This is a genomic window from Microbaculum marinum (genome assembly GCF_037855135.1).
Lineage (GTDB): Bacteria > Pseudomonadota > Alphaproteobacteria > Rhizobiales > Tepidamorphaceae > Microbaculum > Microbaculum marinum.
Map to the genome: position 1 here is coordinate 1 of NZ_JAZHOF010000013.1, position 57,671 is coordinate 57,671.

At 66.4% G+C, this 57,671-nt stretch carries 51 protein-coding genes (1 of these 51 running past the window's edge); 10 read left to right on the forward strand and 41 right to left on the reverse strand.

Annotation, left to right across the window (positions count from 1 at the left end; translation table 11 throughout):
- The first annotated feature begins 165 nt into the window (after positions 1-165).
- Positions 166-1,077: a DMT family transporter gene (locus tag V3328_RS24205; protein ID WP_340332308.1), complete on the forward strand. Its 912-nt coding sequence runs from the start codon at positions 166-168 to the stop codon at positions 1,075-1,077.
- Positions 1,078-1,084: 7 nt separating this feature from the next.
- Positions 1,085-1,633 carry a sugar O-acetyltransferase gene (locus V3328_RS24210; RefSeq protein ID WP_340332309.1) on the forward strand — a complete coding sequence of 183 codons (549 nt, stop codon included), beginning with the start codon at positions 1,085-1,087 and terminating at the stop codon, positions 1,631-1,633.
- Positions 1,634-1,907: 274 nt separating this feature from the next.
- Here V3328_RS24210 and V3328_RS24215 read toward each other — a convergent pair whose 3' ends face one another.
- The 5 genes from V3328_RS24215 to V3328_RS24235 all read right to left on the reverse strand — a co-directional run bounded on the left by V3328_RS24215 (position 1,908) and on the right by V3328_RS24235 (position 7,233).
- Positions 1,908-2,477, reverse strand: a complete 570-nt coding sequence (locus V3328_RS24215; RefSeq protein ID WP_340332310.1) for an isochorismatase family protein — start codon at positions 2,475-2,477, stop codon at positions 1,908-1,910.
- The gene (locus V3328_RS24220; protein ID WP_340332311.1) at positions 2,474-3,409 is read right to left on the reverse strand and encodes an ABC transporter permease; all 936 of its coding nucleotides are present in this window, start codon (positions 3,407-3,409) and stop codon (positions 2,474-2,476) included. Before V3328_RS24220 ends, V3328_RS24215 begins: the two co-directional genes overlap by 4 nt.
- The gene (locus V3328_RS24225; protein WP_340332312.1) at positions 3,406-4,542 is read right to left on the reverse strand and encodes an ABC transporter permease; all 1,137 of its coding nucleotides are present in this window, start codon (positions 4,540-4,542) and stop codon (positions 3,406-3,408) included. Before V3328_RS24225 ends, V3328_RS24220 begins: the two co-directional genes overlap by 4 nt.
- 10 nt (positions 4,543-4,552) lie before the next feature.
- Positions 4,553-6,049: an ABC transporter ATP-binding protein gene (locus V3328_RS24230; RefSeq protein ID WP_340332313.1), complete on the reverse strand. Its 1,497-nt coding sequence runs from the start codon at positions 6,047-6,049 to the stop codon at positions 4,553-4,555.
- A gap of 92 nt (positions 6,050-6,141) precedes the next feature.
- A complete protein-coding gene (locus V3328_RS24235) occupies positions 6,142-7,233 on the reverse strand; it encodes a BMP family ABC transporter substrate-binding protein (protein WP_340332314.1) in 1,092 nt (363 codons plus the stop codon).
- 269 nt (positions 7,234-7,502) lie between these two features.
- Between V3328_RS24235 and V3328_RS24240 the strand changes: the two genes are divergently transcribed.
- On the forward strand, positions 7,503-8,279 hold the full coding sequence (locus V3328_RS24240; RefSeq protein WP_340332315.1) for an IclR family transcriptional regulator: 777 nt from the start codon (positions 7,503-7,505) through the stop codon (positions 8,277-8,279).
- Positions 8,280-8,308: 29 nt separating this feature from the next.
- On the opposite strand, the gene V3328_RS24245 is transcribed toward V3328_RS24240, so the two are convergent.
- Positions 8,309-9,112 carry a creatininase family protein gene (locus V3328_RS24245; RefSeq protein WP_340332316.1) on the reverse strand — a complete coding sequence of 268 codons (804 nt, stop codon included), beginning with the start codon at positions 9,110-9,112 and terminating at the stop codon, positions 8,309-8,311.
- A 112-nt stretch (positions 9,113-9,224) separates the two neighbouring features.
- On the opposite strand from V3328_RS24245, the gene V3328_RS24250 reads away from it, so the two are divergent.
- From V3328_RS24250 to V3328_RS24260, 3 genes are all read left to right on the forward strand, one after another.
- Complete coding sequence (locus V3328_RS24250; RefSeq protein WP_340332317.1) at positions 9,225-9,857, forward strand: SRPBCC family protein; 633 nt, start codon at positions 9,225-9,227, stop codon at positions 9,855-9,857.
- 114 nt (positions 9,858-9,971) lie between these two features.
- Positions 9,972-10,799 carry a bifunctional allantoicase/(S)-ureidoglycine aminohydrolase gene (locus tag V3328_RS24255; protein ID WP_340332318.1) on the forward strand — a complete coding sequence of 276 codons (828 nt, stop codon included), beginning with the start codon at positions 9,972-9,974 and terminating at the stop codon, positions 10,797-10,799.
- 27 nt (positions 10,800-10,826) lie between these two features.
- Positions 10,827-11,783: a DMT family transporter gene (locus tag V3328_RS24260; RefSeq protein ID WP_340332319.1), complete on the forward strand. Its 957-nt coding sequence runs from the start codon at positions 10,827-10,829 to the stop codon at positions 11,781-11,783.
- A gap of 33 nt (positions 11,784-11,816) precedes the next feature.
- Here the strand turns inward: V3328_RS24260 and V3328_RS24265 are convergent, their stop codons facing one another.
- On the reverse strand, positions 11,817-12,917 hold the full coding sequence (locus V3328_RS24265; RefSeq protein ID WP_340332455.1) for a DSD1 family PLP-dependent enzyme: 1,101 nt from the start codon (positions 12,915-12,917) through the stop codon (positions 11,817-11,819).
- Positions 12,918-12,972: 55 nt separating this feature from the next.
- A complete protein-coding gene (locus tag V3328_RS24270; protein WP_340332320.1) occupies positions 12,973-13,473 on the reverse strand; it encodes an ureidoglycolate lyase in 501 nt (166 codons plus the stop codon).
- 187 nt (positions 13,474-13,660) lie between these two features.
- On the opposite strand from V3328_RS24270, the gene V3328_RS24275 reads away from it, so the two are divergent.
- Complete coding sequence (locus tag V3328_RS24275; RefSeq protein WP_340332321.1) at positions 13,661-14,746, forward strand: endonuclease/exonuclease/phosphatase family protein; 1,086 nt, start codon at positions 13,661-13,663, stop codon at positions 14,744-14,746.
- Positions 14,747-14,990: 244 nt separating this feature from the next.
- Positions 14,991-15,710, forward strand: coding sequence for a transcriptional repressor LexA (gene lexA / locus V3328_RS24280; protein ID WP_340332322.1), 720 nt, complete (start codon positions 14,991-14,993; stop codon positions 15,708-15,710).
- A gap of 20 nt (positions 15,711-15,730) precedes the next feature.
- Here lexA and V3328_RS24285 read toward each other — a convergent pair whose 3' ends face one another.
- The gene (locus V3328_RS24285) at positions 15,731-17,908 is read right to left on the reverse strand and encodes a ComEC/Rec2 family competence protein (protein WP_340332323.1); all 2,178 of its coding nucleotides are present in this window, start codon (positions 17,906-17,908) and stop codon (positions 15,731-15,733) included.
- Between the two features lie 156 nt (positions 17,909-18,064).
- On the opposite strand from V3328_RS24285, the gene gltX reads away from it, so the two are divergent.
- Both gltX and gltA read left to right on the forward strand, forming a co-directional pair.
- Complete coding sequence (gltX, locus tag V3328_RS24290; RefSeq protein WP_340332324.1) at positions 18,065-19,504, forward strand: glutamate--tRNA ligase; 1,440 nt, start codon at positions 18,065-18,067, stop codon at positions 19,502-19,504.
- A 190-nt stretch (positions 19,505-19,694) separates the two neighbouring features.
- A complete protein-coding gene (gene gltA / locus V3328_RS24295; RefSeq protein ID WP_340332325.1) occupies positions 19,695-21,017 on the forward strand; it encodes a citrate synthase in 1,323 nt (440 codons plus the stop codon).
- Positions 21,018-21,051: 34 nt separating this feature from the next.
- Here the strand turns inward: gltA and lpxB are convergent, their stop codons facing one another.
- The 32 genes from lpxB to nuoF form a co-directional block, all read right to left on the reverse strand.
- Entirely contained in the window at positions 21,052-22,224 is a 1,173-nt protein-coding gene (gene lpxB / locus V3328_RS24300; RefSeq protein ID WP_340332326.1) for a lipid-A-disaccharide synthase, read from the reverse strand.
- A complete protein-coding gene (locus V3328_RS24305) occupies positions 22,221-23,129 on the reverse strand; it encodes an LpxI family protein (RefSeq protein WP_340332327.1) in 909 nt (302 codons plus the stop codon). The genes lpxB and V3328_RS24305 overlap by 4 nt, the downstream gene beginning before the upstream one ends.
- Before the next feature lie 4 nt (positions 23,130-23,133).
- Entirely contained in the window at positions 23,134-23,934 is an 801-nt protein-coding gene (gene lpxA, locus V3328_RS24310; protein WP_340332328.1) for an acyl-ACP--UDP-N-acetylglucosamine O-acyltransferase, read from the reverse strand.
- Positions 23,935-23,944: 10 nt separating this feature from the next.
- Positions 23,945-24,418 carry a 3-hydroxyacyl-ACP dehydratase FabZ gene (fabZ, locus tag V3328_RS24315; protein WP_378759457.1) on the reverse strand — a complete coding sequence of 158 codons (474 nt, stop codon included), beginning with the start codon at positions 24,416-24,418 and terminating at the stop codon, positions 23,945-23,947.
- On the reverse strand, positions 24,393-25,481 hold the full coding sequence (gene lpxD / locus V3328_RS24320) for a UDP-3-O-(3-hydroxymyristoyl)glucosamine N-acyltransferase (RefSeq protein ID WP_340332330.1): 1,089 nt from the start codon (positions 25,479-25,481) through the stop codon (positions 24,393-24,395). Before lpxD ends, fabZ begins: the two co-directional genes overlap by 26 nt.
- A gap of 184 nt (positions 25,482-25,665) precedes the next feature.
- Complete coding sequence (gene bamA, locus V3328_RS24325) at positions 25,666-28,260, reverse strand: outer membrane protein assembly factor BamA (RefSeq protein ID WP_340332331.1); 2,595 nt, start codon at positions 28,258-28,260, stop codon at positions 25,666-25,668.
- Between the two features lie 154 nt (positions 28,261-28,414).
- Positions 28,415-29,563 (reverse strand): RIP metalloprotease RseP, encoded by a 1,149-nt coding sequence (rseP, locus tag V3328_RS24330; protein WP_340332332.1) that lies wholly within the window; start codon positions 29,561-29,563, stop codon positions 28,415-28,417.
- Between the two features lie 35 nt (positions 29,564-29,598).
- Positions 29,599-30,792 (reverse strand): 1-deoxy-D-xylulose-5-phosphate reductoisomerase, encoded by a 1,194-nt coding sequence (locus tag V3328_RS24335; RefSeq protein WP_340332333.1) that lies wholly within the window; start codon positions 30,790-30,792, stop codon positions 29,599-29,601.
- A gap of 22 nt (positions 30,793-30,814) precedes the next feature.
- Complete coding sequence (locus V3328_RS24340; RefSeq protein WP_340332334.1) at positions 30,815-31,603, reverse strand: phosphatidate cytidylyltransferase; 789 nt, start codon at positions 31,601-31,603, stop codon at positions 30,815-30,817.
- A 62-nt stretch (positions 31,604-31,665) separates the two neighbouring features.
- A complete protein-coding gene (locus V3328_RS24345; RefSeq protein ID WP_340332335.1) occupies positions 31,666-32,424 on the reverse strand; it encodes an isoprenyl transferase in 759 nt (252 codons plus the stop codon).
- Positions 32,425-32,471: 47 nt separating this feature from the next.
- A complete protein-coding gene (gene frr / locus V3328_RS24350; protein ID WP_340332336.1) occupies positions 32,472-33,032 on the reverse strand; it encodes a ribosome recycling factor in 561 nt (186 codons plus the stop codon).
- A 72-nt stretch (positions 33,033-33,104) separates the two neighbouring features.
- Positions 33,105-33,824 carry a UMP kinase gene (gene pyrH, locus V3328_RS24355; RefSeq protein ID WP_340332337.1) on the reverse strand — a complete coding sequence of 240 codons (720 nt, stop codon included), beginning with the start codon at positions 33,822-33,824 and terminating at the stop codon, positions 33,105-33,107.
- Between the two features lie 34 nt (positions 33,825-33,858).
- A complete protein-coding gene (tsf, locus tag V3328_RS24360; protein WP_340332338.1) occupies positions 33,859-34,785 on the reverse strand; it encodes a translation elongation factor Ts in 927 nt (308 codons plus the stop codon).
- Positions 34,786-34,881: 96 nt separating this feature from the next.
- Positions 34,882-35,967: a 30S ribosomal protein S2 gene (locus V3328_RS24365; RefSeq protein WP_340332339.1), complete on the reverse strand. Its 1,086-nt coding sequence runs from the start codon at positions 35,965-35,967 to the stop codon at positions 34,882-34,884.
- Positions 35,968-36,174: 207 nt separating this feature from the next.
- On the reverse strand, positions 36,175-39,609 hold the full coding sequence (gene dnaE / locus V3328_RS24370) for a DNA polymerase III subunit alpha (RefSeq protein ID WP_340332340.1): 3,435 nt from the start codon (positions 39,607-39,609) through the stop codon (positions 36,175-36,177).
- 537 nt (positions 39,610-40,146) lie between these two features.
- The gene (locus V3328_RS24375; RefSeq protein ID WP_340332341.1) at positions 40,147-40,854 is read right to left on the reverse strand and encodes an ABC transporter ATP-binding protein; all 708 of its coding nucleotides are present in this window, start codon (positions 40,852-40,854) and stop codon (positions 40,147-40,149) included.
- 8 nt (positions 40,855-40,862) lie between these two features.
- Positions 40,863-42,134, reverse strand: coding sequence for a lipoprotein-releasing ABC transporter permease subunit (locus tag V3328_RS24380; protein WP_340332342.1), 1,272 nt, complete (start codon positions 42,132-42,134; stop codon positions 40,863-40,865).
- A 31-nt stretch (positions 42,135-42,165) separates the two neighbouring features.
- Entirely contained in the window at positions 42,166-43,485 is a 1,320-nt protein-coding gene (gene proS, locus V3328_RS24385; protein ID WP_340332343.1) for a proline--tRNA ligase, read from the reverse strand.
- A 473-nt stretch (positions 43,486-43,958) separates the two neighbouring features.
- Positions 43,959-44,234 carry a DUF1467 family protein gene (locus V3328_RS24390; protein ID WP_340332344.1) on the reverse strand — a complete coding sequence of 92 codons (276 nt, stop codon included), beginning with the start codon at positions 44,232-44,234 and terminating at the stop codon, positions 43,959-43,961.
- Positions 44,235-44,249: 15 nt separating this feature from the next.
- Complete coding sequence (gene mce / locus V3328_RS24395) at positions 44,250-44,654, reverse strand: methylmalonyl-CoA epimerase (protein ID WP_340332345.1); 405 nt, start codon at positions 44,652-44,654, stop codon at positions 44,250-44,252.
- Between the two features lie 40 nt (positions 44,655-44,694).
- The gene (locus tag V3328_RS24400; protein ID WP_340332346.1) at positions 44,695-46,365 is read right to left on the reverse strand and encodes a ribonuclease J; all 1,671 of its coding nucleotides are present in this window, start codon (positions 46,363-46,365) and stop codon (positions 44,695-44,697) included.
- Between the two features lie 17 nt (positions 46,366-46,382).
- Entirely contained in the window at positions 46,383-47,201 is an 819-nt protein-coding gene (locus V3328_RS24405; protein ID WP_340332347.1) for a biotin--[acetyl-CoA-carboxylase] ligase, read from the reverse strand.
- Positions 47,202-47,203: 2 nt separating this feature from the next.
- On the reverse strand, positions 47,204-48,634 hold the full coding sequence (gene nuoN / locus V3328_RS24410) for an NADH-quinone oxidoreductase subunit NuoN (protein WP_378759468.1): 1,431 nt from the start codon (positions 48,632-48,634) through the stop codon (positions 47,204-47,206).
- Between the two features lie 25 nt (positions 48,635-48,659).
- Positions 48,660-50,171, reverse strand: a complete 1,512-nt coding sequence (locus tag V3328_RS24415; protein ID WP_340332349.1) for an NADH-quinone oxidoreductase subunit M — start codon at positions 50,169-50,171, stop codon at positions 48,660-48,662.
- On the reverse strand, positions 50,171-52,210 hold the full coding sequence (nuoL, locus tag V3328_RS24420; protein ID WP_340332350.1) for an NADH-quinone oxidoreductase subunit L: 2,040 nt from the start codon (positions 52,208-52,210) through the stop codon (positions 50,171-50,173). The genes V3328_RS24415 and nuoL overlap by 1 nt, the downstream gene beginning before the upstream one ends.
- A 7-nt stretch (positions 52,211-52,217) precedes the next feature.
- Positions 52,218-52,526 carry an NADH-quinone oxidoreductase subunit NuoK gene (gene nuoK, locus V3328_RS24425; protein WP_340332351.1) on the reverse strand — a complete coding sequence of 103 codons (309 nt, stop codon included), beginning with the start codon at positions 52,524-52,526 and terminating at the stop codon, positions 52,218-52,220.
- Positions 52,527-52,528: 2 nt separating this feature from the next.
- Positions 52,529-53,137, reverse strand: coding sequence for an NADH-quinone oxidoreductase subunit J (locus V3328_RS24430; RefSeq protein ID WP_340332352.1), 609 nt, complete (start codon positions 53,135-53,137; stop codon positions 52,529-52,531).
- A gap of 89 nt (positions 53,138-53,226) precedes the next feature.
- Positions 53,227-53,718, reverse strand: coding sequence for an NADH-quinone oxidoreductase subunit NuoI (nuoI, locus tag V3328_RS24435; RefSeq protein ID WP_340332456.1), 492 nt, complete (start codon positions 53,716-53,718; stop codon positions 53,227-53,229).
- A 20-nt stretch (positions 53,719-53,738) separates the two neighbouring features.
- Positions 53,739-54,761: an NADH-quinone oxidoreductase subunit NuoH gene (gene nuoH, locus V3328_RS24440; RefSeq protein ID WP_340332353.1), complete on the reverse strand. Its 1,023-nt coding sequence runs from the start codon at positions 54,759-54,761 to the stop codon at positions 53,739-53,741.
- Entirely contained in the window at positions 54,754-56,856 is a 2,103-nt protein-coding gene (gene nuoG, locus V3328_RS24445) for an NADH-quinone oxidoreductase subunit NuoG (protein WP_340332354.1), read from the reverse strand. The genes nuoH and nuoG overlap by 8 nt, the downstream gene beginning before the upstream one ends.
- A complete protein-coding gene (locus tag V3328_RS24450) occupies positions 56,853-57,197 on the reverse strand; it encodes a pentapeptide repeat-containing protein (protein WP_340332355.1) in 345 nt (114 codons plus the stop codon). Before V3328_RS24450 ends, nuoG begins: the two co-directional genes overlap by 4 nt.
- A gap of 5 nt (positions 57,198-57,202) precedes the next feature.
- Positions 57,203-57,671, reverse strand: the 3' portion of a protein-coding gene (nuoF, locus tag V3328_RS24455; RefSeq protein ID WP_340332356.1) for an NADH-quinone oxidoreductase subunit NuoF. It continues 833 nt past the right edge of the window; only the last 469 of its 1,302 coding nucleotides appear in the window; the start codon falls outside the window, past its right edge; it ends in the stop codon at positions 57,203-57,205.

Below are 57,671 nucleotides of genomic sequence, written 5' to 3' on the forward strand. Positions count from 1 at the left end.
TACGCCCGCCGCATGGCGAAGCGCCTGCCCACATCACGGACTACGTCCCGGCCCCCGCGCCGGGACCCAGCGCAAAGACCCGGCGAAGCCGCCGCAATCCTTCTGCCGGCGGCGCCCCGCCGCCGAATCGAGACTCCGGCCCCGACATCGGCCACTATTGCGCCGATGACCGAGACGACCGATTCCCCGCATCCGGGCTATTGGACCGAGACCCGGCGCGCCCACGCCGCGATGCTGCTGTTCGCCACGCTGATCTCGTCCTCCTTCACCGTCGGCGGGCTGATCGCCAAGTCCATCGATCCCGTCGCGTTGACCTTCTGGCGGTTCGTGCTGGCCGTCGCGATCTTCCTGGCGATCGTGCTTGCCACGGAAAAATTCAGGCTGCCGACGCCGGGCCAGCTCGGCCGCTTCGCCTTCATCGGCCTGCTCCTGTGCATCTACTTCGTGCTGATGTTCGAGGCGCTGCGCTGGACGGACCCGCTGTCGACCGGCGCGGTCTTCACGCTGATCCCGGCGATGACGGCGGTGTTCTCCCTGATCGTGCTCGGCCAGAAGACCTCCAGGCGCCAGGTCGTGGCGATGCTGATCGCCGGCGGCGGCGCCGTCTGGGTGCTGTTTCGCGCGGACTTCCAGGCGCTGATGCGGTTCAGCGTCGGCTACGGGGAGATCGTCTTCTTCGCCGGCTGCATCGCCTATGCCGCCTATCCGGTCTTCGTGCGGCGCCTGCATACCGGCGAGAGCACCGCGGCGCTGACGCTGTGGTCGCTGGCGACCGGCGCGGTGCTGCTGGCCGTCTATGGCTGGCGCGCCATCCTCGGCACCGACTGGGCGAACCTGTCGGCGGGCGTCTATCTCGGCATCCTGCATCTGGCCGTGGTCTCCACGGCGATCAGCTTCTTCCTGATCAAGTACGCGAGCCTGCGCCTGCCCGGCGCCAAGGTGATGGCCTACACCTTCCTGATACCCGCCCTCGTCGCCGTGCTGGAGGGCCTGATCGGCCATGGCTGGCCGGGCCCCAACGTCATCGCCGGCGTCGTCGTCACCGCGCTGGCGCTTGCCGTGATCGAGACGGGGTGACGGCGCCATGAGCCGGACGGAAAAGCAGAAGATGCTGGCGGGCGAGCTCTACGACGCCGGCGATCCCGAGTTGCAGGCCGACCAGTCCGCCTGCCGCGCCTGGCTGGTGCGCTACAACGCAACGCTCGGCGAGCCACCCGCCGTGCGCCGCGTGCTGCTGCGCGAGCGGCTCGCGGCGGTCGGCTCCGGCGCCACCGTCCGGCCGCCGTTCCACTGCGACTACGGCTACAACATCCGCCTCGGCGACGGCGTCTTCCTCAACTTCAACTGCGTGATCCTCGACGTTGTCGAGGTTGCGATCGGTGACCGGACGCAGATCGGTCCCGGCGTCCAGATCCTCGCCGCCGACCATCCTCGGGACGAGGACACCCGACGGACGATGCTCGAGTTCGGTCGCCCGGTCCGCATCGGCGCCGACGTCTGGATCGGCGGCGGCGCCCTGATCCTGCCGGGCATCACCATCGGCGACGGCGCCCTCATCGGCGCCGGCAGCGTCGTGACCCGCGATGTCCCGGCGGGCGCCCGCGCCTACGGAAATCCGGCGCGGGTGCGTTGAAGCGGACATCGGTCCGCTGCCGCGTGATCGTGTTGCAAGGTCCCCGCGCCCCGGCGCCGAGGCATACGAAACGTCTGCCCCCTCACCCGGCGCTCCGCGCCGACCTCTCCCCGTGGGAGAGGTGGTGCCTGCCGCCAACGCTGCGAAAACCGCCGCCCGCGTCGACCACTCCGCAGCCGCCGCCACGCACGCCAACCTCTCCCACGGGGAGAGGTCGACCGCATCGCGGTCGGGTGAGGGGCTCCGCCCCCTCGTACGTCCCATGCCCGCCCCGCTACTTGATCAGCGCGTGCAGCGCCCGGAAGTCGTCGGTGCCGCCGCGCGCGGCCCATTCGAAGACGACCATCTCGCTGGTCACCGGCGTCACGCCGGACACGGCGAGGCGGCGGAAGCCCGCCTCCCGGTCGGGCGCCTTGCGCGACCCCGAGGCGTCCTCGACGACCGCCGTCTGGTAGCCGAGCCCGACGAGGCCGAGCGCGGTCTGCAGGACGCAGACATGGGCCTCGGTTCCGCAGACGATCGCCTGCGGCCGGCCGAGATCGGCCATCAGCGTCGTGAAGCCCGGCTCGTCGCAGGCATTGAAGTGCTCCTTGCGGAACACCTGCCTGCCGGGACCCTGCGTGGTCACGGCGGCAACGGTCGGGCCGATCTTTTCGGGAAAGTGCTCGGTGAAGACGACCGGGATTGCGAGGATCTCGGCAGCCTTCACGAGGATGCCCGCCCGGGCGACCACGGCCTCGTGGTCCTCGATCGCCGGCACCAGCCTGTCCTGCAGGTCGACGACGACCAGGACGCTCGATGCCGCCTGCAGCGTTGCCGCGCGCCGTTCGCCCTCCTCCGTCATCGCCTGTCCTCCCGCACGAACGGCATGCCGAGCGCCCGCGGCGCGCCGAGGTCGCGCTTGTTGACCGCCGCCCAGACCAGCACCACCAGGGTGGCGATGTAGGGCGTCATCAGCACGTAGTATTGCGGCAGCACGGCGCCGCTGGCCAGCACCCGCGGGATCAGCGCCTCGATGCCGCCGAAGATCAGCGCGCCGAGCAGCGCCCGCCACGGATGCCAGCCCGCGAAGATCACCAGGGCGATCGCGATCCAGCCGCGGCCGTTGGTCATCTCGTCGACCCAGATCTTGGCCGAGGCGAGCACCAGGTAGCCGCCGGCCAGGCCGACGATGCCGCCGCCGACAACGACGGCGGCGAAGCGGATGCCCAGCACGTCGATGCCCATCGAGTCGACGGCGTGCGGGTTGTGGCCGACCGAGCGCAGCTTCAGCCCGAGATTGGTGCGGAACAGCACCCAGGTGACGGCGACCAGCAGGACGACGGTCAGGTAGACCCAGGGGTCCTGCCGGAACAGCACCGGCCCGACCACCGGGATGTCGGAGAGGACGGGGACGTGCAGCTTCGAGAAGCCGGCGAGTGCGGTGTCGGTCCAGCCTCCGAGCGTTCCGAGCAGGCTGGTCAGGCCGATCGCGAAGAACACGATCGCCAGCCCCGAGACGACCTGGTTGGCGCGCATCACCACGACCAGCACGGCGAACAGGACCGACAGGGCGGCGCCCGCGAGGAAGGCGCCGAGCATGCCGAGCCAGGGGTTGCTGCCCAGCTCCTGGTAGAAGGCGGCCGCCGCCAGCGCGCCGGCCAGCATCAGGCCCTCGGCGCTGAGATTCAGCACCCCCGCCCGCTCCGAGATGATCAGCCCGAGCGCGGCCAGCAGCAGCGGCGCCGCGGCGACCGGCATCGAGGCGAGCCAGTTGACCAGGAATTCGAGCGTCACTGGCGCCTCCAGATGATGCGGTAGCGCACGAACAGTTCGGAGGCCGTGACGCACATGACGACGATCGCCTGCAGCAGGTCGATGACGCCGGCGGGCAGGTTGTAGAAGACCTGGATCGACTGGCCGCCGACATAGAGCCCACCGAGCAGGAAGGCGACGACGACGGCGGCGACGGGATTGTTGCGCGCCAGGAAGGCGATGACGATGCCCGAGAACAGGTAGCCGCCGGCGAACCCGGCCGTCAGCCGGTACTCCTGGCCGGCGACGACCACGAAGCCGGCAAGCCCCGACAGCGCGCCCGACAGCAGCACCGTTCCGGCCACCACCGCGGTGACCGGCAGCCCGACCGCCTTCGACATCCGCGCGTTCGAGCCGACGAAGGTCATGAACATGCCGAAGCGGGACCGGTCGATCAGCCACCAGACGACCACCGCCGCGGCCAGAGCGACATAGATCCCCGTGCCGACGTCGCCGAATCCGATCCGCGACAGCCGCTCGATCCCCGCGTCGAACTGCGCACTGTGCGGGAACCGGTCGGCGGCCTGCCAGGCGCCGTAGATGCGGTCCTGCAGGAGCTGGAAGGCGACGTAGTTGAGCAGGAGCGTCGAGATGATCTCGTTGACGTTGAGCTTCAGTTTCAGGACCAGCGGCACCAGCGTCCACAGCGCCCCGCCGGCCAGCGCCCCGGCCAGCATCAGCCAGAGCCTGATCTCCGGCGGGCCGTAGTCGTTGAGCGCGACGAACGCCGCGCCCATGCCGCCGAGGATCAGCTGCCCTTCCAGGCCGATGTTCCAGAACTGCACCCGAAACGCCAGCGCCGCGCTCAGCCCGACCAGGATCAGCGGCGTGCACTCGACGAGGACGTTGGACAGTCCCTTGGCGTTGAAGAAGGTGTAGAGGACGAACTCCTCGTAGATCCCCTTCGGCCCGACCCCCGACGCCCACAGCACGAGCACCGAGATCAGCAGGCCGACGCCGAGGCTCGTCGCCAGGTAGAGGCCGTGCTTCCAGGCCGGCAGCCGCTGGCGCACCTCGAGCGTGATCCGGCCGACCCCGTGACGCACCGACGGCACGCTCCCGGCAGTCTCCTGGCGCACCGACGGCACTCCGTCGGCAGTGTGATGACGCGTCATCTCTCCGCTCTCAGGCATGGCCGACCATCAGCGCGCCGACCTCGTGACGATCGGCCGGCGCATCGAACTCGCCGACGATGCGGCCGCGGTTGATGACGCCGATGCGGTCGGAAATCTTGAAGATCTCATCGAGATCCTCGCTGATCAGCACGATCGCCGCCCCCCGGTCGCGGGCCTCCATCAGGATCCTGTGCACGGCCGCGCAAGCGCGCACGTCAAGGCCCCGCGTCGGGGAATGGACGACCAGCAGCCGCGCGTCCTCGCGCAATTCCCTTGCGAGAACAAGCTTCTGCGCGTTTCCGCCCGACAGCAGCCCCGCCCGTGTGGTCGGGGCTGCGCCGGCGATCTCGAACTGCGAGATGGCCGTCTGCGTCGTCGCCGCGATGCGTCCCTGCCTGGTCCACAGGGGTCCGCCGAACTCGCCGCGGTCGACGCCGGCGATCGCATAGTTGCTGGCGACGCTCATGTCCTCCGCCAGCCCGTAGGCCATGCGCTCGGCGGGAACGAAGGCGACCCCGCGCCGCCTGAGCGTCCGCGTATCGGCGGCCGTGACGTTATCGCCTTCCATGAGAATCGTACCGGATTCCAGGGACTTGAGACCGATGAGGGCGGCGGCGAGCTCTGTCTGTCCGTTGCCGCCAACCCCCGCCACGCCGTAGATCTCGCCACCCCTGACCTGCATCGACAGGCCGTTGAGAGCGCCGGCGCCGTCGGCCCGGCCCAGCGTCGCGTCCTGCACCTCGAGGACGACGCCGTGCTCCGTCGCCGGCCTGTGCTTGATCTCGGCGAGCGCCGAGCCGACCATCATCTTCGTCAGGTCCGCCGGCGTCGCCTCCTTCGAGGCGATGGTCTCGATCTTCCTGCCGCCGCGCATGACGGTGACGACATCGGTGTAGGCGGGCACCTCGTGCAGCTTGTGGGTCACCAGGATCACGGCGTTGCCCTGTCCGGCGAGCACCCGCATGGTCGACAGAAGCGCCTGAGCCTCCTCGTCGGTCAGCACGGCGGTGGGTTCGTCCAGTATGATCAGCCTGGCCCCGCCCAGCAGCACCTTGATGATCTCGGCGCGCTGCTGCTCGGCGACCGACAGGCTGTCGACGGGGGCATCGGGATCGAGCGCGAAGCCAAGCTTTCCGGACTGTTCGACGATCTGCCGTTTCGTCTCGGCGAGCCCGCGGCCATAGCCGCCCTTCGGATTGGCCAGCAGTACGTTCTCGGCGACCGTGAACGGAAAGACCAGCTTGAAGTGCTGGTGGACCATGCCGATGCCGAGGCTCTTGGCGTGCCGGGGGTCGTTGTCGGTCAGTTCGGTGTCGCCGAAGAAGACGCGGCCCTCGTCCTGCGCATAGAGGCCTGCGGCGATGTTCATCAGGGTGGACTTGCCGGCCCCGTTCTCGCCGAGCAGCGCATGAACCTTGCCCCACTCGATATCGAGCGACACGTCTGCGAGCGCCGGACGCCCGTCGAATGACTTGGAAATGTCGCGCAGCGACAGGGCCGTGCCCATCGACCTCCCCCGATACGCCCGCAACCGAACGCGAATTGGCCGTCTGGATGAATGGACGGGGCGAGACTGTCTCTCGCCCCGTCAGTCTTGCATTAATTCAGGGAGCCGACGACACCCTTCACCAGATAGTCCATCTGCCACATCTGGCCATCGTCGGGATGCTCTCCGGCGGCGACCACCTCGTTGCCGTCCTGGTCGACCACCGGACCCTCGAAGACGTGCTTGCCGTCGATGATCTCCTGACGGGCCGCCATCACCTTTTCCTTGACGTCGGCCGGCAGATCGTCTGCGAGCGCGATGTCGGTGCCGCCGTCCTTGATCGACAGGAAGGCGCCGTAGGGCTGCATCTCGAGGCCGTCCGTGGAAGCCGCCTGCAGCGCCGGCGTCAGGAACTTGTCCCAGACCCAGACCGAGGAGCACTCGACGGAATCGGCTGCGAACTCGGTCATGTCGCGATGGTGCCCTGTGGCCATGATGCCCTTCTCCTGCGCCACGACGGGAACGGCCGGCGTGTCGACATGAATGCCGATCACATCGACGCCCTGCTCGATCAGCGCAAGTGCGGCTTCACGCTCCTTGACCGGATCGTACCAGGCTCCCGTGAAGACCACGTTGACGGTCGCGTCCGGGTTCATGCGCTGGGCACCGAGCGCATAGGCGTTCACGGTCCAGGTGACGAGCGGCAGAGGGTTGGCGGCGACGAAGCCAAGCTTGCCGCTCTTGCTCATCGCGCCTGCGACCATGCCGCAGAGATACTGGCTCTCGTAGGTGCGCCCGTAATAGGACATCAGGTTCGGGCCGTTGGTGATGCCGGCAGGATTGAGGAACAGCACGTCGGGATGCTTCTCGGCGAGTTCCTTGAACGTGTCGGAATATCCGAAGGCGGACCCGAGGATCACGTTGTAGCCGCGGTCGATGTAGCGCTCGACGGCCGGACGGATCTGGGTCGCCACCTCCTCGACCTTCTCGGTGTAGGGGATCTCGATGCCGAGATTGTCCTGCGTCTTCACGCGGGCCTCGTCGAGAGCCTGCACCCAGCCGCCGTCGTTCTTGACGTTGAAGTATACAAAGGCCGGCTTCATCTCGCCGTCCAGCTTGAAGGTATCCGCGCTTGCCGCGCCGCAAGTCGCCACGGCCAAAGCCGCCGTCAGCAACCCGCCCCGCAAAAATCGTGATACAGCCATCTTCGTTCTCCCTCGATCGATAGCCCAGTCCGAGAGAACACTCCGCAACCTGCTCCACCCTGCAGCGTATCCTCTATATGGATATATCATCCATTTTTTGAAATTCGCGTCCAGTGGGTAATCGCAAATGATCACCCTATGGATACCGCCTTGTTGCGGGTTCCATGCCTGTGCATTATGCAACAGCGAATTGTTTGAGCAGGAATCGGCGGCCGGGCGGGAAAACCCGCCCGCTGCCGCTGCGGCAGGAAAAGCGCAGCGAGGTTGCGATGGCGCTGAAGGGCATCACACGGGCGCTGGACGTTCTCGCCCATATCGCGGTCAATCCGGGCCGTGCCTCGGACATCGCCGACCGAATGGGCGTGGCCTGGGCAACCATGCATCGTACTCTCAGCCAGTTGGAGAAGGGCGGCTTCCTGCGCCGCGAGCCGGATACGAACCGCTACGTCATCGGCCAGAAGATGTGGATGATCGGCAGCGCCTATATGGCGAACCATCCTACCTTCAACAAAGCCCTGCCCTACCTGTCCGATGCGGTGATCCGCAGCCAGGCGATCGTGCAGTTCGTGGAGCGGGTCGACTATTCCGCGATCGCCCTGTTCACCCAGTCCGCGACGCACGAACTGCTGCCGATGACGACGCTCGGCTATGCCATTCCCTTGCACGCGGGCTCGAAAGGCCAGGTGCTGCTGGCCTTCGCGGAGCCGGAATTTATCGAGGACTACCTGTCCCGGCCGCTTGCCAAGCTGACGCCGAAGACGATTACGGATCCCAACGCGCTGCGCGACCGCCTGGCCGAGATCCGCGGGATCGGCTACTCGGAGACCGAGGCGGACGTGCAGGTATTCACGCGTTCGGTTGCCGCGCCCGTGTTCGACCGGACAGGTGCCGCGGTCGCCGCCGTGTCGTTCATCGAGATGCGGTCCGACACGGCGGCGGCGAGCCGCAAGCCGAAGCAGGTCGAACTGGTCTGCCACATCGCAAACTCCATCTCGACCGCTCTGGACTGGCGGCCGGGAAGCCGCTGGGCGACTGCAGGGGCCTGATACCCACAGGGCGCGAATGCCGCGCCGTCTTACTTCCGCCCCGCGTCGCCGCCTTCCTTGCGCTCGGTATAGGAGCCCTGCAGGTTCTGCATCATGTCGACCAGGGCGTCGACGGTGACCCTCAGGAATTCCTTGCCCGATTCGGCGCTGGCGACATGCGGATTGCCGAAGATCGAGGCGTGGTTGGTGTTCGGGTCCGGCCGCCGCCCATAGGTGCGCACCGGCTCCATCGGGGCGATCAGATCCCAGCCGACGAGCGGCGCGTAGACGCCCTCGAGCCGGTCCATGTGGACGAGTTCCGGCCGCGTCGCGAGCTGGAACGAGGTCTCGTACTCTCCGGCGTGGCCCATCCCGCCGACTTCCGACTTGCGAAGCGCGTGCGCGGCGGCAGCGCCCGGCTCCCAATAGCTGACGGCCGTTACCCTGAACTCGTAGGGACCGTCGAAATCATCGACGAGGCGGCGGGCGACCTGATCGTTGGCGGTGCCGTTGGGCCGATTGCCGTTCAGGATCAGAAGCTGCTTGAAGCCCTGCTTGATCAGCGCCGCACCGATCTCGTAGACGAGCTGCTGGTAGGTGGGGATCGAGAGCGAAATCGTGCCCGGGAAGTGCTCGAATGTCTTCGAGACCGCGTAGGCGACCGGCGGCGCGACGACCGCGTCGATGCGCTTGGCAAGTTCGATTGCCATCCACTCGGCCTGATGGGTATCGGTGTCACAGGGCATGTGCGGGCCATGCGATTCCGTGGCGCCGGTCGGGACGATGACCAGCTTTTCCGCCTCGATCGCCGCCCGTACGTCGTCATACGTCATGTGGCCGATACGAACTTCCATTTCGTCCTCCCCGAATTCCCGGCGCCCGCTTGCCATATCCGCATACTGGATACAATATGCCGAGGGAGGATACAATTCCGTCCCCACCGTTCCAGAAGGAATCTGCGTCCGCATGCAGGAGATTGCCGAAAGCTTCACCGTCCCCCAGTCCGCCGACCGCGTCTGGACCACCTTCCAGGACGTCCCGAAGGTGGTGACCTGCATGCCCGGTCTCGACTATCTGGGCGAGCCCGAACCCGGCACGCACGCCGGCAAGGTGAAGATGAAACTCGGCCCCATCAATGCCAATTTCGAGGGCAAGGCGACCTTCACGCGGGTCGACCCCGATGGGCGAACCGCGGAGCTTGAGGCGAGCGGCGCCGACAAGAAGGCAGGCAGCCAGGCACGCGCGGATATCTCCTACCGGATCGAGGAGATGGGGGCCGATGAGGCCAGGGTCACGCTGGCGGGCACGATCAAGCTGACCGGCGCGCTGGCGAATCTCGGACGGTCATCGATCGTCAAGGACGTCGCGAAACACCTGACCGACCAGTTTGCAGCCAATCTGCGCGCGATGCTGGCCGAACAGGCGCGAGCGCCAATCGAGCCCGTCGCGACTTCCGGAAACGAAGTGATCGCCGCGGCCGCGGGCGAACCAGCGCCTCCCAGGCCCGCCCCGAAGGCCGCCGAGGCGATCAGCGGTTTTGCCCTCTTCAAGGCCATCGTTACGGGGTGGTTGCGGCGGCTCGGCGGGTCGAAGTCATAGTCCAGTTCCGGTCGCCATCCGGGATCGTGATGCAATCCGGCCGGCGAATGCGGATATCGGCTTTTCCGCCCCGCTCGTATAAGTGTGATCAGACGCTTGAGCCCAGAGGCAGCCGTGGCCGTTCCGACCTACGCGAAACCGATCGCCGGACACCCCCCGCAGACGCAACTGATGACCGACCGCGCGGTCTTCAAGGAAGCCTATGCGTTCATACCCAGGGGGGTGATGCGGGACATCGTCACGAGCCGTCTGCCGCACTGGCAGGACACCCGCGCCTGGATCATCGCGCGGCCGCTGTCGGGTTTCTCCGAGACGTTCTGCCAGTACATCATGGAGGTCGCCCCCGGCGGCGGCAGTGAAGCGCCCGAACCGGATCCCCGCGCCGAAGCGGTGCTGTTCGTCGTCGAGGGATCGCTGAACCTAACTGTTGCCGGCAGCTACCATTCCCTCAAGGCCGGGGGGTATGCCTATATTCCCGCCGGAGCCGTCTGGTCGGCAGCGAACCGCTCCGAGGCGACCGTCACCTTCCACTGGTTTCGCAAGGCGTACGAGGCGGTGGACGGCATCCCTGCGCCAGACCCATTCGTCACCAGCGAGACTGACGTCGCCCCCGTGGCGATGCCCGGGGCGGACGGCCGCTGGACGACCACGCGCTTCGTCGATCCCGACGACATGCGCCACGACATGCACGTCAATATCGTCAACATGCAGCCCGGCGGGCTGATCCCCTTCGCCGAGACCCATGTCATGGAGCACGGCCTCTATGTGCTCGAGGGACAGGCGGTCTATCGCCTCAACGAAGACTGGGTCGAGGTCCAGGCCGGCGATTTCATGTGGCTGAGGGCGTTCTGTCCGCAGGGATGCTACGCGGGCGGCCCCGGCCCCTTCCGCTATCTGCTTTACAAGGACGTCAACCGGCACCCGAAGCTCGACCGGTTCTGAGAGCATGGCACCGATAGCGGGCCCGCCATGACCACGACAGACACCGGCACCGTGAGACCGGAGCAGACCGGCCTGGGCATCATGCTGATCCTAGGATCGGTTCTGATCATGGCGTTCGCCGACGCTTTGGTGAAGCTTGTCAGCACCGATCTCACGGTCTGGCAGGTGTTCGTCGCACGATCGGTCGTGGCAATTCCGCTGCTGGCCGGGGTCTCGATAGTGACGGGCATGCGGCTGCGGCCCGGTTCGCTGATCTGGAGCCTCCTGAGAAGCGTCCTGCTCGTGCTGACATGGCTCGCCTTCTACGCCTCGCTTCCGGTGCTCAGCCTGTCGGTGGCTGCGGTTGCCGTCTACACGAACCCGATCATCACTGCGCTGCTGTCGGCGGCGCTGATCGGGGAACCGGTGACACGCCGTCAATGGGGCGGAGTCGTGCTCGGCTTCCTGGGAGTCGTCACAATTCTCAAACCCGGAACGGACGCCTTCTCCTGGTACACGATCCTGCCGTTGCTGGCTGCGGGGTTCTATTCATCGGCCATGGTCCTGACCCGGAGCCGGTGCCAGCGGGAAGCGCCGCTCAGCCTTGCCCTGACATTGCACGTATCGTTCCTGGCGATCGGCGTGGCGGTCACAGGCGCGCTGGCATTCGCAGCGCTTGCTCCCGATACGAAGGAAGCCTTTCCGTTCCTGTTTGGCGATTGGGCCCCGATGGGCGGACGGGACTGGGGCCTGATGGCCCTGCTCGGCGTGTTGTCGGCGGTCTATTTCATGGGCGTGGCGCGTGCCTATCAGGTGGCCGCACCGTCGACCGTCGCGACGTTCGACTACGCATACCTGGTCTCGGCGGCGCTGTGGGGATTCGTGTTCTTCGCCGAACGGCCCGGCCTCACGACGGTGTGCGGAATGGTCCTGATCACCGCCGCCGGCCTGCTGGTGGCTGCGCCGTCGAGAAAGGCGCCGGCAGAGGAAGCGGGGATGGTCTGAAGCGCTGACTTGGCGGATTTCGGAATCGGGCCGCTAGTATGCCTTCCCCCGTGCCGTGATCGGCCAGACAGCCTCGACCTTGCCGCCGCGCACGCCGACATACCAGTCGTGGACGTTGCAGGTCGGATCGCAATGGCCGGGAACCAGTCGGAGCTTGTCGTTGATCTTCAGAGCCCCGCCCGGATCGCGTATCTGGCCGTGCTCGTCCGCGCCGGCGACATACTCGACGTCGTTGCGGCCGAACACCACCGGCAGGCCCGAATCGACGGACTGCGCCTTCAGCCCGGCGTCGCAGACGGCCTCGTCCGGCTTCACATGGCTCATCACCGAGGTCAGGATGAACAGCGCGTTCTCGAAGTCGCGGATCGGCGCGCCGGTCTCGTCGCGAATGCGCTGGTAGTCGGCGTCCATGAACGCATAGGAGCCGCATTGCAGCTCGGTGTAGACGCCGGAGCGTCCCTCCAGGGCGAAAGTGCCGGTGCCTGCGCCGGTGACATGCGGGCAATCGATCCCCGCCGCTTCCAGCAGGTCCAGGGTTTCGCGCACCTTTAGGACGGCCGCGTCGATCCTCGACTTGCGGTCCCGATAGTCGCGAACGTGCTGCGCGCCGCCATGGTAGGCCTGGAGGCCCGCAAAGTTCAGGTTCGGCGCCTCCCGTACCGCTTTCGCCAGTTCGACGGCCGGCCGCCCGGGGGCGACGCCGCAGCGGCCTGCCCCGCAATCGATCTCGACCATGACATCCAGCCAGGTGCCGTGGCGCATCGCGGCCTCAGAAAGTTCGGCGACGTTGGCGAGGTCGTCCACGCAGACGCCAACGCGCGCGCCCCGGCCCGGCAGCCGCGCCAGCCGGTCGATCTTGGCCGGGTCGCGGATCTGGTTCGACACCAGGACATCGGGGATGCCGGCCCGCACGAAGGCCTCCGCCTCGCTGACCTTCTGGCAGCAGATGCCGCAGGCACCCGCCGAAATCTGCAGCCGCGCGATATCGGCCGACTTGTGCATCTTGCCGTGGATCCTGAGACGCACGCCCATCTCGTCGGCAAGGGCCTGCATGCGGGCGATGTTCCGGTCCAGCGCATCGAGATCGACGAGCAGGCACGGAGTCTGGATCTCGGCCTCGTCCATGCCCGGCATCGCCGGAACGTCGAACCCTACTTCCAGGTCGTCTGGGGCGGATACCTGCAAAACACTACTCCCCCGGCGCCCGGACGAGGACCGGCTCGTCGAACGTGAACACCTCGAGATTGTCGCCCTCGCCGTCCCGGTCGACGATGAGGAAATCGGATGTCTCGCCGAGCGGGGTCAGCACGCCGTGCCAGACGTTGCGGTCGTAGTTGACCCCTTGCCCCGGTGACGTAAGGAATGCGCGGGGCCGCACCGGACGTCCGTCTTCGTCCTCGCAGACCACGACCAGAAACCGGTTCCGCGACAGCGGATGGAACGCCTGACTGCCGAACGGATGGCGCTCCACCATCTCCACCAGGAGCGGCAGGGTGCTCGGCTCGCCGGTGACGAGACTGACGATGACGCGCCCGCCCGGCCCGGTTGCCTCGACATTGGCGAGATCGTGAAACCGGCGGCAAGTTCCGTCGTTGATCGCAAAGTTGCGCGCGCCGTCCTTCTGAAGCACCTGTCCGAACGGGGCGAAGGCTTCCGGGGTCAGGGGTTGCGGCTGTAGCGAATGCGGCACCGGGAGAATCCTAAATCTCTGATCGCATCTGGAACCGAGAGGCGGCCATGTCTGTCACGAAACTAAAATCATACGCCGAGACTATGCCCAAACCGAATTTTCAGAATGGCTTGCGGCTCGATCCCCGCCGCGGGACAATGGATCCGATCGCCGACCAGGACTTTCCCGACAGACCGGACACGGAACAATGGCGACGTGGCTGATCGCGATACTGACCGCACTGCTCGCGGCGGCGACTCTGGCGCCGGTATCCCGGATCCCGCATGGTTTCGTGCGAGTTTGCGACTTTCCCAAGCTGCAGATCATCGCACTCACGATTGCTGCGGCGGTCGCCACCCTGGTGTTCCTGCCGTGGGGCACCACCGTCATCGTGCTGGTCGCGGTCCAGGTCCTGATCATACTGGTCCAATCCGTTGCCTGCGTGCGGTTCACGCCCCTGTGGCGGGTTCAGTCGCTCCGTTTCGACGGCACCGCCGACAACCCGGCGGTCGTCCGCATCCTGGTCTCGAACGTGAAGATGTCGAACCGGGACCATGGCCGGCTGATCGAGGTGGTGCGGCGCGAGGCTCCCGATTTCGCGGCTTTCCTAGAGTGCGACGGGCCATGGCAGACGGCGCTGTCCGAACTGAAGGACATCCTGCCACACGCGCTCGAACATCCGCTCGACAACTCCTACGGCATGATCATCCTGTCGCGCATTCCTTTTCGCTCAGCCGAGTTCCGGTTCGTCTTTTCCGACGAGGTTCCGTCGGCAAGGATTGTCGCCGAAACCGGGGCCGGAGATCCGTTTGCGCTCTACGTGGTGCATCCCGAACCGCCGGTTCCCTATGCCGACACGATCGGACGCGATGGCGAACTGATCCTCCTCGCCCGGGATGCCAAGGCCGAGTCGCTACCGACCATCGTAACCGGCGACATGAACGACGTGGCCTGGTCGCCGACCACGCGTCGATTCCAGCGCCTGAGCGGACTGCTCGACCCACGGGTCGGCCGCGGCTTCTACAACAGCTTCGACGCCCGATACCCCCTGCTGAGATGGCCGCTCGACCACCTTTTTCACGATCCGCGATTTCGCCTTGTGCGGCTGGAGCGGCTCCCCAACATCGGGTCCGACCATTTCCCGATGCTGTTCGAACTCGCGCTGACAAGTCGCAACGGCGCCGATGAAACTCCGCAGGCCGCGGATTCGGAGGATCTGGAGGAAGCACGAGAGGTTACCCAGGCCGCGGACAATCTGGACCGTGAACCAATCGGATCGGATTGGGAAAAATAGGCCACCGGATCCCGCTACGGATCAGACGCCTCCTTCAGTGCGCGGCGATGCCGATGTGCTTTCCATTCCCCGGCGCAGCGAAAAGTCGCTCAGTCGCAAAACAACCGGCGGCGGCATTGCGTTAATCCGGAATTAACCATTGTCGAACACAACAAGAACATGTATCTATGTTCTTGATTTGTACACGATCTGGATTCGGCGCTGAGGTCTTCGGCGGCAGCGGGATCGGCGACGGGAGCGCGCAATGCTGACACGCAAGCAGTACGAACTGCTTATGTTTATCCACGAACGCCTCAAGGAATCCGGCGTTCCTCCTTCGTTCGACGAAATGAAGGAGGCCCTGGACCTGCGCTCCAAGTCGGGAATCCACCGGCTGATCACCGCCCTAGAAGAACGAGGCTTCATCCGGCGCCTGCCGCACCGTGCGCGCGCCATGGAAATCGTCCGCCTGCCCGATTCGGTCGCGCCCGGCCTGGCGGTGCGCAGCCGTGGCTTCGCGCCCAGCGTCATCGAGGGCAGTCTCGGGAAGTCGCCCCCGCCCGAATCTCGCTCCGAGCCTGAGCCGGTCGCGGATCACGGCGAATCCGTATCCGTGCCGGTGATGGGCAGGATTGCGGCCGGCACGCCCATTTCGGCCATCCAGAACCACACGCACTCGATTCCGATCCCGGTGGACATGCTGTCGCGCGGCGAGCACTTCGCGCTGGAAGTCAGGGGCGATTCGATGGTCGAGGCGGGCATTCTCGACGGCGATACCGTGCTGATCCGCAAGACCGACACGGCAGACACCGGCGATATCGTCGTAGCCCTGGTCGACGACGAAGAAGCGACCCTGAAGCGGCTCCGCCGCAAGGGCGATTCGATCGCGCTCGAAGCGGCGAACCCGGCCTACGAGACCCGCATTTTCGGCCCCGACCGGGTCGATATCCAAGGCCGGCTCGTGGGTTTGATACGGCGGTATTGAGCCGCCACCGCGGTTGACCGTCAGTCCGACGGCTCGTCCGGGGACACACTCCGTCGGGTCCACGGGCGGTCGCCGGCCAGTTCGGTTGCCGAGGTGAGTTTAAGTCCGTGTGGCGTTGCGCGCACAGACACCGCACCGAGCCGTGCCACATCCAACGGGCCGAAGACCAGCGCGTCGCTCCGGCACCACTCGGGCGGCACCAGTTCGCTGACGACGACGTCGGCCCAGGCGCAGTCTTCTGCAAATGCCATCGGTTCCTCGACGACGGCCACGCGCAGTCGCGGCGAGGCGGCGATACAACCCGCCTCATCGCAGGAGGCGGTTGCGGCCGCTTGCGCGGTCTCGGGCTGGCCGACCCGCCGCAGCCAGGTTTCGGCCACGTACTGGGACCGGGCCCGCGGCACGAATACCAGTCCCCCGTCGTCCATCCTTACCGCCGCCATGCCGGCATCGCGCGAAACGAAAAGGTCCGGGATCGGCATCAGCCACGGTGTGGCCATGCCGACGATGATCAGGGGCACACCCAGATAGCGCCAGCTGGTGCGCCACAGGCTGAGCCACAGCCCGCCGGCGGCGACTGCGGCCAGTCCCAGCACCGGCATCGCCGGCACCATCCGTATGGCACCGTCCCAGCCCGAAACGTGATGGGCGACCGCGAGTACCCCCTCTATGCCAAGTCCCATCGCCCCCAGAGCAGGCGCCTCGAGGCCGAACGGCATCAGCACCACCGCCAGCAGACCGGCTGGCATTACCACGAGACTGACAAGCGGCATGGCGACGACGTTGGCGATGAGCCCGTATACCGCCACCCGGTTGAAGTGGAACGCGGCGAACGGTCCGGTCGCGAGGCCCGCAATCAGCGACGTGAAGACAAGGCCGATCAGCGCGCGCCGGAGAAACAACAGGAGCGGCTTTGCCGCCCTGTCCGGCGCGCGTGCCGCGGCCATCTGGACCGCCTCGTAGGCCGCGACCAGGGCGATCGTGGCCGCAAACGACATCTGGAAGCTCGCGGAAACAAGCGCCTCCGGCGTCAGCGCGAGTACCATCCAGGCAGCGACAGCGACGTTCCTGAGCGTGATCGCCGGACGATCGAACAGGATCGCGACCAGCATGATCGCGGCCATCACGAAGGCGCGCTGGGTTGCTATCGAGCCGCCCGACAGGAGGAGATATCCGGCACCTCCGGCGAGCGCGACGATTGCCGCCCACTTCTTGATCGGCCGGGTAAGGGCCAGGGCCGGCGAAAGTGCGAGCGCTGCACGCACCGTCCAGAACAGCGTGCCGACGACGAGCATCATGTGCAGGCCGGAGATCGCCAGGATATGGGCGAGGCCGGACATCCTGAGCGCCTCCTGGTCTGCTTCGGGTATGGCGCCGCGCTGGCCGGTCACGAGCGCAGCCGCGACCGCGCCCGGCGAGCCCGGCAAGGTTCCGACGATCCGCACGGCAATGCCGAGCCGCAACCGTTCGACCCGATCAAGAAAGTTTTCGATCAATCCCGGCGGATCGGAAGGACGCGGAACGGGGGCGCTGACGATGAAGCCCACGCCGCCGATCCCGTCGAAGTACGCCTGACGCGCATAGTCGAAGGCCCCCGGCGCGGCGGCGTCCGGGGGCGGCATGATCACCGCGTCGAAGGAAACCACGGTGCCCGGCTGCGGAATCGCCCAGTTGCCGCGCGACCAGAGCGACAGCAACCGCGGCGGCGGCAGGTTCGCGCCCAACTCGGCCGGCGCCACCAGCAGCCGTGCCGCTCCGCCTTCGCGGCTGTCGACGCTGACGATCCGGCCGGTCACTGCCACCGGACCGATCCTTTCCATGATGACAGGGCCTGCCACGAGACGTGCCCTCACGGTGCCGTCGGCCAGCCCAAGCGCAGCCAGCAATGCGCCAAGGACGATTGCGCCGGTTGGTCGGGCAAACCCCGTGTGCCGGACGGCAAGGCCCGCGACGACGCACAGCAAGATGACCGCGACCAGCGAGGGTTCGCGCGGCAGAGCGAAGTAGACGGCGATTCCGGAGCCGAATGCGACCGGCGTCCACAGGAACAGGCGGTCGCGTTCCCCGTCCATCCGCTCGGCGGCCGACAGCGGGCGGACGAAGCCGACCGGGCGCATGCCGACCTGCACCGGAAGATTGCCGCTTCGCGCGGCGATCACCGGCAACAGCCTCCTGCCCGTGGACGTCTCGTCGCTCATTCGCCCCAGGGCCGCGTCGCGCCGACGCCCCGCAGCCCTCCCAGCGCCGGTGGATCCGGCCTCCCAAGCCCCGCTTCAACAACGGCCGGCGCCCATGCTACACAGCGCCACCCGACCAACAGTCTAGCTCTCACAGGAAAGCCGCCGCCAGTCGTCATGTCGAACCCCACCGAGATCGTCACCCGCTTCGCCCCCTCGCCGACCGGATTCCTGCATATCGGCGGGGCACGGACAGCACTGTTCAACTGGCTGTATGCGCGCGGCCGCGGCGGCCGCATGCTGCTGCGCATCGAGGACACCGACCGGGCGCGCTCGACCGAGGAGGCGATCGCGGCGATCCTCGACGGGCTCGCATGGCTTGGCCTCGACTGGGACGGCGATCCGGTCTCGCAGCACGCCCGCGCCGAGCGGCATCGCGAAGCCGTCGAGCAACTGCTCGCCGCAGGCAAGGCCTACCGCTGCTACGCGAGCCCCGAGGAACTGGCCGAGATGCGCGAGACGGCGCGCAAGGAGGGCCGCCCGCCTCGCTATGACGGGCGCTGGCGCGACCGCGATCCGTCCGAGGCCCCGCAGGGCGTTAACCCGGCGATCCGGCTGAAGGCGCCGCAGGAGGGCGAGACGGTGATCGAGGATCACGTGCAGGGCCGGGTCACCTGGCAGAATGCCGATCTCGACGACCTGATCCTGCTGCGTTCGGACGGCAATCCCACATACATGCTCGCCGTCGTCGTCGACGACCACGACATGGGGGTCACGCACGTCGTACGGGGCGACGATCACCTGACCAACGCCGCGCGCCAGACGCACATCTACCAGGCGCTCGGCTGGAACGTGCCGGAATGGGCGCATATCCCCCTTATCCACGGCCCCGACGGGGCGAAACTGTCGAAACGGCACGGCGCCCTCGGGGTCGAGGCCTATCGCGCGATGGGGTATCTGCCTGCCGCCATGCGCAACTACCTCGTACGGCTCGGCTGGAGCCATGGCGACCACGAGGTCATGTCCACGGAGCAGATGCTCGAATGGTTCGATCTCGACGCGATCGGCAGGTCGGCGGCCCGCTTCGATTTCGCCAAGCTGGAGAACCTGAACGGCATCTACATGCGGCAGATGCCCGACGACGACCTGCTGGTGGAGTTCCGCCGAAGCCTGCCGTACCTGGAAGGCGGACCGGCATTCGAGGAGAAGCTCGACGCCACCAATTCGGCACGTCTCGCAGGCGCGATACCGGGCTTGAAGGAGCGCGCGAAGAATCTTACCGAACTTCTTGCCAACTCGCAGTTTCTCGTTGACGAACGGCCGCTTTCTTTGGACGACAAGGCGGCCAGGATCCTGGATGACGCGGGCCGCGTCACCCTGGCCGGGTTGCTGCCGCTCCTCACCGGTGCAGCGGCCTGGGACGCGGAGACGCTGGAAGGCATCGTGCGCGAGTTTGCCGAGGAGACCGGGCGCAAGCTCGGACAGGTGGCCCAGCCGCTGCGCGCCGCGCTGACCGGGCGCGGCACATCGCCGGGCATCTTCGACGTGCTGGTCGTGCTCGGCCGGGATGAGAGCCTCGGCAGAATCGGCGACCAGACCGGCGTTCCGACGGATTGACGGGAAGCCCCGGCGCTACATCTATGCGACAGGGCACCCATCCGGGTGCTTGCCGAGGGCGGTCAAATCGGCTACCCAACCGTAACATATTCCAACCGAACGGCAGACCCTCGACCGCCGGCAACGCAACTTGGCCGGGCCGCGTCTTCAGGCCTGCAATATCCGACCTCAGGACAGGAGAAGCCTGCCCATGAACGACGAAAACGCTCCCGCCACCACCCAAGAGGGCGAGGCCGCGACGTTGCAGCTTGGCGGCAAGGGTTACGATTTCCCGGTCCTTCCCGGGACGATCGGTCCCGATGTCGTGGACATCTCCAAGCTGTACGGGACCGCGCACACGTTCACCTACGACCCGGGCTTCACGTCGACCGCGAGCTGCGAGTCGAAGATCACCTATATCGACGGTGACGAAGGCGTCCTGCTCTATCGCGGCTACCCGATCGAGCAGCTTGCCGAGCACGGCGACTTCCTGGAGACCTGCTACCTGCTCTTGTATGGCGAGCTTCCGACGCAGACCCAGAAGGCCGATTTCGACCACCGTGTCACCAACCACACCATGCTGCACGAGCAGATGGCGCGGTTCTATTCCGGCTTCCGGCGCGATGCCCATCCGATGGCGGTCATGGTCGGCGTCGTCGGCGCATTGTCTGCCTTCTATCACGACTCCACCGACATCTCGGACCCCTACCAGCGCATGGTGGCGAGCGTCCGGATGATCGCGAAGATGCCGACGATCGCGGCGATGGCCTACAAGTACCACGTCGGCCAGCCGTTCATGTATCCGCGCAACGAGCTCGACTATGCGTCGAACTTCCTGCACATGTGCTTCGCCGTGCCCTGCGAGGAATACAAGGTCAATCCGGTGCTGGCCCGCGCCATGGACCGGATATTCATCCTGCACGCGGACCACGAGCAGAACGCCTCGACCTCGACGGTGCGGCTGGCCGGTTCGTCCGGTGCCAATCCGTTCGCCTGCATCGCAGCCGGCATCGCCTGCCTGTGGGGTCCCGCTCACGGCGGCGCCAACGAGGCGGCGCTCAACATGCTCGGCGAGATCGGCTCCGTCGACCGGATTCCCGAGTACATCGAGCGCGCCAAGGACAAGGACGATCCGTTCCGCCTGATGGGCTTCGGCCACCGGGTCTACAAGAACTACGACCCGCGCGCCAAGATCATGCAGAAGACCTGCCACGAGGTGCTGGCGGAAGTCGGCATCAAGGACGATCCGCTTCTGGACGTGGCCCTGGAACTCGAGCGCATCGCGCTGCAGGACGAGTACTTCGTCGAGAAGAAGCTCTATCCCAACATCGACTTCTACTCGGGCATCACCCTGAAGGCGCTCGGCTTCCCGACCTCGATGTTCACCGTGCTCTTCTCGGTGGCGCGCACGGTCGGCTGGATCGCCCAGTGGAAGGAGATGATCGAGGACCCGAAGCAGAAGATCGGCCGTCCCCGTCAGCTCTATACCGGCTCGACGCGGCGCGACTACATCCCGGTGTCGATGCGGAAGTAACCGGGCTCGGGGGCGCGCCCGTCGCGCCCCGCCCTCACCTGCTCGCCAGCAGATCCAGCACGGCAGCGGCCGCCCGCTCGCTCGGCGTATCGCCGCCGATCAGGGTGGCGGCCCGGACCTTGTCGATGGCGTCGAGCTGCGCCCGCCGCTCCGGCGTATCGTCGAACAGCGGATCCAGAGCGGCCGACAGGGTCGCTGCGTCGCAGCCGTCGTGGATGTACTCGGGGAAGGCGTTCTCGCCGATCACCAGGTTCGCCATCACCACCGAATGGATCCGCAGCAGCCACTTGAGGGCGTTGACCAGCGGATCCAGCCGATAGGCGACAACCATCGGCACCCCGGCCAGAGCGAGTTCCAGCGTCACCGTGCCGGAGGCCGCGAGTGCCACGCGGCCACGGGCGAACGCCGCCCATTTCTCTGCTTCGCCGGCGACGATGCGGGGCCTCACGGGCCAGTCCGCCACGTCCCGTTCGATCCGCTCGCGCAGATGTGCGACAGCGGGCAGCACGGGCTCGAACGAGCGCCCCTTGTTTGCCAGGGCGGCGAGCGTGTCGCGGTAGACCGGCAACAGCCGCTCGACCTCGGTGACACGGCTACCCGGCAGCACCAGCAGGACCGGCGGATCGGCGTCCGGCGCAGCCGCCCGGTCCGGCATCAGCGCGAGCCGCTCCACCACGGGATGGCCGACATAGATGCATTCGGGGCCCTGCAGGCGCACATGCGCGTCCGGCTCGAACGGAAACACCGCCAGCACACGGTCGACATAGCCGCGCATCTTGCGGGCGCGCCACGGCCGCCACGCCCACACAGTCGGCGACACGTAGTTGATCACGGGAAGATTCGGCAGGCGCTTTCGAACCCGCCGGGCGACGGGGTGGGTGAAATCGGGACTGTCGACGATGATCAGCGCGTCCGGATCGAACGCGACGACGTGATCGACCGCCTCGTGCCCGCGCCGGATCAGGCCGGGCAGCCGCCTCAGGATCGCGATCGGCCCCATCACGGCGATCTCGGAGAGCGGGAACGCGCTCTCCAGACCTTGCGCCTCCATCTCGGGGCCGCCCACCCCGCTGAAGACGATATCGCCGCCGGACAGTTCCCCGAGGGCCTGCATGAGACCCGCACCAAGGTGATCGCCCGACGATTCTCCCGCGATGATCGCGATGCGAAGCGGTCGCGAATTGCGATCCGCCTGTCGGTCCGTCATTCGGGTCTGCCTGTCCTGTCGCCCAGATCGACCCCGACAATGAACAGGCCGGCATCGTCGGCGGCGGCGCCGACCTCCTCGATGCGGGGAAGCAGCACCTTGCCCGCCTCGATCGCGATGCCTTCGAGCCCCGCAGCGGCGGCTCCGCGTACCGTGTCCAGCCCCACCACGGGCATGTCGAGCCGCAGTTCCTGGCCGGGCTTCATCGCCTTGACCAGCACGCCCGATGGCGGCGGGGCGGCGATCCGGCCATTGTCGCGAAGCTGAGCACAGCGGGCGATCATCGAGTCGGTGCCCTCCGCGGCCTCGACCGCGACGATCCGGCCGGCGAGCACGATCACGGCCTGGCCTATGTCGAGCGGTCCCATCCTGCCGATCGCGGACAGCCCGAGAGCAATGTCGGAACGGGCCTTCTTGCCGGGTCGAAGCCGGCCGATCGTGCCTTGCGGAGCCACGAGCCGCGGCACGACCTCGCGCGGTCCGACGATGCGGAACCCTTCGCTTTCGAAGATGTGGACGACGCCGTTCACGACCGCGTCGTCGCCGCCGACCTTGAGGCGCATGATGCTCGACAGCGCCCGAACCGTGCCCATGTTCCATTCGATCTCGGAGAAGCGCGGCCTGCGGAAGCTGCCGGCCATCAGGACGTCGCGGCAGCCGTGCTCCATCAGCACCGTCTTCAGGCGTCCGGCCGCACCGATCGGCAGCCGTGTCCGGGGATAGGCGCTCAGATCGCAGTCGGTTTCGCCATCGACCTCCACCGCGAAGATCGGCCTGCCCGTCCGCGCGACTTCGTCGGCGATGACCTTGGGGAGTTCGCCTGCGCCGGCGAGGATCGCCAGCGGGCCCGTGCCGGTCGTGGACCCCGTCGCCGGGTCGCTGCGATCGGCCGCGTCGGCCGGCACCGTCTCAGCTCCCGCGTCCGTTCCGGGGCGTGCACAGCGCCCGGTCGGAATCGGCACGGATGAAATCGATCACGTCGTTCACCAGCGCATCGTCGGGGAACATCGCGGCGACGTCCTCGACGCGCTCCATCAGCGTGCCCTCGTTGGAGAACAGCAGCCGATAGGCCTGGCGCAGCGTGTGGATGTTTTCCCGGTCGAAGCCCGCGCGCTTCAGGCCGACGATGTTCAGCCCGCCCAGGTAGGCGCGGTTGCCGAGCACCGAACCGAACGGAATGACGTCGTTCTCGACGCCGCTCAGGCCGCCGATGAACGCGTGATGGCCGATCCGCACCCATTGATGAACCGCCGCGAGCCCACCGAGAATGGCATTGTCATCGACCCGGCAGTGGCCGGCGATGGTGGCATTGTTGATGAACAGCACGTTGTTGCCGACGTGGCAGTCGTGGGCCACGTGAGAGCCGACCATGAAATAGCACTTGTCGCCGACCCGCGTTTCCATGCCGCCGAAGGAGGTGCCCGGGCTCATCGTCACCTGCTCGCGGATCACGCAATCGGCTCCGATGACCAGCGTGCTCGGCTCGCCGGCATATTTCAGGTGCTGCGGGGGCTGGCCTAGAGAGGCGAACGGATAGACCTTGGTGCGCGCGCCGATGCTGGTGTGCCCGGTCACGACGACATGAGCCATCAGTTCGACGGACTCGCCGAGTTCCACATCGTCCTCGACGATGCAGAAAGGCCCGATCTTGACCCCCTCGCCGATGGCGGCCCTGTCGCTGACGACGGCGGTCGGATGAATGTCTGGCATGGAAACGCTTTTACTTGTCGGCGATCATCGCACTCACTTCGGCCTCGGCCACGACCTTGCCGTCGACGCGGGCCTCCGCGGCATATTTCCAGATCGTCTTTCGGTTGCGGATCTTCTTGACGTGGTAATGAACGATGTCTCCGGGAACCACCGGGCGGCGGAACTTGCATTTGTCGATCGTCATGAAATAGACGATCTTCGGCGCGCCCTCGGCATGGCGCAGGATGCAGACCGCGCCCGCGGTCTGGGCCATTCCCTCAACCAGCAGCACCCCCGGCATTACAGGGCGTTCGGGAAAATGCCCCGCGAAATGCGGCTCGTTTATGGTGACGTTCTTGATGCCGATGCAGGATTCGTCGCCGAGTATATCGACGATGCGATCCACCATGAGAAACGGGTAGCGGTGGGGCAGCAGATCCAGGATCCGCTGGATATCCAACGTTTCGAGCGTCTGCGGCTCATTCGGACTCGCGCTCACGTCCATCCTCTTGCGTCCCCTTGTCCCGCTTCCGCGCCGCCATGTATTCCTGCGCCACTTTCTGGAGCGCTGCGGTTTCCTTCAACCATTCCCGTGCCGGTCTGGCGGGCACGCCGCCATATCGACCCTTCGGCGGCAGATCCTCGCGGACGGCGCTGAGAGTCGCGACCTGGGCATAGTCGCCGATCGTGACATGATTCATGATGCCGGCCTGGCCGCCGATCGCAACGAAATCGCCGAGGGTCGCGCTGCCCGCGATGGCAACCTGGGAAACGATCACGCAATGGCGGCCGACGACGACGTTATGGCCTATCTGGACCATGTTGTCGATCTTGGTGCCCTCGCCGATCGTCGTGTCCCTGAGAGCGCCGCGGTCGATCGTGGTGTTGGCGCCGATCTCGACGTCGTTCTGGATGATGACGCGGCCGATCTGCGGGATCTTGGCATGGCCGGAGGGGCCCATCGCGTAGCCGAAGCCGTCCTGGCCGATCCGCACGCCGGGATGCACGATCACCCGGTCCCCGAGCAGCGCGTGCAGCACCGACACTCCGGGGCCGATGGTGCAGTCGCGGCCGATCCGGACCCGCCGCCCGACGACCGCGCCAGCCTGGATGCGGGTGCCGCGGCCGATGTGGGCCTCCATGCCGACGATGGCGCCGGGTTCGACGAACACCCCGTCTTCCAGATGCGCACTCGGATGAACGCCGCTGCCGGCAGGCGCCTCGTCCCAAATCGCACCGGGGCGAGTCGCGTCGGGATAGAAGCGCCGGACGACCTCGTTGAACGCGCGGGCCGGTTCAGAGACGACCAGGGCGGCCGTTCCGGCGGGTACGCGGTCCAGATTGCGCTTGGCCACCAGACAGGCTCCGGCCCCGGTTGCGGCCAGGTCGCGCTGATACTTCGGATTGTCGAAGAAGGATATCTGCGAGGGCCCCGCCAGCGTCAGCGGAGCAACGTCCTCGATGGGCTGCTGCCGGTCAGTCCCGGCCGTCGCCGTCGCACCGATCCAGCCTGCAATCTCCTCGAGCGCGAACGGCCCCGCGCGGTCGAAAAATCGAACGTCGTCCATTGCGCGAAACTACACCAGCCTGTGTCGGGTTGAAACGTCCGCAGGCGGCACTTTGCACCGCAACCTGCGGCCGCCGGATTGAGCGCCGGTGCCGGCAATCGCGCGGCGGCCGGTTTGGCTTGAAGGGGAAATACGAACGGACGAAAGGGCCGCCGGTTTGCCGGCGGCCCCTCGGATTGACAGATCAGAACTGCTTGCCGGCGCCGAAGCGGAAGACCTGGGTGTTGTCGTAGTCTTCCTTCAGGACCGCGTAGCCGAGATCGGCGCGCAGCGGCCCGAACGGCGAGTCCCACATCAGGCTGAAGCCGACGGAGGCGCGCGGCGCCGTGTCGTCGACGTAGCAGCCGTTGGCGCCCGCCGGCACGATGCCGCCCCAGCCGCCGGGATACAGACCGGCGCATTCCGCCATCGTCAGCGTCAGGACCTGCCCGCCCGGCTGCACGATCGTGACCGGACCGGTGTTGCCGACATTGAACAGGACACCGGCGTCAGCGAAGAACGCCCCGCGGAAGCCGAGATCGTCCGGGATGAACGGGAACGGGAACTGCACTTCCGCGGTTGCGGCGGCGAACACCTTGCCGCCCAGCGCATCGCGCTGGCCGCCAGGCGTCAGGTCGCGCGGACCGTAGCCGGAGGTGTCGAAGCCGCGGATCGTCTCGCCACCCTTGAAGTAGGTGTCGGTGACCGGAATGTCATACCCGCCCCAGCCGTTGATGACGCCGCCGGAGACCTTGAACAGGCTGACGACGTCGGGGCCGACCTCGCGATAGTACCGAGCTTCGCCGTCGGACCGCAGATAGTTCGCGTCGCCGCCGGCGCCCGCCAGATCCTGCGAGAAGCGCAGGTACCAGCCGTTATGCGGACGGGTGAAGCTGTCCAGCGTCGAGTAGGTCAGGTCGTAGCCGAAGATCGAGTACAGACGCTTGCCCTGTGCAGCGACGATGGCGATCGAGGCTTCCGGCGCGAACACGTCCGGGATGCCATCGCCATTGGTGTCGCCGCCATACGGCCAGATCCAGTTGACGCCGTTCCACAGGACGGGATTGCCGCAGGTGTTCTGGGCAAGCGCCTTGTTGGTGACCGGTCCGCAGCCGTCGCCCAGGTATTCCGGGATCTGCGTCTCGGACTGGTACAGACGATAGCGGCCGAGGAACGAGGTCTCCTCGTTGAGCGCGAAGCCCATGCGCAGTCCGCCGCCGGCCGCCTTGATCTTGTAGGACGAGGTGTCGGAGTAGTCGAGGTCGCGATAGAACGCGTCGACGCCCGCCGAAAGCCGCCGGCCGAGGAAATAGGGCTCGGTGAAGCTGAAGTCGATCGACTCCTTCTTCTCGCCGAACGAGCCGCCGAGGCTGAGGATCTGACCGCGGCCGAGCAGGTTGCGCTCGGTGATCGAGACGTCGGCGACCAGGCCGTCGCGCGTCGAGTAGCCGCCACCGACGGAAACTTCACCGGTCGGCTGCTCGACCACGTCGACATTGATGACGACACGATCCGGCGCCGATCCCTGCTGACGGCTGATGTTGATGCCCTCGAAGTAGCGCAGGGCCTCGAGCCGACGCTTGGCGCGGTCCATCATCACGACGTTGTAGGCGTCGCCTTCGGCGAAATCGAACTCGCGACGGATGACGCTGTCGAGTGTCCGGGTGTTGCCACGGATGTTGATGCGCTCGATGTAGACGCGCGGCCCCTCCTCGACGATGTAGGTCAGGTCGATCGTCTTGGTGTCGAAGTTGCGGTCGCCGCGCGGACGCACCTGGGCGAAGGCGTAGCCGGCGTTGGCGAGCTCCAGGGTCATCGCCTCGAGCGTGTTCTCGACCTTGTTGGCGTTGTAGGTGTCGCCGGTCTGCGTCTCGATGACGCCGCGCAGGGACTCCGGATCGACGTCGCGCACATAGGCCTGCACGTCGATGTCGCCGAACTGGTACTTCTCCCCTTCGTCCACCGTGATCGTGACGTAGAACGCATTGCGCTCGCGATCGAGTTCGGCAACCGCGGATATGACGCGGAAATCGGCGTAGCCGTTCTTCAGATAGAACCGCCGCAGCAGCTCCTGGTCGGCTTCGAGCCGCTGGGGATCGTAGACGTCGGAGGACTTCAGCCAGCTGAGCCAGTTGCGCTCCGTGGTGTTGATGACATCACGCAGGGCACCGTCGCCGTAGGCCTTGTTCCCGATGAAGTTGATGCCGACGATGCTGGTCTTGTCGGCTTCGTTGATCTCGAAAACCAGATTCGCGCGGTTGTCGGGCAGATCGATGATCTTCGGATCCACCCGCGCGCCAAATCGGCCGGACCGGCGATAGAGCTGCAGGATGCGCTGCACGTCGCCTTCGATCTTGGCGCGCGTCAGCACGGACCGCGGCTGCGACTCGATTTCGGCCAGCAGCACCTCGTCCTTGAGCTTCTTGTTGCCCTCGAAGGACACCAGATTGACGATCGGGTTCTCGACGACGACGACCACGAGCGTGTTGCCGCGCATGTTGATATTGACGTCGGAGAACAGGCCGGTGGCGAACAGCGTCTTGAGGGACTCGTCGGCGGAGTACGCGCTGTAGCCCTGCCCCGGCTGCAGAGACAGATAGGATTTGATCGTTTCGGCGTCGACGCGCCTGTTACCTTCCACGACGATCGAGCTGACCGTCTGGGCCTGCACCACCGACGCGCCGAACATCTCGCCCCCGCCGGGCGCAGCGAGCAACGCCGCCGCCACGAACAGGAAACCGATGCCCCGCTTGAGAATTCTTACCACTGACACCATCGGGTTGTCGGTCCTCAGATCCATCTGACCTTCTTTTTCTGCGGGCGCAAAACCGCTAGGGCGCCGGCCGATTCTTCGCAGCCCGTCGCGTTTGTAACGGCTTTTATCCATTATGAAAACAGGCATTCGGCCGCCCCTCGAACTCCCCCGCGGGTCGTTGCATGCCGGCAACGGCCCGTCATGACCGGCTCGCGATATTGACGATGTCGTTCCACGTCGCAAACAGCATAAGCATCAGCACCAACGCAAGTCCTACCCTGAAACCGATATCGACAGCCCGGTCGGACAACGGACGCCCGCGAACTGCTTCAATGGCATAAAAGAGTAAATGTCCCCCATCCAACATCGGCACCGGTAACAGATTCAGGAAGCCGATTGAAATGCTTAGAATCGCCGTGAGGTTCAAAAGCGCCAGGAAGCCAAGTTTGGCGACCTGCCCGGACATTTCCGCGATGCGAATCGGTCCGCCGAGTTGGTCGGCCGCCTCGCGCCCGACGATCACGCCCACCAGATAGGACACCGTCCGCTCGATGACGTAGCCGGTCTCCCTGGTGCCTTCCCAGACCGCCGCGGGAATCGAATAACGGACCTGGCTCACTTCTTCCGGGCTGGCGCTGCGCTGGATGCCGAGCAGCCCGATCCGATGCGTGTTGCCGAACCGGTCGTCGACCTCTCGCAGCTCCGGCGTGGCAACCAGGTCAACCGGTTCGCCGTTTCGCTCCACGACGAACTCGAGCGGAACGCCCGGGTTGACGCTTACGATGCGCTGCATCGCCGAGAAGCTGTCGATCGCCTCGCCGTTTATCGACACGACCAGGTCACCCTGTTCGAAGCCCGCCGCGGCGGCAGCCGAGTCAGGTGTGATGGCGTCGACGCGCGCCGGCGTCACGAACTTGCCGACGGACGCGAAAATCGCCGCGAAGATCACGATCGCCAGGATGAAGTTCGCGACAGGCCCAGCCGCGACGATCGCCGCGCGTTGCGGCAGCGACTTGAAGTGAAAGCTGACCCGCTTCTCCTCCTCGCTCAGCTCGGCAAGCGCTTCGGAGTCCGGGGAACTCGCCACCGAATCGTCGCCGTGGAATTTCACGTAGCCTCCCAGCGGGATCCAGGACAGCCGCCAACGCGTGCCGTGCCGATCGTGGAAGCCAGCTATTTCAGGTCCAAATCCTATAGAAAAGGTATCTATCTTGACGCCGCACCAGCGCGCCACGAGGAAGTGGCCGAGTTCATGGAAGAAGACGACGACGGTCAGGACGAACAGAAATGGAATAATATACGAGAGAGCCCCGGTACCGAAGGCGCCCAAAGACTCCAGAATGCCCATTCAACTACCTCTATTCGCGCGTGACCGCCGGCGGGTCAGCTGACCTGCTCGAGGCGCTCCGGTATCATCGACAACGCGACATCGCGCGCCCACTCGTCGAGCGCAAGTGCATCGTCAAGGGAATACGGCTCACCCACCCGCTCGGTCGCCGACCGGTCCAGACCATTCTCGACGATTTTGGCAATATCGGGGAAGCCAATGCGTTTTGTCAGGAATGATGCCACGGCTATCTCGTTTGCCGCATTCAGCACGGTGGCCGTTCCGCCTCCGGTCTCGAGCGCGTATCGGGTAAGCCGGAGGGCGGGAAAGCGCTGGGAATCCGGCGCCTCGAACGTCAGTCGCCCGAGCGCGGCCAGATCGAGGCGTGCCGTGGGTGCGGGTATGCGTTCGGGCCAGGCAAGGCTGTAGGCAATCGGCGTGCGCATGTCGGGCTCGGCCATCTGGGCCACCACCGACCCGTCCTGGTAAGCCACGAATCCGTGGATGATGCTCTCCGGGTGCACGAGAACGTCGAGCCGTTCCGACTCGATGTCGAAGAGATGATGCGCCTCGATGAGTTCGAGCCCCTTGTTCATCAGGGTTGCCGAATCGACCGAGATTTTGGCGCCCATGCTCCAGTTCGGGTGGCGCACGGCCTCCTGCGGCGTGACGGCCGCCAGCCGTTCCATGGACCAGGTGCGGAACGGACCGCCGGAGGCGGTCAGCGTGACGCGCTCGACGCACCGGGAAAGCGCCGGGTCGAGCGCCTGGAAGATCGCCGAATGCTCGGAGTCGACCGGCAGAACGCGCGCTCCCCCCGCCTTCGCGGTGCGCATGAAGAGCGGGCCGGCGGTAACGAGACATTCCTTGTTGGCAAGAAGAATGGTGGCGCCCCGCTCCGCGGCCGCCAGGGTCGGCGCCAGCCCGGCCGCGCCGACGATCGCCGCCATGATCCGGTCGGCCGGACGCAACGCGGCCTCGACCAGCGCCCCCGGGCCGGCGGCGGCTTCCACGCCGGTTCCCGACAGCGCCGCCTTCAGCGGTTCGTAGCAGGCCGGGTCGGCCACTGCCGCAAAGCGCGCGTCGAACCGGATGGCGATATCCGCAAGGGCATCGACGTTCGAATTTGCGGTAACGGCCTCGACCGCGAAGCGCTCGGGCATGCGTGCGATCAGATCGAGCGTATTCTGCCCGACCGAGCCTGTCGCACCGAGCACGGTGATTCTTTCAGGCGCGTCGTGACTGTTCATTCTCTCTCTCGAATTCCGCAGCCTACCACAGCATCAATCCCGCGCCAGCCGAATGAAGTCCGCCGCGCCAGACGCCGACGATCGCGGCCAGCAGGGCAGCGGCCACCAGCGAGTCGATGCGGTCCATCAGGCCGCCGTGGCCGGGGATCAGCCTGCTCGCGTCCTTCGCGCCGAAGCGGCGCTTCAGGCCGGATTCAAACAGGTCTCCCGCCTCGGAGACGACCGACAGCAATGCGGCCAGGATCGCAATCGACACCATGTCGGCCTGCAGCGTCAGACCGACGAAGACCAGGCTCGCTCCGACCGCGGACACAAGCCCCCCCGCCGCACCGGCCCAGGTCTTGTTCGGCGAAACGCGAGGCGCCAGCCTCGGGCCGCCGATCATTCGCCCGCTGAAGTAGGCCCCGATATCCGTCGCCCACACGATGATCATCAGCCAGGCCACGGCGAAAAGCCCGAAGTCAGGATCCTGCCGCAGGACGACGAACCCCAGCATCGGCAGGGCGGCATACAGGATGCCTGCGGCGAACAGCCTGCCCGGATCGCTGCGCCACGCCAGCAGCTGGCCCCCGAGGATTCCGATCAGCAGCAGGATGCCCGATAGTTCCAGCATCCCGGCGGCGAACGCAAGCACAGTTCCGCAGACGCAGGCAGCGGCCAAGGCGACGGCCGCGTCGAAATACCTGCCGCGACTGACCCCGCTCCACTCCCCGACCAGCACGGCACCGGAGACCGCGGCGAGCGCCGCGAATGCCCAGCCGCCGAACCAGGCGAGCGCAAGGACGGTCGGACCCAGGACGAGCGCAGACATGGCCCGAATGCCGAGATCGGAAACGCGGCCGGACCACCGCGGGCCGGCCGGTCCCGGACCGGTCACTTGGCCGCCTGAGCAGCCAGTCCGCCGAAGCGACGCTCGCGATGCCGGAACTCCTCGATCGCGGCGATGAAATCGTCGCGGCCGAAATCCGGCCAGTAAACCTGCGAAAAGACGAACTCGGTATAGGCGCACTGCCAGAGCAGAAAGTTGCTGATCCGCTGCTCGCCGCCGGTGCGAATCATGAGGTCCGGATCCGGCACCCCGGCAGTGTCGAGGTGCCGGGACAGGCAGTCGCCATCGATCTCGCCGGGATCCAGTGTCCCTGACGCGACTTCCTCGACCATCCGGCGCACGGCGCGGGCGATGTCGTCGCGGCCGCCATAGTTGAAGGCGACGACGAGCGTCAGGCCGTCATTGTCACGGGTCAGCGACTCGGCCTCGTCGAGAAGGGCGCGGATGTCGGCGTCGAGGTCGTCGCGACGGCCGATCACCCTGATCCGGATGCCGTTGCGGTGAAGCTCGGCCAGATCGTTGCGGATGAAGCGCCGGAGAAGCGCCATCAGGTCGAGCACCTCGCTGCGCGGCCGCGACCAGTTCTCGGAGCTGAAGCTGTAGATGGTGAGGTAGCGCACGCCCAGTTCGCCGGCGATACGGACCGTCCTGCGAAGCGCCTCGACGCCTGCCCGGTGTCCCTCGGCGCGGGGCAGTCCCCGGCGGACCGCCCAGCGTCCGTTCCCATCCATGATGATGGCAACGTGAGCGGGGATCACCAGCGAACCGCTGCCGCCGGACAATGCCGTGGCGGGTGCTTCCATGTCGAAATAGCCTCTGGAAAGACGATGCTTCGTCGATAGACGGTTCCCTAAACCTGCAGAACTTCCTTTTCCTTCGTCGCCAGCGCCTCGTCTATCTCGGCGACGAACCCGTCGGTCAGCTTCTGAACGTCATCGGAGTACTGCCGATGCTCGTCCTGGCTGATCGTGTGATCCTTCTCCAGCCGCTTCAGGTGCTCCATGCCGTCGCGCCGCACGTGACGAACCGCGACCCGCGCCTGCTCGGCATACTTGTGGGCAAGCTTCACGATCTCCTGCCGCCGCTCGGCGTTGAGCTCGGGAATCGGTATCCGGAGGTTCTGGCCGTCGACCACGGGGTTGAGGCCGAGATCGGCCTCCCGAATCGCCTTGTCGACCGCACCGATCAACGACCGGTCCCAGACGTTCACGCCGATCATGCGCGCCTCGGGAACGGTGATCGTGGCGACCTGATTGAGCGGCATCGGCGATCCATAGGCCTCGACCATCACCGGATCGAGGATGTTGATCGACGCGCGTCCCGTGCGCAGCCCCGAGAACTCCGTCCTGAGAACGTTCACCGCCCCCTGCATGCGCCGCTTCAGATCGGCAAGATCGAAATCGCCTTCCATGGTCTTCTCCCGCCCCTTCTCCGGGTATCCTTTACTGGAAACGATCCGGCAGGGAAATGATGGCCGCTCGAGTCAGCCGCTGACAAGGGTCGCACGGCCCGCGCCGGTCAGGACGTCGGCAAGCGCACCGGGATTGTGGATATCGAATACGACAATCGGAATGTCGTTGTCACGGGCAAGCGCGAAGGCGGCGGTGTCCATGATCTTCAGGTCGCGGACCAGGGCGTCCGCGAACGTCAGCGTCTCGAACCGCCTGGCGTCGGGGTAAACCTTCGGGTCGGCGTCGTAGACGCCGTCGACCTGGGTCCCCTTGAGGATCACGTCGCACCCGAGTTCGGCGGCCCGCAACGCCGCGGCGGTATCGGTGGTGAAGAACGGGTTGCCGGTCCCCGCGGCACAGACGACGACGGTACCGGCGGCGAGCAGGTCCAGCCCCCGTTGCCGGGTCAGCGTGCCGCAGATCGCTTCCATCGCGATCGCCGAGAGCGCCCGCGCCGGGGCGCCGGCCTGCTCGATCGCGGAGGCCAGCGCCACCGCGTTCATGACGGTCGCCAGCATTCCCATGCCGTCGGCGGTGGCGCGGTCCATTCCGCGCGCGGCGCCGGCGACACCGCGGAAGATGTTGCCGCCACCGACGACGATCGCCATCTCGACGCCGGAACGCGCGGCGGCTGCGACTTCGCCGGCGATCCGGTCGAGCACTCCCATGTCAACGCCGAACGTCCCCTCTCCCATCAACGCCTCGCCGGAGACCTTCAGGAGCACGCGCTTGTAAGCGGGGGACGCCGGCATCGTGGGGCCTTTCGGGAGCGCCGCGGACCTTGCCTCAGCCGCTGACCGCGGCGGCCACTTCGGCCGCAAAGTCGGTCTCGTCCTTCTCGATGCCTTCGCCTAGCGCGAACCTGACGAAGCCGACGAGCCTGACGGGCGCGCCGATGTCGCCCTGCGCATCCTTGAGCGCCTGCTCGACGGTCTTGTCGGGATCGATGACGAAGGCCTGCTTCAGCAGGACGGACTCCTCGTAGAACTTGCGCACCCGGCCTTCCACCATCTTCTCGATGATGTTGTCGGGCTTGCCGGATTCGCGCGCCTGCTCGCGAAAGACGCCGCGCTCGCGCTCGACGACGGCCGGATCGACGCCGTCAACGTCGACGGCGAGCGGGTTCGTCGCCGCGACGTGCATGGCGACCTGACGTCCGAACGCCTCCAGCTTGCCGGCGTCGCCGGCCGACTCCAGCGCCACCAGCACGCCGATCCGGCCCAGTCCGGGCGCCGTCGCGCTGTGCATGTAGGTCGACACGACGCCGGGCGAGACTTCGAAGCCGGCGGAGCGGCGCAGGGTGAGGTTCTCGCCGATCTGGCCGACCATTTCCTGGACGTGCTCGGCGACCGTCTTCGACGTGCCGGGGAAGCCTGCCTGCGACAGCGCCTCGAAGTCGCCGCCGACGGACAGCGCGACGTCGGCAATCGAGCGCACCATCGACTGGAAGGTCTCGTTGCGCGCGACGAAATCCGTCTCGGCGTTGACCTCGACGACGACGCCCTTGCCGCCGTCGCCGGCGACCGCGACGAGGCCCTCTGCGGCGACACGGCCGGCCTTCTTGGCGGCCTTCGACAGCCCCTTGGCACGCAGCCAGTCGATCGCGGCCTCCATGTCGCCGTCGTTCTCGGCGAGCGCGGTCTTGCAGTCCATCATGCCTGCGCCGGTCTGTTCGCGCAGGGCTTTCACCATCGTCGCGGTGATGTTTGCCATTTCGGCCTCCTGAATTCTGACGGTCGGCGGGCGGGCCGGTCGTCCGGCCCGCTCCGCGGTACAGTCCGGTACGGCCCCGCAGGGGCCTGCGCGCCCCTACTCGGCGTCGCCTTCGGCAAGCCGACGGGCCTGGCCGATCCAGTCGTCACGGGAAATGCGGCCGTGCAGCGCGAGTTCGTCGTCGATCTTGCGGCCGTCCTCCTCGCCGAGCGTGGCGATCTGCCAGTAATGGAAGACCCCCATGTCGTTGAGCTTCTGCTCGAGAACCGGTCCGACGCCGGTGATCTTCTTCAGATCGTCCGGCGCGCCGCGGGGAGCCGCCAGCAGTTCGAAGGTCGGAGCCTCGACGTCCGGCACCGTGATGACCTCTTCCGGAGTGGCCTCGGCCTGCGGCGTGGCGGCGACTTCCGGCGCGGCGGCGGCCTCCTCCAGCGCCTCCTCGACGACCGGCTCCTCGGCGGCGCCCTGGTCGATGCCGATGTCGCCCTGGGCGCGCGAGATGCCGTCGATCGCCGCGCGGGCAACCATGTCGCAGTAGAAGTTCAGCGCGCGGCCGGCATCGTCGTTGCCCGGCACGGGATAGGTGATCCCGTCGGGATCGCAGTTGGAGTCGATCACCGCGGCGACCGGAATGCCGAGGCGGCGGGCCTCCTTGATCGCGATCGATTCCTTGTTGGTGTCGATCACGAACAGCATGTCGGGCTGGCCGCCCATGTCCTTGATGCCGCCAAGCGCCCGTTCCAGCTTCTCCCGCTCGCGGGTGAGCTTGAGGCGCTCCTTCTTGGTCAGCGCCATCGCCGCGCCCGAGTCGCCGAGCAGTTCCTCGAGATGGCGGAGCCGCTGGATCGAATGCGAGATGGTCTTCCAGTTGGTCAGCGTCCCGCCGAGCCAGCGCGAATTGACATAATACTGCGCGCAGCGGCGTGCGGCGTCAGCGACCGCCTCGGAGGCCTGGCGCTTGGTGCCGACGAACAGGATGCGACCGCCCTGGGCGACCGTATCGCTGACGGCCTGCAGCATGCGGTGCATGAGCGGAACGGTCTGGGCCAGGTCGATGATGTGGATGTTGTTGCGTTCCCCGTAGATGTAGGACTGCATCTTGGGGTTCCAGCGGTGGCTCTGGTGGCCGAAGTGCACACCGGCCTCGAGAAGCTGGCGCATAGAAAAAGTGGGCAGAGTCATGGCTCTGTCGTCTCCATATCCGGTTGATCCTCCGCGGGCGGAGCCGGAGATCGACGTCCCCGGCACCGGAAAGCACGAGCCGCAGCAATAACGGCGCGCGCGGATGCCCGCGTGCGTGATGAGCGCCTTATATGGGGTCTGCAGGCGCGATTCAACATCTTTCGGGCAGCATCGACCGGGGCGACCAGGGCCGGCGCCGCGCGGACGTCAGTATTCGTGGACGTCGACCACCCCGGGCGCGGCCCGGATCGCAGCGGTGATCTGGGGCGCCACCCGGTAGCGCTGCGGCAGCCGGATCTCGACCTCGGAACGCGGCTCGTCGACCATCACCACGATCGACACCTCGCCCTCGCCCGGCTCGCCCAGCCGCCTGGCGACGCTCTCCACCGTCGCCGCGCCGCGCAGGAAGATGCGGATTCCGCCGGCCGCGGCTTCGGCGATGTCGTCGAGTTGGCGGACCTTCTGCAGGCGCAGCCGCTGCATGTCCCCCATCTGGTCCACCTGGACGAGCACCTCGACGCAGGTGCCGGTTTCCAGAAGATGCCGGTTCTCCGTCAGGAACTCCGAGAAGGCGACCGCCTCGACCTGGCCGGTCGGATCCGACAGTGTGACGATGCCCATGCGCCCGCCGGTGCGCGTGCGGTTCTCGGTCTTCGACACGACGATTCCGGCAATCCGCCCGGAGGCGCGGCCCGACCGCGCCGCTTCCTCGAATTCCGCGATCGTGCGCACCTTGCGCTGCTCGAGCACGGCCTTGTACTCGTCCAGCGGATGGCCGGACAGGAACGTGCCGATCGCATCGTACTCGCGGGTCAGGCGCTCCGCCGGCAGCCACGGCTCGACCGCCGGCAGCGGCAGCGGCTGGGCCTTGCCGCTGCCGAAGAAATCGAAGCCGTTCTGGCCGCCGCTCCTGCCCGCCTCCTCGCGCGCGGCCGTTTCGAGCACCTTGCCGGCGGCCTCGAACATGCGGGCGCGGTTGTCGTCGAACACGTCCATCGCGCCCGCCGACGCCAGCCCTTCCAGAGCCCGCTTGTTGAGGAAGCGCGGGCTGATCCGGGCGGCGAAATCGGCGAGATCCTCGAACGGCCGGTCGCCGCGCACCTCGACGATGTGCTCGACGGCGGCGCGACCGACGTTGCGCAGAGCGGCGAGCGAATAGCGGATCGCCCCGTCCTGCACGGAGAAGTCGACGACGGAGCTGTTGACCGACGGCGGCAGCACGGCGATCCCCATCCGCTCCGCCTCGCGGCGGAACAGGTTCACCTTGTCGGCATTGCCCATGTCGAGCGTCATCGAGGCGGCAAGGAACTCTGTCGGGTAATTGGCCTTCAGGTAGGCGGTCTGGTAGGCGACGAGCGCGTAGGCGGCGGCGTGCGACTTGTTGAAGCCGTAGTCGGCGAACTTGGCGAGCAGCTCGAAGATGTACTCGGCCTGGTGCCGCTCCACGCCGTTGTCCACCGCCCCGTCGACGAAGCGCCGGCGCTGCTTCTCCATCTCCGCGCGGATCTTCTTGCCCATCGCCCGGCGCAGCAGGTCGGCTTCGCCGAGCGAGTAACCGGCCAGGACCTGGGCGATCTGCATCACCTGCTCCTGGTAGATGATGACCCCGAAGGTCTCCTTCAGGATCGGCTCGATCTTGTCGTGGATGTAGTCCGGCGTCTCGCGGCCGTGCTTGCGGTCGTTGTAGGTCGGGATGTTCGCCATCGGCCCCGGCCGGTAGAGGGCGACCAGCGCGATGATGTCCTCGAAGCGGTCGGGCTTCATGCCGAGGATCGCCGACCGCATGCCGCCGGATTCCAGCTGGAACACGCCGACCGTCTCGCCGCGCGAGAGCATCTCGTAGGTCTTCGCGTCGTCCAGCGGCAGCGCCGCCAGATCGACCTCGACCCCGCGCTGGCGCAGCAGCTTGGCGGTGATGTCGAGGACCGTCAGCGTCTTCAGGCCGAGAAAGTCGAACTTCACCAGGCCCGCCGCTTCCGTCCACTTCATGTTGAACTGGGTCGCCGGCATCGCCGAGCGCGGGTCCTTGTAGAGCGGCACGAGCTGGTCGAGCGGCCGATCGCCGATGACGACGCCCGCGGCGTGCGTCGAGGCATGGCGGTAGAGCCCTTCGAGCTTCAGCGCGATGGCCAGCAGCCGGGCAGTCGCCGGATCCTCGTCGCGCGCCTGCTGCAGGCGGGGCTCGCCCTCGATCGCCTCGGCAAGCTTCACCGGGTTGGCCGGATTGGCCGGGATCATCTTCGAAAGCTGGTCGGCACGGCCGTAGGGGATGCCAAGCACGCGGGCGACGTCGCGCACGACGGCGCGCGCCTGCAGGGTTCCGAAGGTGATGATCTGGGCGACGTCGTCGCGCCCGTATTTGTCCTGCACGTAGCCGATGACGCGATCGCGCCCGTTCGGGCAGAAGTCGATGTCGAAGTCCGGCATCGACACGCGTTCCGGGTTGAGGAAGCGCTCGAACAGCAGCCCGAAGCGGATCGGATCCAGGTCGGTGATGGTGAGCGCCCAGGCGACGAGGGACCCGGCCCCCGAACCGCGTCCCGGCCCGACCGGAATGCTGTGCGACTTTGCCCACTTGATGAAATCCGACACGATCAGGAAGTAGCCGGCATAGGCCATGCCCTCGATCACGCCGAGTTCGAATTCCAGCCGCGCCCGGTACTCGGAGGCATCCGTCCCCGGCGCGGTGCCGTGAAACGCCAGCCGCTTCTCCAGGCCGTCGACGGCCTGAACCCGCAATTCGGCCGCCTCGTCCTGCGTCTCCGCGGCAGCGGATTCGGACGTGAAGCGCGGCAGGATCGGCGCGCGCGTCATCGGGCGGTAGCTGCAACGCTCGGCGATCTCGATCGTCGATGCGAGCGCTTCGGGCAGGTCCTCGAACAGCGCCACCATCTCGGCGCGGGACTTCAGGTAGTGTTCGGGCGTCAGCTGCCGCCGTTCCGGATCGGCCACCATCCGCCCCTCGGCGATGCAGATCAGCGCGTCATGTGCCTCGAAGTCGTCGCGGGTGGCGAAGAAGGGCTGGTTGGTGGCGACCAGCGGCAGCCCCAGGTCGTAGGCGAGTTCGACGAGCGAGGCTTCGACCGCGCGCTCGGCATCCGCGCCGTGGCGCTGAAGTTCCACGTAGAGCGCGCCGGGAAACCGCCTCGCCAGGCGCGACAGGACCGCCCGGGCCATCTCGCCGTTGCGTGTCGACAACAGCCGGTCGACTGGGCCTTCCGGACCGCCGGTCAAGGCGATCAGTCCAGCCGTGCGGCCTTCGAGCAGGTGTTCGGGAATGTTCACGTCGCCCGGTCCGTCACCGTCGAGCCAGGCCCGGCTGACGAGATACATGAGGTTGCCGTAGCCGGTCTCGTTGGCGGCGATCAGGACGAGCGACGGCAGCCCCGCCTTGCGGTGGCCGCGACTGCCGGGCTCCTCGATGCCCAGATCGACCGCGAGGGTCACCCCGACGATCGGCTGGATGCCGGCGCCGACGGCCTTCTCCGAGAACTCGAGCGCGCCGAAGAGGTTGTTGCGGTCCGCGATGCCCAGCGCCGGCATGGCGTCCTTCGCCGCCAGGTCGATCAGGCGTGGAATCGGAAGCGCGCCTTCGAGCAGCGAATACGCGGAATGCGATCTGAGGTGGACGAAGCCCGGCATCTATGTCTCCCCGGCACGCCATCTGGCGGCTGCCGATCCAACAATACAGGCCCATCCGATTCGCACCGTCCCAAATGCCCGCCGGAACATCCGGCAGGTGTGGACAAGTCGGTGCCCCGTGCGCGCGCCGCCGCGCCGCAGTCTAGCCGATCCAGGCGGCGAAATCGGCCCAGACCGCCACCGACTGCGAGAACGCGATCACCGCGAAGAAAGCTGCAATATCCCTGATCATCGCTCGATCCTCCCTGTGTGATCGGCAGAGTATGTTCCCGTTTTGTTCTCGTGTCAACACCACCAGATTGCGGGTCGTGTCCGCCTACAGCGAAGGCCCGCCGCTCAGTCAGGCCGCATCTACCGGCGAACGCGGAACAAGCCGCGGCGACGGCATTCAGATGCGTTTCGTGACCGTTGATCGTGAACTGGGCGACCGGACGCCGATCCAGCATTCGGGGCGGTTGGTCGACGTCGGAATGGGGCTACGCGTCCGGCGGATCAGGACCGCGCGCACGGCGTGCGCGTCGTCCCGGCGCAACGCCCTCACAGCTCGACGAGTCGGCCCTCTTTCAGCGTCACCCGGCGGTCCATCCGGCTTGCGAATTCGAGGTTGTGGGTGGCGATGAGTGCAGCCAGACCCGTGCCGTGCACGAGCCGGAGCAGGATGTCGAAGACGTGCTCGGCCGTGTCGGGATCGAGGTTCCCGGTGGGCTCGTCGGCAAGCAGGATGCGTGGCGCATTGGCGACCGCTCGCGCGATCGCAACGCGCTGCTGCTCGCCGCCCGACAGTTCCCCCGGCCTGTGGACGGTGCGATCGGCGAGGCCGAGAAAGCCGAGAAGTTCCCCTGCCCGGCTTTCGGCCTCCTTGCGCGGCAGCCCTGCGATGAGCTGCGGCAGCACGACGTTCTCGAGCGCGGTAAACTCCGGCAAGAGATGGTGGAACTGATAGACGAAGCCGATATGGCGACGCCGCAGCGCGGTGCGGGCGCCGTCGTCCATTTGGGTCGCATCGGTACCCCCGACGAAGACCGTTCCCTGGTCGGGGTGTTCGAGGAGACCGGCGACATGCAGAAGCGTCGACTTGCCGGCGCCGGACGGCCCGACCAGGCCGACGATCTCGCCCGCCGGCAGATCGAGATCGATGCCGCGCAGGACATGCAGGGCGCTTTCGCCCTGCATGTAGGTCCGTTCGATGCCCGACAGCGACAGGGCAGCGGGAACGTGCGCGGCAACGGGCGTTTCGTCGGCCATGTCCATCGCTATTCGTAGCGCAGCGCTTCGACCGGATCGAGCCGGGCGGCCTGCCATGATGGATAGAGCGTGGCCAGGAATGACAGCAGCAGGGCCATGATGACCACCGCGACCACCTCGCCGCCGTCCATCTCGGCTGGAAGGCGGCTGAGATAGTAGAGTTCCGGCGAGAACAGCTCGGTACCCGTCAGGCGTGACAGGCCCTGCCGGATCGATTCGACGTTCCAGCAGACCAGGGTGCCCAGGATCAGCCCGGCGAACGTGCCGACAACGCCGATCGCCGCCCCGGTAATGAAGAACACCCGCATGATCGACCCGCGCGTGGCGCCCATGGTGCGCAGGATCGCGATGTCGTGTCCCTTGTCCTTCACCAGCATGATCAGCCCGGAAATGATGTTGAGGGCGGCGACCAGCACGATCAGCATGAGGATCAGGAACATGACGTTGCGCTCCACCTCGAGTGCCGAGAAGAAGGTCGCGTTGCGCTGGCGCCAGTCGGAGATGAAGATCGGCCGCTCGATCGTCTCGTCGAGCCTCGTGCGGAATGCATCGACGTCGTCGGGATCGTCGACGAACACCTCCACCCCGCTGGCGAGGCCGTCCTCGTTGAAATAGGCCTGCGCCTCCTGAAACGGCATGAAGACGAAGGCGCCGTCATATTCCGACATGCCGATCTCGAAGACCGCGGCCACCGGATACGACTTGATCCGCGGTGTCGTTCCGAACGGCGTGGCGGCTCCGCGCGGCGAGATCAGCGTCATCCGGTCGCCGGCACGAAGGCCGAGGCGCTCGGCGAGGCGGATCCCGATGGCAACGGATTCGCCCTCGTCGAATCCCTCCAGCGTGCCTTGCAGCACGTTGTCGGAAATCGTGCCGAGGCGTTCCAGGTCCGCCTGTCGCATGCCGCGCACCAGCGCCCCGAAGCCGCCGAGGGAGGACGAGGCCATCGCCTGCCCCTCGATGAACGGGAACGACAGGCGCACCCCGTCGATCGCGTCGATCGTCGCGTCGACCTCGTCGAAATCGGTGAACGGCGTATCGTAGACCTGCACGATCAGATGGCCGTTCAGGCCGAGGATCTTGTCCATCAGTTCGTTGCGGAAGCCGTTCATCACGGCCATGACGATGATCAGCGTGGCGACCCCGAGCATGATGCCGAGGAAGGAGAACCCGGCGATCACGGAAATGAAGCCGGCACTGCGCTGCGCCCGCAGATAGCGTAGCGCGATCATCCATTCGAAGACGGCGAACGGCCGCGTGACCCGGGGGGTTTCGCTCATCGGCCCGGGGCCCGGAATCCGGCCGGCCGTATCAACCGGCGAGTTTCGACACGGCGGAGTCCGCAGACAGAGAACGGCGTTCGCCGGTGGCGCGGTTCTTGAGCTCCACCTCTCCGGCGGCAAGTCCCTTCGGTCCGACGATGAGCTGCCACGGCAGCCCGATCAGTTCGGCCGTGGCGAATTTCGAGCCGGCCCGCTCGCCCGTATCGTCGTAGAGCACGTCGCGACCGGCGCCGGTCAGCTTTGCGTATAGGTCCTCGCATGCGGCATCCGTTGCGGCATCGCCGCTCTTCAGGTTGATCAGCCCCACATCGAAGGGCGCCACCGACTCCGGCCAGATGATTCCGGCATCGTCGTGGCTCGCCTCGATGATTGCGGCAACAAGCCGCGTCGGGCCGATGCCGTAGGATCCCATGTGTACCGGATTCTCCGATCCGTCGGGACCGGCAACGACCGCTTTCATCGGGGCGGAATACTTGGTGCCGAAATAGAAGATGTGTCCGACCTCGATCCCGCGCGCGGAGATGCGACGGTCGGCGGGGACCTCCGCCTCGAATCTGGCGGCATCGTGCTTCTCGTCCGTTGCCGCGTAGGATTCGAGCCAGCGGCTGACGATCGGCGACAGGTCCGCCTCGAAGTCCGTGTCTTCGCCCGGGATCGGAAGGTCGAGGAGTTCCTTGTCGCAGAACACCTCGCTCTCGCCGGTCTTGGCGAGGATGATGAACTCGTGGCTCATGTCGCCGCCGATCGGTCCGGAATCGGCCGCCATCGGGATCGCCTTGAGCCCGAGCCGCGCAAAGGTGCGCAGGTAGGCGACGAACATCTTGTTGTAGGAGACCCGAGCGCCGGCCTGATCGAGATCGAACGAGTAGGCGTCCTTCATCAGGAACTCGCGCGATCGCATCACGCCGAACCTGGGGCGCACCTCGTCGCGGAACTTCCACTGGATGTGGTAGAGGTTCAGCGGCAGATCGCGGTAACTGCGAACGGACGCCCGAAAGATCTCGGTGATCATTTCCTCGTTGGTGGGCCCGAACAGCATGTCGCGCTCGTGCCGGTCCTTTATCCGCAGCATCTCCTTGCCGTAGTCGTCGTAGCGGCCGCTCTCGCGCCACAGATCGGCCGACTGGATCGTCGGCATCAGCACCTCGATGGCCCCGGCGCGGTTCTGCTCTTCGCGGACGACCTGCTCGACCTTCTTCAGGACCTTGTAGCCGAGCGGCAGCCAGGCATAGATGCCGGCCGCCTCCTGCCGGATCATGCCGGTGCGCAGCATCAGGCGATGCGAGACGATGTCCGCCTCTTTGGGCGTCTCTTTCAGGATCGGCAGAAAATAGCGTGACAGGCGCATCTGAGGAAAGAATCCGGGCTGTTCTTGTGCGCCGCGACACAAGCGCATCGCCACGCAAAATACAAGGGCAACCCGGCAGCGGTCGCCGGTGCGGGATTGTATAGACGGCCGTCGAGCACTACCTCACTGGCGGCCGGGCGACCCGCGAAGATGCTGCTCCGGCTAAACGCAATGTTCGAATTGCGAACAAATGCTCGCATATCGAGCGAAAGGCGAACTCACCCCACTCACGAACAGAAACATATTGCAACGTTCGCGCGACTGCGTATTGTGACCAGCAGAAAAGGCCACGTGCCACGATCTCCCATCACTCAAGGTGAGGGAACGGCCCAGGTCTCGGGAGGAAGCGACACCGGTTTTCGCCGTCAACGGCGATCCTGGAATAAGGGATAGGCAGAGGCCGCTGAGTCCCGCGCGAAACTACAAAAGCAAGGCGACGCCTTGCTTTTTTTATTGCCGCTTCACACGGATAACTAGATCGGCCGGCTGAAGTCGGGCAGCAACGGGATGTCGTCCAGGGTCAATCCGCCCCACATGACGATGCCGTAGAACACTCCGAATATCACGGCGGCAATGAGCGTCGTTGCGACCAGCTTGCGGACGAGCATCGGCCTCTCGGGCGAGCCCGGCTCCGAGCCCGGCACCACTTCGCCCCGGTCCGCCTGCGTGCGCACCCCCCACGGCAGCACGGCAAACAGAACCAGCCACCAAAGCACGAAGTAGATCGCTAGTCCGCTGGTGATCGGCATCGGCTGTCGGCCGGATCAGGCCTGCTCCAGTTCGACGAGGGTACCGCAGAAGTCCTTCGGATGCAGGAACAGCACCGGCTTGCCATGGGCGCCAATCTTCGGTTCGCCGCCGCCCAGCACCCGCGCACCGTCTCGCGTCAGCTTGTCGCGGGCGGCGATGATGTCGTCCACCTCGTAGCAGATGTGATGGATGCCGCCATCGGGGCTGCGCTCGAGAAACTTCGCAATAGGCGAGTTCTCGCCGAGCGGCTCCAGCAGTTCGATCTTGGTGTTCGGCAGGATGATGAACACCGTCGTGACGCCATGATCCGGCTGCGGCACCGCGTCCGAGACCTCCGCGCCGAGCGTGTCGCGGTAGACGGCAGCGGCAGCGGCAATGTCCGGCACCGCGATGGCGACGTGGTTGAGACGTCCGAGCATGTCAGTCAACTCCGCGCTGGTCCGGCCGGTACGACGGGGCTCATACAGTCATGACGAAGACATGACAAACGGGCTTTTTGCCCCATCCCGCGTTGACGGCGTTGCGAACCGCACGCCGCATCGATTCCGCCAGGGCGTCGGGATCGCGCCGCCGCGCCCGCGGCAGACCCCGCAGCGTCTGTTCGACCGCATCGTAGACGAGTTCGACGAACGGCACCCCCATTGCATCGAACTCCGGCACGCCGATCAGTTCGATGTCCGGATCGCCTACGGCCTCGCCGCGCTCGTCGATCGCCAGCCCGACCCCGACGAAGCCTGAGAAGCTCAGCCTGCGGCGGTCGCGCACCGTGTCGGAGTCCTCGCGCTCGGTGATCCTGCCGTCCTTGTACAGGCGTCCGGCGGGCACCTCGTCGACGATTTCCGCAGGCCCCGGAGCAAGCCGGACCATGTCGCCGTTGTAGGCGGTGACGACTTCCGGCACCTTCATCTCGCGCGCGAGTTTCGCGTGCGCGACCAGATGCCTGGCCTCGCCGTGCACCGGAACGGCGACCTCCGGGCGAACCCAGCCGTACATGTCCTGCAATTCCTCGCGGCGCGGATGCCCCGAGACGTGAACCAGGTGCGTGTCGTCGGTGACGATCTCGATCCCGGCTCGGGTCAGGGCGTTGACGACTGTGCCGATCTCCCGCTCGTTGCCCGGGATCGATCTTGCCGAGTAGATCACGCGGTCCCCCGACGCCAGCGACACGGTGGGATGGTTGCCCGCTGCGATCCTGGTCAGCGCCGCGCGCGGTTCGCCCTGGCTGCCGGTGCACAGCAGCACCACCTTGTCGCGCGGCAACGTCCGGTACATGTCCTCGCCGAGGAAGGCGGGGAGGCCCTCCAGCAATCCTTGTTCGCGCGAGACCGCGATGACCCGTCGCATCGCGCGGCCGACGACCACGACGCTGCGCCCGGCGGCGGCTGCCGCTTCGGCGACTGACCGGATCCGGGCGACATTCGATGCGAAAGCGGTCACCGCGACCCGGTGCGGCGCCTCGGCGATGGCTTCGGCCAGTCCCTTCCGGACGTCGCCCTCCCCCGGCGACCGGCCCGGGCGCAGGACGTTCGTCGAATCGCAGACGATCGCCCGGCAGCCTTCGCGGCCCAGGGCGATGAAGGGTGCCGGATCGAACGGCTGGCCGATCACGGGATCGGCATCGATCTTCCAGTCGGCGGTGTGCAGCACCGTGCCGGCGGGCGTCCGGATCACAACAGCGTTCGGTTCGGGAATGGAGTGGGTCACGGAGATCAGTTCGACGTCGAACGGACCGGCCTTGAACCGCCCGCCCAGGGGGACGACCTCGACAGGCACCGGCGAGGCGCCGGGCTCTTCGTCGATCTTCGCGCTCAGCAGGCCGGCGGTGAACGGCGTCGCGTAGACCGGCGCCCGCAATCGCGGCCATAGATCCGGAAGCGCGCCGAAGTGATCCTCGTGGGCATGGGTGATGACGATACCCTCGAGCGCCCCGCGCTCCTCCTCGATGAAGCCGATGTCGGGAAAGATCAGGTCGATGCCCGGCAGGTGTTCCTCCGCGGCGAAGCTCACCCCGCAGTCGACCATCAGCCAGGACCAGCGGCCGGGACGCCCGTAGCCGTACAGGCCGAGGTTCATGCCGATTTCGCCGACGCCGCCGAGCGGCAGGAATACGAGTTCTTCGGATCGCGCCATTTGGTCCCTGGTTTCCACTACGCGGACGCGACGGTTCCGAAATGGACCTCGCCTGCGGCGATCCGCACGTCCCTGCCGTCCTGGCCGCGAACGATCAGGCAGCCATCGGAATCGAGCGTCCGGAAAGTTCCGCGGATGACGTTCGAGCCCATCTTTACCGCGACGGGGCCGCCAAGGCCCGCCGCCCGCGACAGCCAGGCGTTGCGGATCGAGTCCAGTCCGCGGCCCCCGTCCCACTCCAGGTAGCGCGAGACCCAGCTGTCGGACAGGGCGGCAAACAGGGCCTCGGCGGTCGTCGCACCGCCGAGTTCGTTCAGACTGGCCGCCGCATACGGAACGTCCGCAGGCGCACTGACGACGTTGACGCCGATGCCGACGACGATCGCGGTGCGGCCGCCCTGCACCCCTTCCGATTCGAGCAGTATCCCGGCGATCTTGGCGCCGCCGGCGACGACGTCATTCGGCCACTTCAGCTCGAAGCGGCTCCCGTCACGTCCAGAAGCGCCGTCCAGTCCGGTACGCACCGTGAGATGCGGCACCACCCGCAGCAGCGCGTCCGACAGCGCCAGCCCGGCGACGAAGCCGAGCGTTGCCGCGACTGCGCCCGAAACCTCCGTCGTGAGGAGAAGGCTGGAGGCGAGGTTTCCGGCAGCGGTCTCCCACGGCCGGCCGCGCCGGCCCCGTCCCTGCGTCTGATGCGAGGACACGCACCAGGACGGACCTGCATCGCCCGCCCGAGCCCGCGACAGGGCTTCGGCGCTGGTCGATCCGATCGTTTCGAATTGCACCAGGCCGTAGCCCGCTTCGGCGGCAGCGGGGCCGAGTGCGAAGGCCATCGTCAGAACAGAGACTTGGCCGCGGCCCCGGCCGCTTCCACCAGCGGTGCCGGATAGACGAAAAAGAGCAGCACGATCAGGCCTGCGACGCCGAGCACCGCCTTGAGCTCGCCGCCCATGCGCTCGAACGGTGCGGCGGGCTCGTCGAAGTACATGATCTTGACGATCCGCAGATAGTAGAACGCGCCGACCACGCTCGCCAGAACGCCGATGACGGCGAGCGGATACAGTTCGGCCTCGATGGCCGCCAGGAACACGTAGAACTTGGCGAAGAAGCCGGCGAGCGGCGGAACGCCGGCGAGCGAGAAGAACATCACCGCAAGGAAGAACGCCGCCGTCCCGTTGGTTCGCGACAGGCCGGCGAGGTCGTCGATGTTCTCGACCATGGTGTCGCCGCGCCGCATCGACAGGATGAACGCGAAGGTTCCAAGCGTCATGGCAAGATAGATGGCCATGTAGATGACGATGCCCTGCACCCCGGCCTCGCTGCCGGCAGCCAGGCCCACCAGCGCGTAGCCCATGTTGGCGATCGAGGAATAGGCCATCAGCCGCTTGATGTTGCGCTGTCCGATGGCGGCGAAGGCGCCGAGCGCCATCGAGGCGATCGCCAGGAAGGCGATGATCTGCTGCCACTGCGCGGTCGCCGCCGGGAACGCCTCGACGGCGACCCGGATCAGCATGCCCATCGCAGCCACCTTCGGTGCCGACGCGAAGAACGCGGTGACCGGCGTCGGCGCGCCCTCGTAGACGTCCGGGGTCCACATGTGGAACGGCACGGCGGAGATCTTGAAGGCGATGCCGGCGAACAGGAACACCAGGCCGAAGATCAGGCCGATCGAACCGCCGCCGGTCGTCACGGAGTCGGCAATCCCGGCATAGGTGACCGAACCGCAGAAGCCGTAGACCAGCGACGCGCCGTAGAGCAGCATGCCGGAGGCAAGCGCCCCGAGCACGAAGTACTTGAGGCCGGCTTCGGTCGAACGGGCCGAATCGCGCTGGATGGAGGCCACCACGTAAGCCGCGAGGCTCTGCAGCTCGAGACCGAGATACAGGGTGATCAGGTCGTTCGCCGACACCATGACGAACATGCCCGTCGTCGCCAGCACGATGAGCACGGGGTACTCGAACCGGTTGAGCCGGCCGAACCGCATGTAGTCGACCGACAGCAGGATCGCCGCCGCCGAGCCGATCGCGATGAGCGTCTTCATGAAGCGGGCGAACGGGTCGAGCACGAAGCCGTCCGAGAACACCGGCGTTCCCTCTGCCGGTATCAGCCAGACCAGCACCCCTGCCGCGATCACCAGAGCCATCGACAGGCCGGCGGAGATCGAGGGGGACTTCTCGTTCCGGAACGCGCCGATCATCAGCGCCACCATGGCGCCGACGGCCAGCAGGATCTCCGGCGCGGCCGGCAGGAATGTCGCGAATGTCATGTTCGCCTGCATCTGCCCGGTCCCGTCAGTTTGCCAGCGCGGCCAGGCTGGAGGCCTGTTCGACGGCCGCCTGGTAGTGCGTTACGAGGTTGTCGACCGATACGGCGGTCACGTCGAGGATCGGCATCGGGTAGACGCCGAACAGGATGGTCAGGACGACGAGCGGCGCGAGAATGACGATCTCCCGGGTCGAGAGGTCCTTGATCGATTTCAGGTTCTCCTTGTCGAGCGAGCCGAAGATCACCCGGCGGTAGAGCCACAGCGCATAGGAGGCCGAGAGGATCACGCCGGTCGTCGCGAACACGGCAACCCACGTGTTGACCTCGAAGGCCGACAGCAGCGTCAGGAACTCGCCGACGAATCCGGTCGTGCCGGGCAGGCCGACATTCGCCATCGTGAAGACCATGAACGCCAGCGCATAGAGCGGCATCCGGTTCACCAGGCCGCCGTAGGCGGCGATCTCGCGGGTATGGAGCCGGTCGTAGACGACGCCGACGCACAGGAACAGCGCGCCCGAGACGATGCCGTGCGACAGCATCTGGAAGATGCCGCCCTGCACGCCCTGCACCGTGCCGGTGAACACGCCCATCGTCACGAAGCCCATATGGGCGACCGAGGAGTACGCGATCAGCTTCTTCACGTCGGTCTGCATGAGCGCGACCAGCGAGGTGTAGATGATCGCCACCACCGACAGCGTGAACACGAACGGCGCGAACATGTCGGATGCCGAGGGGAACATCGGCAGCGAGAAGCGCAGGAACCCGTAGCCGCCCATCTTCAGGAGGATCGCGGCCAGGATCACCGAGCCGGCGGTCGGCGCCTCGACGTGCGCGTCCGGCAACCACGTGTGCACCGGCCACATCGGCATCTTCACCGCGAACGAGGCAAAGAAGGCGATCCACAGCCAGGTCTGCATGCCGGCCGGGAAACCGTATGTCAGCAGCGTCGGGATGTCGGTGGTGCCCGATTCCCAGTACATCGCCATGATGGCGAGCAGCATCAGCACCGAGCCGGTGAACGTGTAGAGGAAGAACTTGAAGGCCGCGTAGACGCGCCGCTTGTGCCCCCAGATGCCGATGATCAGGAACATCGGTACCAGGCTGCCCTCGAAGAACAGGTAGAACAGCACCAGGTCCAGCGCCGTGAACACGCCGATCATCAGCGTTTCCAGCACCAGGAAGGCAATCATGTATTCCTTCACCCGGACATCGATCGCCTTCCAGCTCGCCAGGACGCAGGCGGGCATCAGGAAGGTCGTCAGGATGACGAACAGCATCGAAATGCCGTCGACGCCGAGGTAGTAGCTGATCGAGCCGCCGAGCCACTCCCGCTTCTCGACGAACTGGAAGTCCGGCGTGGTCGGGTCGAAATATATCCAGATCAGCAGCGACAGCAGGAACGTGATCACCGTCGTCCACAGCGCCACGAACCGGGCGTTGCGCACGGCCGTCTCGTCGTCGCCGCGGATCGCGAAGATGAACAGCGCTCCCAGCAGCGGCAGGAACGTGATGACGGAGAGGATCGGCCAACCGGTCATCAGTTCACTCCCCCGGCGAACATGTACCAGGTGATCAGCGCCGTGATGCCGATCAGCATCGCGAAGGCGTAGTGATAGAGATAGCCGGTCTGCAGCCGCACGACGTAGCGCGTCACATCCAGCACCCGCGACGACACACCGTCAGGCCCGAAGCCGTCGATCAGCCAGCCGTCGCCCTTCTTCCACAGGAACCGGCCGAGCCACTTGGCGGGGCGCACGAACAGGAAGTCGTAGATCTCGTCGAAGTACCACTTGTTGTAGAGGAACTTGTAGAGCACGTCGAACTGGCGGGCGAGCGCCGGCGCCGACGCCGGGCTGAAGATGTAGAGATACCACGCCGCCGCGAGCCCCAGCAGCATCATCAGCGTCGGCAGCCATACGATGGCGAACGGGACGTTGTGCATGTCGTGCAGGACGTGGTTCTCCTCGCCCAGGTAGATCGCACCGCGCCAGAAGCTGTCGTAGTCGGCGCCGATGAAGAAGGACTTGAAGGCAAGCCCGGCCCCCAGCGCCCCGACCGACAGCACCAGCAGCGGCACCAGCATCACCCACGGCGATTCGTGGACGTGGCTCAGCACCTCCGCCGACGCCCGCGGCTTGCCGAAGAAGGTCATGAAGATCAGCCGCCAGGTGTAGAACGCGGTCAGCAGCGCCGCGATCGTGGTCATGCCCCAGGCGTAGCCGGCCATCGGGTTGTGGGCGACGTAGGTCATCTCGATGATCGCGTCCTTGGACACCCAGCCGGCCGTCAGCGGGAACCCGGTCAGCGCCAGGCTTCCGATCACCATCGTCCAGAAGGTCACCGGGATCCGGCTGCGCAGGCCTCCCATCTTGCGCATGTCCTGCTCGTCGGACATGGCGTGGATCACCGAACCCGAGCACAGGAACAGCAGCGCCTTGAAGAAGGCGTGGGTGAACAGGTGGAAGATCCCGGCCGAATAGGCGCCCACGCCCAGCGCTGCGAACATGTAGCCGAGCTGCGAGCACGTCGAGTAGGCGATGACGCGCTTGATGTCGTTCTGGACCAGCCCGATCGTGGCGGCGAAGAAGGCCGTCGTCGCACCGATGAAGGTGACGAAGGTCAGCGCCGTCGGCGACAGTTCGAACAGCGGCGACAGGCGGGCCACCATGAACACGCCTGCGGTCACCATCGTCGCGGCGTGGATCAGGGCGGAGACCGGCGTCGGGCCCTCCATCGCGTCCGGCAGCCAGGTATGCAGCAGGAACTGGGCCGACTTGCCCATCGCGCCCATGAACAGCAGCAGGCAGACGACGGTCAGCGCGTCGTAGTTGCCGCCGAAGATGTGCAGCGAGCGGCCGCTGGCGTCGGCCGCATTGGCGAACACCGCGTCGAAGCCGATCGAGCCGTACAGGACGAAGACGCCGAAGATCCCCAGCGCGAAGCCGAAGTCGCCGACCCGGTTGACCACGAACGCCTTGATCGCCGCCGCATTTGCCGACGGACGCGTGTACCAGAACCCGATCAGCAGATAGGAGGCCAGGCCGACGCCCTCCCAGCCGAAGAACATCTGCAGGAAATTGTCGGCCGTCACCAGCATGAGCATGGCGAACGTGAAGAACGAGAGGTAGGCGAAGAACCGCGGCCGGTGCGGGTCGTGCGACATGTAGCCGATCGAGTAGACGTGCACGAGGCACGACACCGTGTTGACCACCACCAGCATGACCGACGTTAGCGTGTCGATGCGGAACGACCAGTCGACCGACAGGGATCCCGACACCACCCACGGCAGTACCTGGACCTGGATATCCCCGTCGTTCATTCCGACGTCGAAGAAGGCGACCCACGACAGGATCGCCGAGACGATCAGCAGCGCAGTGGTGATGAGTTCGGCCGCCTGCGAACCCTGCGCGGCCTCGTGATGACCCGCGGCGGCATGGGCATGGCCGTTGCCGTGCGTTCCGCTGCCGCCGGCGTGCATGTCGATGCCGCCGGGATTGCGCGCGTGTGCACCGAGAACCGTGATGATTCCGGCAATGATGGCGCCGATCAGCGGCAGGAATACGATCGCCGAATACATCCGCCGCTCAGCCCTTCATCATGTTGACGTCCTCGACCTCGATCGAGCCGCGGTTGCGGAAGAATACCACCAGGATGGCAAGCCCGATGGCAGCCTCGGCGGCGGCCACGGTGAGGACGAAAAGCGCGAAAACCTGGCCGACGATGTCGCCCAGATGCGTGGAGAACGCCACCAGGTTGATGTTCACCGCCAGCAGCATCAGCTCGATCGACATCAGGATGACGATCACGTTCTTCCGGTTCACGAAGATGCCGAGAATCCCCAGCGTGAACAGGATCGCGGCGACCGCGAGGTAGTTTTCCAGACCGATCGCCATGTTCAGATCCCCTTGCCGCTCTCGACCTGACGGACCTCGATCGCCGTTGCCGGGGTGCGGGCGACCTGGGCGGCGATCGACTGGCGCTTGACGTTCTCCTTGTGCCTCAGCGTCAGGACGATCGCCCCGATCATCGAAACCAGAAGCACAAGTCCGGCCATCTGGAAGAGGAAGACGTAGCGCGTGTAGAGCACTTCGCCGATCGCCTGGATGTTGCTGACCTCCATGTCCGCCGGCACCGCCGCGACCGCCGGCACGTCAGGGGAGACCGCCCATCCCGTCAGCACGAGCACGAGTTCGACGAGCAGGATGAAGGCGATCAGCGCGCCGACCGGCAGATAGTTCAGGAAGCCCTCGCGAAGCTGCACGAAGTCGACGTCGAGCATCATCACGACGAACAGGAACAGCACCGCCACGGCGCCGACATAGACGACCACCAGGATCAGCGCCAGGAACTCGGCGCCCATCAGGATGAAGAGGCCGGCGGCGTTGAAGAAGGCGAGAATCAGGAAGAGCACGGAATGCACCGGATTGCGGGACGCGATAACCATCACCGCGGAGGCGATCATCACCGCGGAAAACAGATAGAAGAATGCGGTCGCGACGATCATCGTCAGGCAGGTCCCCCGGGGGCGGGCCGCAGGCCGGTATTCCGGCGCGCGCGGCCTTAATAGAACGGTTCCAGATACGCGTCTACCGCTCAGCGGTAAGGCGCATCGAGCTCGATACTCTTGGCGATTTCGCGCTCCCAGCGATCCCCGTTCGCCAACAGCCGGTCCTTGTCGAAGTACAGTTCCTCGCGGGTTTCCACGGCGAATTCGAAGTTCGGTCCCTCGACGATCGCATCGACCGGGCAGGCCTCCTGACAGAAGCCGCAATAGATGCACTTGACCATGTCGATGTCGTAGCGGGTCGTGCGCCGCGTGCCGTCGTTGCGGCGGGGGCCGGCCTCGATGGTGATGGCCTGGGCGGGACAGATCGCCTCGCACAGCTTGCAGGCGATGCAGCGCTCCTCGCCGTTCGGATACCGTCGCAGCGCATGTTCGCCGCGGAAGCGCGGCGAGATCGGCCCCTTCTCGAACGGATAGTTCAGCGTCGCCTTCGGCTTGAAGAAATATCGCATCGCCAGGAAGAACGCCGAGACGAACTCCGTCAGGAAGATAGAGCGTGCGGCCTGATCGAGTCTGGCCATCATTCAAACCTCATTTTCATTCACGGCGCCAGGCCGCCGAACTGCAGCACCGCAGCCACGGCGACAACCATGAACAGCGAAATAGGGAGAAACACCTTCCAGCCAAGACGCATCAGCTGATCGTAGCGATAGCGAGGCACCATGGCCTTGACCATCGCGAACATGAAAAAGACGAAGCAGACCTTGATGACGAACCAGATGATGCCCGGGACCCAGGTGAAGGGCACCACCTCGAACGGCGGCAGCCAGCCGCCCAGGAACAGGATCGTCGTGAGGGCGCACATCAGCGTGATCGCGACATATTCGCCCAGCATGAACAGCAGGTACGGCGTCGAGGAGTATTCCACCATGTAGCCGGCGACCAGTTCCGATTCGGCCTCCGCAAGGTCGAACGGCGGCCGGTTCGTCTCCGCCAGGGCGGAGATGAAGAAGATCACGAACATCGGCAGCAGCGGCAGCCAGAACCAGCCGAACAGCCCCCACGTGCCGCGCTGCGCCTCGACGATGGCGGTCAGGTTCAGGGACCCGACGCACAGCAGGACCGTGATCAGCACGAAGCCGATCGAGACCTCGTAGGACACCATCTGGGCGGCCGCGCGCAGCGCCGACAGGAACGGATACTTCGAGTTCGACGCCCAGCCGCCCATGATCACGCCGTACACGCCCAGCGACGAGATGGCGAAGATGTAGAGGATGCCGAGGTTGATGTCGGCGATCACCCAGCCCGAATCGAGCGGGATGACGGCCCACGCCGACAGCGCCAGGATACAGGTCACCAGCGGCGCCAGCAGGAATACGCCCTTGTTTGCGCCGTCCGGTATGATCGGTTCCTTGAAGACGAACTTGAGCAGATCCGCGAACGATTGAAGTAGCCCGAAGGCGCCGACGACGTTCGGCCCGCGGCGAAGCTGGACGGCAGCCCAGATCTTGCGGTCGGCAAGTAGCAGATAGGCGATCACCACGAGCAGGCAGACGAGCAGCAGCAGGCTCTGCGCGATCAGGATGATCAGTGGCCAAAGCCAGGTCCAGAAGAACTCACCCATGGGTGCCGGTCGCCTCCCCTCGCCGCGCCCGTGCAAGTGCGCTCATCTCCGCCATGACGGCCGAGGCCCGCGCGATCGGGTTGGTCAAATAGAAATCGCCGACCGCGGCGACGAACGCCGCCTTGTCCACGTTGCCGGGTGACGCGGCCAGTGCGGCGACGTGTTCGGCGGGAGCGGGCTCGACGGTGTCGAGCCGGGCGAAATGCGGGTGCGCCTGGTAGAGCGCGGAGCGGAGCTGGGCCAGCGTGTCGAACGGCAGCGGCTTGCCCAGCACGGCCGACAGGGCGCGCAGGATCGACCAGTCCTCGCGGGCGTCACCGGGCGGGAACCCTGCCCGGTTGGCGAGCTGCACACGGCCTTCGGTGTTCACGTAGGTGCCTGATTTCTCGGTGTAGGCGGCGCCGGGCAGGATGACGTCGGCGCGATGCGCGCCGCGGTCGCCGTGCGTGCCCTGGTAGATCACGAACGGACCCGCCGGCACCTCGATCTCGTCGGCGCCGAGCAGGAACAGCACCTCCATGCCGCCGGCGAGCATGCCGGCCACGTCCTTGCCGCCCTCGCCCGGCACCAGGCCGAGGTCGAGGCCGCCTACGCGCGCCGCCGCTGTGTGCAGCACGGCAAGGGCGTTCCAGGGCTCCTCGCCCTCGCCTGCCGGCGCCCCGGTGTCGGCGGCGATCTTCGCGGCCCGCGCCAGTATCGCCGCGCCGTCGGAGCGCGCCAGCGCTCCCTGGCCGACGATGACGATCGGACGCTTGGCGTCCGCCAGCACCCTGGCGAAGCTGCCGGCGCCATCGGCGATCTCGGAAAGCGTATCGGTGCCCGCGCCGAGATAGTCGTAGTCGTAGGTCAGGTCGGGCTGGTCGCCGAGCACGACGCCGACCTTCAGGGCGCCCGTCAGCCAGCGCTCGCGGATGCGCGCATTCAGAACCGGCGCCTCGTAGCGCGGATTGGAGCCGACGATCAGGATCGCGTCGGCCGTATCGATGCCGGCCACCGTCGGATTGAACAGGTAGGTGGCGCGCCCCGCCTTCGGGTCGAGCGCCGCGCCGTCCTGGCGGCAGTCGATCGAGGTCACGCCGAGCCCGGTCATCAGCTCGCGCAGGGCGTACATGTCCTCGACGCTGGCAAGATCGCCGGCGATGGCGCCGATCCTGTCAGGCGTCGTCGCGCCGATCCGCTCGGCGATCACCGCAAAGGCTTCCGGCCAGGAGGCCGCGCGCAGCTTGCCGTTCTCGCGGACATAGGGCCTGTCGAGCCTTTGTGTGCGCAGGCCGTCCCAGATGAAGCGGGTCTTGTCGGAGATCCACTCCTCGTTGACGTCCTCGTGGGTGCGCGGCATCACCCGCATCACCTCGCGGCCGCGCGTGTCGACCCGGATGTTCGAGCCGAGCGCGTCCATGACGTCGATCGATTCGGTCTTGCTGAGCTCCCAGGGCCGCGCCTGGAAGGCGTAGGGCCGCGACGTCAGCGCGCCGACCGGGCAAAGGTCGATCACGTTGCCCTGCAGCTCCGACGACATGGCGCTTTCCAGGTAGGTGGTGATCTCCATGTCCTCGCCGCGGCCGATCGCGCCGAGCTCCGGCACGCCGGCGACCTCGGTGACGAACCGGATGCAGCGCGTGCAGTGGATGCACCGCGTCATGATCGTCTTGACCAGCGGCCCGATGTACTTGTTCTCGACCGCCCGCTTGTTCTCGTGGAACCGCGAGGAATCGACGCCGTAGGCCATCGCCTGGTCCTGCAGGTCGCACTCGCCGCCCTGGTCGCAGATCGGGCAGTCCAGCGGATGGTTGATGAGTAGGAACTCCATCACCCCTTCGCGCGCCTTCTTGACCATCGGTGTCCTGGTCATGACTTCCGGCGGCTCGCCGTTCGGTCCCGGCCGCAGGTCGCGCACGGCCATGGCGCAGGAGGCCGCCGGCTTCGGCGGGCCGCCCTTCACCTCGACGAGGCACATGCGGCAGTTGCCGGCGATCGACAGGCGCTCGTGGAAACAGAATCGCGGGATCTCGACGCCCGCCGCCTCGCACGCCTGCAGGAGCGTGAACTCGGCGGGAACCTCTACTTCGGTGCCGTCGACGATGATCTTCGTCATGCTTCGTCCTTCGGCGCTTCGGCGGCTTTGTAGGCAGCAATCAATTCGGTGACAGGGATGCCGTCGATGGTCATGCCGTCATAGCGGCAATCGCTGATCGATGTGCCGGCGAGATTGGACTTCGACAGGCGGAGGCCCGACATGTTGACGTCGTTCACGCTCCAGCCCGACATGTTCAGGTCGTCGAACGAGCAGCCCGACAGATTGATGTCGTGATACCGGCCACCGGACAGGTTGACGTTCTCGAACGTGCATCCCGACAGGTTCACGTTGTCGAAGGTCGAGCCGGACAGGTCGCTTTTGCTGACGTCCAGCCGATGCTTTTCCTGGTGGATCCTCATCGCCCCTACTCCGCCGCCTCCAGGGCCGGCATCGGTTTCGCATTGGCGGCGTATTCGTCGATCCGCCGCTCGATCTCGCCTCGGAAGTGGCGGATCAGGCCCTGCACCGGCCAGGCCGCGGCATCGCCGAGAGCGCAGATCGTGTGGCCTTCGACCTGGTGGGAAACCTCCAGCAGCATGTCGATCTCGCGCTTCTGCGCCTCGCCGCGCGCCATGCGCTCGACGACGCGCCACATCCAGCCCGTCCCCTCCCGGCACGGCGTGCACTGGCCGCAGCTCTCGTGCTTGTAGAAGTAGGAGATGCGCGCGATCGCCCGGACGATGTCGGTCGACTTGTCCATGACGATGACCGCAGCCGTCCCCAGGCCCGACTTGAGCTCGCGCAGCGTGTCGAAGTCCATCGAGAGGTTCTGGCAGGCCTCGGCCGGAAGGCACGGCACCGACGAGCCGCCGGGAATGACGGCGAGCAGGTTG

What these genes read in the sequence shown, in the direction of transcription:
- gltA (WP_340332325.1), top strand. Translation starts at nt 19,695, where the DNA reads ATGAACGACGAAAACGCTCCCGCCACCACCCAAGAGGGCGAGGCCGCG.
- lpxD (WP_340332330.1), bottom strand. Translation starts at nt 25,481, where the DNA reads ATGGACGACGTTCGATTTTTCGACCGCGCGGGGCCGTTCGCGCTCGAG.
- nuoG (WP_340332354.1), bottom strand. Translation starts at nt 56,856, where the DNA reads ATGACGAAGATCATCGTCGACGGCACCGAAGTAGAGGTTCCCGCCGAG.
- V3328_RS24225 (WP_340332312.1), bottom strand. Translation starts at nt 4,542, where the DNA reads ATGACGCGTCATCACACTGCCGACGGAGTGCCGTCGGTGCGCCAGGAG.
- V3328_RS24345 (WP_340332335.1), bottom strand. Translation starts at nt 32,424, where the DNA reads ATGGAAGCACCCGCCACGGCATTGTCCGGCGGCAGCGGTTCGCTGGTG.
- V3328_RS24415 (WP_340332349.1), bottom strand. Translation starts at nt 50,171, where the DNA reads ATGACCGGTTGGCCGATCCTCTCCGTCATCACGTTCCTGCCGCTGCTG.
- V3328_RS24210 (WP_340332309.1), top strand. Translation starts at nt 1,085, where the DNA reads ATGAGCCGGACGGAAAAGCAGAAGATGCTGGCGGGCGAGCTCTACGAC.
- V3328_RS24205 (WP_340332308.1), top strand. Translation starts at nt 166, where the DNA reads ATGACCGAGACGACCGATTCCCCGCATCCGGGCTATTGGACCGAGACC.
- nuoI (WP_340332456.1), bottom strand. Translation starts at nt 53,718, where the DNA reads ATGGCCAGACTCGATCAGGCCGCACGCTCTATCTTCCTGACGGAGTTC.
- tsf (WP_340332338.1), bottom strand. Translation starts at nt 34,785, where the DNA reads ATGGCAAACATCACCGCGACGATGGTGAAAGCCCTGCGCGAACAGACC.
- V3328_RS24335 (WP_340332333.1), bottom strand. Translation starts at nt 30,792, where the DNA reads ATGAACAGTCACGACGCGCCTGAAAGAATCACCGTGCTCGGTGCGACA.
- V3328_RS24275 (WP_340332321.1), top strand. Translation starts at nt 13,661, where the DNA reads ATGGCGACGTGGCTGATCGCGATACTGACCGCACTGCTCGCGGCGGCG.
- V3328_RS24400 (WP_340332346.1), bottom strand. Translation starts at nt 46,365, where the DNA reads ATGGCGCGATCCGAAGAACTCGTATTCCTGCCGCTCGGCGGCGTCGGC.
- V3328_RS24430 (WP_340332352.1), bottom strand. Translation starts at nt 53,137, where the DNA reads ATGATCGTCGCGACCGCATTCTTCTATCTGTTTTCCGCGGTGATGATC.
- V3328_RS24390 (WP_340332344.1), bottom strand. Translation starts at nt 44,234, where the DNA reads ATGCCGATCACCAGCGGACTAGCGATCTACTTCGTGCTTTGGTGGCTG.
- proS (WP_340332343.1), bottom strand. Translation starts at nt 43,485, where the DNA reads ATGCGCCTGTCACGCTATTTTCTGCCGATCCTGAAAGAGACGCCCAAA.
- V3328_RS24245 (WP_340332316.1), bottom strand. Translation starts at nt 9,112, where the DNA reads ATGGAAGTTCGTATCGGCCACATGACGTATGACGACGTACGGGCGGCG.
- lexA (WP_340332322.1), top strand. Translation starts at nt 14,991, where the DNA reads ATGCTGACACGCAAGCAGTACGAACTGCTTATGTTTATCCACGAACGC.
- nuoL (WP_340332350.1), bottom strand. Translation starts at nt 52,210, where the DNA reads ATGTATTCGGCGATCGTATTCCTGCCGCTGATCGGCGCCATCATTGCC.
- gltX (WP_340332324.1), top strand. Translation starts at nt 18,065, where the DNA reads ATGTCGAACCCCACCGAGATCGTCACCCGCTTCGCCCCCTCGCCGACC.
- bamA (WP_340332331.1), bottom strand. Translation starts at nt 28,260, where the DNA reads ATGGATCTGAGGACCGACAACCCGATGGTGTCAGTGGTAAGAATTCTC.
- V3328_RS24265 (WP_340332455.1), bottom strand. Translation starts at nt 12,917, where the DNA reads ATGCCGGGCATGGACGAGGCCGAGATCCAGACTCCGTGCCTGCTCGTC.
- V3328_RS24235 (WP_340332314.1), bottom strand. Translation starts at nt 7,233, where the DNA reads ATGGCTGTATCACGATTTTTGCGGGGCGGGTTGCTGACGGCGGCTTTG.
- V3328_RS24380 (WP_340332342.1), bottom strand. Translation starts at nt 42,134, where the DNA reads ATGAGCGAAACCCCCCGGGTCACGCGGCCGTTCGCCGTCTTCGAATGG.
- V3328_RS24240 (WP_340332315.1), top strand. Translation starts at nt 7,503, where the DNA reads ATGGCGCTGAAGGGCATCACACGGGCGCTGGACGTTCTCGCCCATATC.
- V3328_RS24285 (WP_340332323.1), bottom strand. Translation starts at nt 17,908, where the DNA reads ATGAGCGACGAGACGTCCACGGGCAGGAGGCTGTTGCCGGTGATCGCC.
- rseP (WP_340332332.1), bottom strand. Translation starts at nt 29,563, where the DNA reads ATGGGCATTCTGGAGTCTTTGGGCGCCTTCGGTACCGGGGCTCTCTCG.
- fabZ (WP_378759457.1), bottom strand. Translation starts at nt 24,418, where the DNA reads ATGGACGTGAGCGCGAGTCCGAATGAGCCGCAGACGCTCGAAACGTTG.
- V3328_RS24375 (WP_340332341.1), bottom strand. Translation starts at nt 40,854, where the DNA reads ATGGCCGACGAAACGCCCGTTGCCGCGCACGTTCCCGCTGCCCTGTCG.
- V3328_RS24215 (WP_340332310.1), bottom strand. Translation starts at nt 2,477, where the DNA reads ATGACGGAGGAGGGCGAACGGCGCGCGGCAACGCTGCAGGCGGCATCG.
- V3328_RS24250 (WP_340332317.1), top strand. Translation starts at nt 9,225, where the DNA reads ATGCAGGAGATTGCCGAAAGCTTCACCGTCCCCCAGTCCGCCGACCGC.
- V3328_RS24260 (WP_340332319.1), top strand. Translation starts at nt 10,827, where the DNA reads ATGACCACGACAGACACCGGCACCGTGAGACCGGAGCAGACCGGCCTG.
- lpxA (WP_340332328.1), bottom strand. Translation starts at nt 23,934, where the DNA reads ATGCCAGACATTCATCCGACCGCCGTCGTCAGCGACAGGGCCGCCATC.
- nuoN (WP_378759468.1), bottom strand. Translation starts at nt 48,634, where the DNA reads ATGACATTCGCGACATTCCTGCCGGCCGCGCCGGAGATCCTGCTGGCC.
- mce (WP_340332345.1), bottom strand. Translation starts at nt 44,654, where the DNA reads ATGCTCGGACGTCTCAACCACGTCGCCATCGCGGTGCCGGACATTGCC.
- V3328_RS24230 (WP_340332313.1), bottom strand. Translation starts at nt 6,049, where the DNA reads ATGGGCACGGCCCTGTCGCTGCGCGACATTTCCAAGTCATTCGACGGG.
- pyrH (WP_340332337.1), bottom strand. Translation starts at nt 33,824, where the DNA reads ATGCCGGCGTCCCCCGCTTACAAGCGCGTGCTCCTGAAGGTCTCCGGC.
- lpxB (WP_340332326.1), bottom strand. Translation starts at nt 22,224, where the DNA reads ATGACGGACCGACAGGCGGATCGCAATTCGCGACCGCTTCGCATCGCG.
- V3328_RS24365 (WP_340332339.1), bottom strand. Translation starts at nt 35,967, where the DNA reads ATGACTCTGCCCACTTTTTCTATGCGCCAGCTTCTCGAGGCCGGTGTG.
- V3328_RS24450 (WP_340332355.1), bottom strand. Translation starts at nt 57,197, where the DNA reads ATGAGGATCCACCAGGAAAAGCATCGGCTGGACGTCAGCAAAAGCGAC.
- frr (WP_340332336.1), bottom strand. Translation starts at nt 33,032, where the DNA reads ATGGAAGGCGATTTCGATCTTGCCGATCTGAAGCGGCGCATGCAGGGG.
- dnaE (WP_340332340.1), bottom strand. Translation starts at nt 39,609, where the DNA reads ATGCCGGGCTTCGTCCACCTCAGATCGCATTCCGCGTATTCGCTGCTC.
- nuoH (WP_340332353.1), bottom strand. Translation starts at nt 54,761, where the DNA reads ATGGGTGAGTTCTTCTGGACCTGGCTTTGGCCACTGATCATCCTGATC.
- nuoK (WP_340332351.1), bottom strand. Translation starts at nt 52,526, where the DNA reads ATGGCGATCGGTCTGGAAAACTACCTCGCGGTCGCCGCGATCCTGTTC.
- V3328_RS24405 (WP_340332347.1), bottom strand. Translation starts at nt 47,201, where the DNA reads ATGGCCTTCGCACTCGGCCCCGCTGCCGCCGAAGCGGGCTACGGCCTG.
- V3328_RS24340 (WP_340332334.1), bottom strand. Translation starts at nt 31,603, where the DNA reads ATGTCTGCGCTCGTCCTGGGTCCGACCGTCCTTGCGCTCGCCTGGTTC.